Consider the following 57671-nt stretch of genomic DNA (forward strand, 5'->3'; position numbering starts at 1 on the left):
GAGGGCGCCGACAGCACGACGACCAAGCGCCACGAGGCCACGGACAGTTTCTCGGCCCTCAAGCAAGCCGAGCGCGAAGCCGGCGAGTTTGCCAAGATCCAGGCGCGCCTGCCGGCCAGCTACATCGGCGAGACGCGCCTGCGAATCGATTTCTATCGGCGGCTAGCCATGGCCGAGAAAGTCGACGCCGTGCGCGCGCTCGAGGCCGAGCTGCGCGACCGCTTCGGCAAGTTCGGCAATGAGGTCCGCGCCCTCCTCTTGGTCACCGAAATCCGTGTCCGGGCGGAACAAAAGGGTCTGCTGTCCGTCGAAACGGATTCCGGACGCCTTAAGTGTCTGCGCCACAGTGGCCGGCGCGACGACTTCATCCAGCTCCACAATCGCTTTCCCCGCTTGACCGCCCCCACCCCCCTCGCAAGGTTGAAAGAACTCATCGTCTTTCTGACCAATCTTCCGAACCCATGACGTTCCGTAGCCTCCGTGTCGCCTCCGCCCTGTTCGCCTTGGGCGCGACAGCCGCCCTCCCGAATCTCGCCCGCGCGCAGGCCGCCCCGGTTCCGGAAAACGCCGAACAAGCCGTCGCCGATAAGCTGAATCTCCAGTTCGCCAACGGCATCGCCGCCGTCGTTGAGGAAAAGGTCATCACCGTCGACGACATCCGCCGCGAAATCGCACCGCTCCTCCCGCAGGTCCAGCGCGAAAGCCGCAACGAACGCGAGTTCAACGAGAAGATCACCGCCCTGCAGGACTCCATTGTCCAGGACCTCATCGATCGCGTGCTGATCGTGAAGGAATTCTACAAGGACGAGAAGCGCAAGGTCCCCGCCAGCTTCGTCGACAATCAGGTCGCCGAAATCATCGCCACGCAGTTCGAAGGCGACCGCTCCAAGTTCCTCGCCTACCTCCGCGGCCGCGGCATCTCGCAGAAGGACTACCGCAAGGAAGTCGAAGAAGACATGATCTACGGCTACATGCGCCAGCAGCAGCGCAAGTCCGCCACCCAGGTCAGCCCGACCAAGATCCAGACCTTCTACGACGAGAACAAAGAGCGCTTTTATCAGGAGGACCAAGTCCACCTGCGCCTCATCCAGTTCAACCGCGCCGAGGGCGACACCGACGAGGCGCTCCGCGCCAAGGCCCAGCCCGTCCTCGACCAGTTGAAGGCCGGCGCCAGCTTCATCGACCTCGCCCGCCTCTACTCGCAGGACCCGCGCCGCACCAAGGGCGGCGATTGGGGCTGGCAGCGCAAATCCGACCTCCGCAAGGAATTCGCCGACGTCGTCTTCACCCTCGATAAGGGCCAGACGAGCAACCTCGTCGTGATGCCCGAAGGCGCGTTCCTCCTCTTCGTCGAAGAGCGCAAATTCGCCGGCATCCAGCCGCTCGACGAGGTCCGCGACCAGATCGAGCGCATGCTCGTCCAGCAATACGCCCGTCAGGCGCAGGAACGCTGGCTCGAGAAGCTCCGCCGCAACGGCTACGTAAAGCACTACTGAGTGCGCCGAGCTCGCGGGCCAGCGGGCGAAGCGCCCCGGCCCGATGAGCGACCCCTACCCGCCCCTCCGCGTCAAGGACCTCGCGGTCTCTGATCGCCCACAGGAGCGCCTCCAAAAACTCGGCGCGACCGCGCTCAGCGACACCGAGCTGCTCGCCATGCTGATCCGCAGCGGCGGCAAGGGTAACAACGTCCTCACCATCGCGCAGCAGCTCGTCACCTCCGCCGGCTCGCTCCGCGCCCTCGTGCAGTGGACCGACGCCGACTTCCGCCGCGTCAAAGGCATCGGACGCGTGAAGGCGCTGCAACTGGTCGCACTGATGGAAGTCGCCCGCCGCGTCCTCGCCGACAAAGGCGAGACCGACCCGCTCCTCAACCGCCCCGAGCTCGTCCACGAACACCTGTTGCCCGTTTTCGGCAGCCTGCAGATCGAGAAATTCTGGGTGCTCTGCCTGAATCGGAAAAACCGCCTGATCAAACAGGTCGAGATCACCTCCGGCACCGCGACCAGTTCGCTCGCGCACCCGCGCGAGGTTTTCCGCGAGGCCATCCGCCACGGCGCCACCGCTGTCATCTGCGCGCACAACCACCCCAGCGGCGACCCGGCCCCGAGCGCGGCCGACACCCAGATTACGCGCCAACTCCGAGACGCCGCGCGCGCGGTCGACATCGAATTGGTCGACCATGTCATCCTCGGCCGCGCCGCCACCGACCCACGCGGCGTGGGTTTCTACAGCTTCCGGCAGGCCGGCGTCATCTGAGACGGGATTCCGAAAAAAACCTCTTGGCAAACGCGCGCCGCTCCACCTACTTTGACCCCTCGTTCATTTGATGGTGGAGTATCCAAGTGGCCAAAGGGCGTTGACTGTAAATCAATTCGGCTCCTGCCGTTCGCTGGTTCGACTCCAGCCTCCACCACCAACTTTCCTTCCGTTCAGCACGGAAATTGAGCTGCCTCGAACACCTTGAGGCAGCTCATTGCTTTTCAGTGGGATAGGAATTTCTCGCAGCCTCGCTGAACAGGAAATGGTTCGCACCCAAGTAGGGTTATAAGTGCGATTTTTTTCTAACGGTGTTCAGCACCCTGCGGCGGCCCGCCGCCGTTCTTGCTGTTGAAATCCATGTCGGCGCGCGGAAGGTGCGAAGAGCAGTTCAACTCCACAAAGGCGTGTTCTGCACTTCCTGATGACGCAAATCTCCTCCCGCCCATCCTCTCAGGCTACCACGGTGTCCGTCGCGATCTATACGCGCGTTTCTACGACCGAACAGGTGGGAGGTCGTTTCGACTCCTGCGAAGCTCAGGCCGCCGTGTGTCGCGACTACCTCGCAAAGAAAGCCGCGGAGGGATGGCACGAAGTGGCGTGCTATCGCGACGCGGCATACTCGGGAGCCACCATGAACCGGCCCGGCATGCGAGCCCTGCAGCAGCAAATCGCGCAGGGCGATGTGCAGGTGGTGCTGATCTACAAACTGGAGCGCGTGCTTCGCTCCACCGACGAATGGGGACCGTTTCGCAACTTCCTGAGCAAACATGGCTGTCGCTTGGTGAGCACGACAGAAGATCTGACGGACGACACCCCCTCGGGGCGGCTGAAGAACAATTTGCTCGTGAGCGTGGCGGAATACGAGCGGCTGAATGCAGCGGAAAAAATCCGGAACAAGCTCCGCGAACAAGCGAAGCGCGGATACTGGAATGGCGGGCAGGTGCCGCTGGGCTATCGCTACAATCCGGAGACGAAAGGACTGTCGGTCGATCCCACTGAAGCGAAAATCGTCCGGCGAATCTTCCAGGAGATGGCAAAGCTGAGGCCGCCCACCCAGATCGCCAACGAACTCAACGCCGAAGGTGTGCGCACCCGGGTGCGGATGTTCCGGCGAAGGGACGGCACGCTTGAGCGGGTCGGAGAAAAGGAATTTCGGTGCGATGTAATCCAACGCATCGTCCAGCGCGTCGTGTATGCTGGCAAGGTGGCGAGCGGCGGCGTGGAATACGCCGGGCAACACGAAGCGATCGTTGACGAGGAACTGTGGGAACGCGCCAATGCCGCCTTGGGCATGAAGCCAATCATGCGTCGGCCGCGCCGGCGAAACGCACCACGGCGGGAGAAGCACTTTCACCTGTTGAAGGGTTTGCTGGTTTGCGGCGCCTGCGGACACGCCATGACGCCTGCCCCCAGTGGTAAGCTGGACAAAACTGGCAAGCCCTACCGGTTCTACGTTTGCGGCAAGGCGCGGCGCGAATGGGGCGGCGGCGGCTGTCCCGTGCGCACAGTTTCCGCGGAGACGCTTGAACAGGCGGTCATCGGCTTCATCGGCGAGTGCAGCCAACGACCGGACGTCGTCAGTCGGCTGATCGGCTCGCAGACGGAACACGCCAGCGGTCGCCGGTCGAAACTACGCGGGGAAATAGCCGCGATCGACGAACGGATGGCCGAGGTCGATCGACGCATCCAACACTGCATGGAAGTGGTCAGCAACCAGGGCGTCGCGGCATTGAACGAAGAATTGCGGGAGCACGCCGAAGCGATGAGGGGAGAGAAACGAAACCTGCTCTTGTCCCGGGAAATCGCGCGCAAGGAACTGGCTTTGCACGACCCACTGATGGCCGACGCCGAGCGCGTGTCGGCGGCACTGAGTCGTTTCAGGGACCTGATGAAACAGCTGCAGCCCGAGGAGCAAAGGGAACTGGCCGGACTTTTCTTCGACCGTATCACCCTGCAGCCCTCCAAGAGGCCCGATGAGCGCAGCCGGGGGCGGCGCTTCCTCGACGTTCACCTTCGGTTGAAGCTGACAAATCTTGTGGACGGGATGGAGGCGCGCGTCGTCGCTCAGAATCAAGAGAACGTACCCCAGCAAATCGAGGTCGCGATCACCATCGGCTTCTCGTGTTCGCGGGCACGCCGGCCGATCGAACTTACTGGGCCCTGCTCGCAGACGATCGGGCCAAAGGAGGACTTCGAAGCCGGTCCGCCCGGTGCGCACCCCATCCACCGTGCGCTCGCCTGGCGAAAGATGATGGACCGCGACCCCAACCTCACCCAACGGGTGCTGGCCGAGCGCTCGGGTGTCTCGGTCGGCACCATTTGCCAGCACCTCCTGTTACTCACGCTGGCGCCCGCCATTCAAATGAGGTTGCGTTCGCTGACCCTCGCCGCGGACGTCGCCCGCTACAGTCTGCGCAAACTTGAATGGCTGAGCCGACTGCCGATCGCCGACCAGACGACGCAATTTCAGCGGTGGTGACAGCTCAACTCGATCCGTAGTCCTGGCGCAGGCGATACCGCGCGCCTTTCGTCCTCCCCTGCGCGACAACAAGCCCGACCTCGGTCAGCCGGCCCAGGCGACGCGTGACGGTCCGCGCCGGGATATCCAAGATCCGGGCCAACTCGCCGGGCGCACATGCACCGAATTGCTCGAGGTATTTTAGGATCGCCTGTTCGTGCGCGTCACTGACGAGTTCCCACGGGCGAGCCGCCGGCAAGTCGGTGGCCGGGGGCGCTGGCGGTGCAGACTGCCTTTGTCGGACGATCGCGATCTGCAAGAGCTCCACTACCCGATCAAGCCCCTGCTCCTGCTCCGCTCGCGTGGAACCGTTGGGACAAGCTTTCATTGCCACCGCGCAAGATGATACCACCGGGGCGATTGACCAGCGGTAATGGGGCGGACTTTTCCCGCGTGTGCGGTTTTCAGGCGGATTGCACCGTTCCGGGCCGGTGCCGCGCCTCCTGCGCTAACGCTTGCTCTTCAAACGGCGCTTGGGCTTCGCGCGGTGTGTCACTTTCGCGCTCGATTTGGTGAGCGTCCAAGCGCTCTTCCCCGTCTTTCGCACCGTGATCACGCCGCCCAATCGATGGCCGGCGACGCGGATCGCGGTGGCGAGTCGAAGATTGGCCACGCGGGCGAATTTCTTTTTTCCACGGAGAATTTGGTCGGCAAGTTCCTTGTTCGTCATGGTGCGTCTTGTGATGTACGGGTTTGTACACGCATGCAATGCGCAATCCTGATCCGATGAGGGGGGTCGTTGTAGCGGGAAACAGCCTGATCCGTCGACCGCAGGTACCAAATACTGCTCCGCCCGCTGCTCTCAGGGTGGCACACCGGTCAAGGCGTCGCTGCGCGAGCCTTCCCCGCGCGGGCCTTCCCCCTCGCACGGAGCACAGCTCCGCGCTCGGCGGCCGGCGCGGTGACTCGGTGCGCTCCCAGAAAGCAGCGCACGGAGCGCGACGCGATACCCGGGCAACAACGCCCGACCGCGCCGCCAAAGGCGCCATTCGCGATGAGAACGAACCAAAGCCACGGAAACAGAGCCACACCGATTGGGAAAAACCTTGCCGGGAACGAAGCCACCGACGAGTACGCGGGCATGGATGACGCTGACTTGAACACCGCACTCACGGACCTGGTGGACGCCATCCGCGGAATCACGCTCGGCAGCATCGAGGAGGCGGTGATCGCCGCGGCCGGAGCGGAGCTGATCCGCAATTGGAATGACCACGACCCCCGCACGCCCATCGATGAAGCCAAGGAATTGGCGAACTGGGAGCGGCTGACCGGAATGCCGCTCTGAAGAGGTTAGGCCGAGAGCCGCGTGCGCGTCTCCGGGCGTGCCGCGGCTGTCGTTCGCCGACGGGGGGAAACGGCGGCCGATTCCCGACCTGTTTCCGCAGCCGACTCCTCGCGGGAGCCATCGGCCGACAGTTGGGATCCGGCTTGGTTCTTGGTGATGTCCAAGGCCTCCACGAGTTCGGACTGCCGGCGCAGCAACTCACGATACCTTTCCTCATGATCGAAAACGGCGCCCACCAACGCGGCCAATTCGGCCCTTCGCCGGCTCGCGTCGAGCAGCGCATTTCTGGCGTTGGCCAATTGCTCGTCAATGGACCGGGCCGTGTGCTCCAACGAGGCGATCGTGCCTGCGGGGGAGGCCGTGACATTCGCGTGGTGCTCGGTTGCACCGCGAAGCGTCAACCGATCGGGAACGGTCGAACGGAATTCCAGACGAAAGCCCGCGAATTGACCGATTTCGATGGCGCCCAACTGGCCGCGGCGGTGCGCGTCTTTGAATTCCGCGAGGAGATAGACGAGCGCGTTGCCGGCCTCGGTGCGGTCGCTGAAAGTGCGCTTCTCGAGACGGATCGTGAACAGCTCGCCTTTCGTTTCGGAGCGGATGGCGCTGTCTTTCTCCAAGGCCGCGATCCGCTCGACGAGCCGGACTTCATCCTCCTCGGTATGGCGCAAACGGCTGCGAGTGGCGAATTGCGCTTCCGCGTGCTCCGCCCGAAGGCGCGAGAGACGCATCACCTCCGCATCGACCTTGGCTTTCTCGATCACCAGCGGATTGCCGGAGGCGATGGCTTTCACCTCCGCATAGGTGAGCGCGGGAGCATCGAGGTCCTCGATGCGCCGCGCCGCTGAATGTCCGGTCATCACCTGCGCGATGAACCGGGCCTTGATTTCCAAGGTCTGCCACATGTAAGCGTCGAAGCTGCCTTCGGTGACATAACGAAAGATCCGCACGGTCGCATTGGTGTTGCCCTGACGGAGAATCCGGCCCTCGCGTTGCTCGATGTCGGCCGGGCGCCATGGGGCGTCCAAGTGATGCAGGGCCACGAGCTTGGTTTGCGCGTTGGTTCCGGCTCCCATCTTCTGGGTCGAGCCCATCAGGATGCGAACATTGCCGGAGCGGACATCCTTGAACAACGCCAGCTTCGCCGCATCGGAATCGTGGTCATGGATGAAAGCGATCTCGTCGGTCGGAACGCCACGGGCGACGAGTTTGTCGCGAAGATCAACATAGGCCGAGAACTCGCCGCCAAACACCTTCGGAGTGGAAAGGTCGCAGAATACCATCTGGGTGAGGCGCTCGGAACGGGTCTCCGCCCACAGAGAATGGATTTGGCGGACCGCCTGGTTCAGCTTGCTCGACGCATGGTCGGCGGATGATGGTCGCATGAGACGCAGGTCGAGAGCCGCCTTCCGCCCCTCACCCGTGATCTTGAGCATGTTGTCGACCGAAGGGTCGACGCGGTCGGTCTTGAGTTTCTCGGCGCGTTTCGCGAGGTGAGCGACGAAGGATTTGAGTTCGGGTGAACAGGGGGCGCTGACGATCCGGGGCTTCCCGCCTTCAAGTTTCGGGACCGGCAGGTTGAGCATCTCGGCGGTCTGGATGTCCGCGACTTCGCGGAAGAGCTGCATGAGTTCCGGGACGTTGACGAAACGGGCGAAACGCGTGTGGAGGCGATATCCGGCGCCATCGGGGGCCAACTCCATCGCGGTCACCGGTTCGCCGAAGGTGCCAGCCCATCCGTCGAAATGATGCAGGTGACGCAGCCGCAGAGCGGCGGGCTGGAGATAGCGCTGCATCGTGAACATCTCGGCCATGGTGTTCGTGACCGGAGTACCGGTAGCGAAGACCACTCCACCGCCGCCGTTGAGACGCTGCACGTGCTGCACTTTGAGGAACATGTCGAATGCCCGCTCGGAGGCGGTCTGGGGAAGACCAGCCACCCGCGTCATTTTGGTGACGTAAAACAGGTTCTTGAACGCTTGGGCTTCGTCCACGAAGAGCCGATCGACGCCGAGTTCCTCGAAGGTGATGGTGTCATCTTTCCGGTGTTCGGCGGAGAGCGTCTTAATGCGAGCTTCCAGGCGCTTCTTGGCCCGCTCGAGTTCCTTCACGATTCTCGTGCCACCGGAGCCAGCACGCGCTTTCTGGGCGGCGATGCAGTCCTCGAGTTCCGCCAATTGTTGATCCAAGAAATCCGCGTGGGCTCGCGCCGAGAGCGGCAGGCGCTCGAAGCCGGCATGGGTGACGACCACGGCATCCCAATTGTTGGTGGCAATGCGGCTCATCAGTTCGCGCCGGCGGTCGCTCGAGAAGTCGTCCTTGCCGGCGGCGAGAATGTTCGCGCCGGGATATAAGTGCAGCAGTTCGGTGGAGAACTGCCCGAGCATGTGATTGGGCACGACGATCAGGGGTTTGCGGGCGAGCCCCAGACGCTTCAGCTCCATCGCCGCGGCGGCCATGGTGTAAGTCTTGCCCGCGCCCACGACGTGCGCGAGGAGCACGTTGGGAGACTGGAGGATTCGCCACACGGCCGCCTTTTGGTGACGTCGAAGCGCGATCGCCGGATTGGCACCGGGCAACTGCAGGTGATCACCGTTGAATGTCCGCAGGCGCGTGCAATTGTAGGTCGCGTTGTAGAGGGCGACCAGTCGCTCGCGGCGAGCGTCGTCGGACCAGATCCAGTCGGCGAAACGGTCGCGGATCTTCTGCTGCTTGTCGCGCGCCGCTTCGGTCGCCGTGGGATTCACGACCGGCTGGTCGTCGACGTAGTCGTAGACGGTGGGAGTACGGAGATTGAGCGCGTGCTCGAGAAGCTCGTGCGCGGTGACGCGCTCCGTGCCCCACTCGCTCCGATTGGCGACACCGGTCTTTGCGTAGTAACTCACCTCGATGGACCAGAGTCCAAGCTCCGCAACGTGGTGCACGCGCACGTCATTGGAACCGTGGGCGCGAAGCAATTCCTGGCCGAAGGCGGTGACGTCGTCGGTGGGAATCCAAGCGGAGCCGAGGCGGGCGTCGATTTCCGTGGCCTTGAGTTCGGCGGGCTGAACGGAGCGAAGCGCCTCCACGTTCGACGCGAAGCGGGTGTCGTGCCCCGCCGCCTCGACCGCAGCGGCGAGCTTTTGCCGGACGTCACCGGAGAGATACTCGTCCTCCGCTTCCCACCGACGGGTGGTGGGATTCAAGAACAGGGCGCCGTTCAGTTCGGGCAGGAATTCCTCCGCGGGACGACGGAGCAGGCGAGCGATATGATCGAGATCGACCCGACCCTTTTCATTCAGCGTGACGACCAATGCCTCCCGGGCATCGGAGGCGCTTTCAACCGGCCGACGGCGCTGCACCGTGCGCTCGCGAAACAGCGCGGTCTTCGTCGCAATGTTCGTGTGCTCGTCGTAGTTTTCCAGGGAAAGGAGAAGCGGCAGGTCGGGATCGCCGGCCAAGGCCCGCAAATTGGCCGTGCGGGAGACCGGTCCGAATTGACCGACAAAATCGTCATACTCCCGGTTCAGTCGCTGGCGCGTGGATGCAATCTCCGCCTCGGGTCGATCCTCCACCTGGGCCTGCAGGCAGTCCCGCGCGGCGTCGCGCACGCGAATCAGGCGACGCATGCGTCTGGCCAAGGAAGGAGAAAGACTCGTGAGCAGCCGCAATTCGTTCCCGTCACGGACCGCAAGCGTCCCGCCGGCTTCGCCGGTCAGGACGTAGGCATTGGGTTTGACGCCCGCCGGCACCGGCAATGTGACTCGCACCGTGGCGATCTCGACCGCGGTGAGCGGCCGGTAGCAATCTGCGGGGAGGTTCGAGAGCGCCGTCGCCAACGCGGTGGAAAGCTCGCGGTCGTCGGGTGCAAGCCGAACCTCCTCCCGACCGTGCAGGCCGTGCGCGACGATTTCCAGGCGACCCAGCATCATCCCGAGGTGCGCGTGGTAGTACTCGTTGAGGAAGACGCCTTGCTCCGCGGGAAACTCCGGCGCGGGGCGGCTCTCCCGCCAGCGGGGTCCCGCGATCGCTTCGCCCGGAAGGCGCTTGCGGAGAAAAACCATGTCGGTGGTGACGTGCGTGTTCGCGTTCCGGACGAAGGTGGTGTGCGGGAGGCGAATGGCACCAAGCAGGTCGCACGATTTGGCGAGCGTCTCCCGCATGGTCGGTTGCTGTTTATCCAGCGTCCCGCGCGAAGTCACGAAAGCGATGAGCCCTCCGGGGCGCACTCGCTCGACCGTTGCGACGAAGAAGTAATCGTGGATCGCGAATCGACGGGGGTTCAGTCTGGGGTCGAACGGCGCATAGTCGCCGAATGGGACATTGGAAATGGCCAGATCGTAGCCGTTCGCGGGCAGCACCGATTCCTCGAACGGTTGCGACCGGATGTCGGCGCCCGGATAGAGGTGACCTGCCAGGCGCGCGGTGAGCGGATCGATCTCGATGCCGGTGAGAAAGGACCCGACCCGCAGGTCGTCGGGCATCAGGCCGAAGAAGTGCCCCACCCCGCACGCCGGTTCCAGAATCCTGCCGCCCCGGAATCCCATTCTTTGCACCGCGGTCCACATGGCTCGGATGACCGGTTCCGGAGTGTAGTGCGCATTGAGAACCGTGGCGCGGGCCGCCTGATATTCCTCCGGACGAAGGAGTTCGCGGAGGGTCGACTGTTCGGCGGCCCATTTTGGGGTCTCCTCCGGCGTAGAAAACACGTGCGGGAGCCCACCCCATCCCACGTAGCGCACGAGAACGCGTTGCTCGTCGGGAGCTACGGTGCGTTGCTCGCGCTCGAGGAGTTGGAGGAGGCGAATCGCGGCGACATTGTCCGAGAATTTCTCGCGCAGGCCGCCCTCGCCCAGGTGGTCGGCCGCGGTGATCCGGTACCCGACGCGATTCAGTCCCTCGGCGGAGCTTCCTCCGCGGGGAGGAGGATGTATTTCTCGCGGATCAGTTCCCACGCTTGGTCGTGGGCCTGCTGCGGGGTCATGTTCCGGCGCGTGAATTCCCGGGTCAACCGCGTCATCTCGCGGAAGGTCTGCCGCTCCGCCTCGCGGAGAGCGGCTGTCAGGCGCCCCTCCGCCTCGAGTTCCGCCACCATCCGAGGCCGGAACTGCCGCCAATGCTTCTCGGCCATCAGGCCGTAGGTCGTGAGATCGCTCATGCGCGAGTGCGGAAAGGAAGTCGAGTTGGCCTCCGGGGGAGTGCTTCTGGGCCATGCGTCAGAGGGTTTCAACGGTGATCTCGCGCACCTGGGCCGAGTGGCGGTTCGACTGGAACTCGCGGTTGGTGCGCACCTCGACGAGGACTTGGAGATCGAGGGCGGCGGCAATGGGACTGAGGCCGCAACCTTCGATGATCACGGTGAGACGATCGGCGTACAGCGTGAGCGTCTCGGGCTCGCCGGCGGCAAGTTCCCACCAACGGAATTGGGTGACGGGAACGGACACTACCCTGCCGGCGAGGATGAACCTCACAACGTGGCAAGGATCGTCGGCGGTTGCGAGTTCGCCCCAGGTAGGCGAAGAAGCGGGCGATAGCGGTGGTTGGTCCCGACGCGCTTGAATCGTCATATCAGGCTGAAGCGAGGTGCCGATGGTGAAGGCGCTCGCGGAGGCTGAGCGGCGGCGGCGCCGGTTCGTGCAGTTCCGACGCGAGCTTTCGGTCGTCCGGACGGGCCAGCGCGGCCCGGGCCGCGCGACGATCGGTGGTGAAGATTCGTTGGCTGAGTCGAAACCGCGAATTGCTCACGTAGGCCTGCTTGAGATTGGCGGCCGCAAGGCCGGCCTCGGCCAAGAGCACTATGCCCCGATCGACCGTCTTCCCTTGAGCGGCGTGCGACGTTGTGGCGTAGCCGTGCGTGAATTGCCTGAACCATGCGGGGAGCTTGCGACCGTCACGCAGCGCAATGATTCCGTCGCGCTCGAACGCTTCGATCTCGACCAAATCTCCGTTGCGTAGGTCGTGGGCGGCGACATTCGCGCGAAGGAGCAATCGGTCGCCTTTCGCTAGGGGAATCTCCTTCTCGGTGCCGACTTCGAATGACGACCAGCGACCGGGATCGAAACGCTGGCGTGTGTTTTCCGCTGTTTGGACGATCAGTTTGTCGCCTTCGACGCCGACCACCCGGACCGATTCCTGCCGCGTGAAATCGCCGCAATTCCGGTGGAAAGTGAGAACGTCGCCGGGGCGGTAGTTGCCGACCCGGCGACGCTGCTCGCGCGTCCATTTGAGAGGCAGGATGGAGTTGACCCGCCGCTCGTCGGCCCCGATCAAACCAGCCGCTTGGAGACGGTGGCGAATGCACTGGGTGAACGAATGAATTTCCGACCAGACCGGAGAAATCGCCAGGCAGGTTTCGCCGCTTTGGATGGTGCGGAGGTATTCATTGGCGGCGGCATTGAAGAGCGCGGGAGCGGATCGCATGGCCTTGACCGCACCCAACCGCTCGAACGCGGCGAAGGCGCCGCGCGCGTCGCCGCGAGCAAGCATTCCGACCGCGGCACGATAGGCCGGGTCCCGCTGGCGTCGGATCTCCGAAAGTCGAAACGTCGGCACATCGGCGTATTTTTGCAGGCAACGGAGAGCATCGCCGGCTTCAACGGCGTGGTGTTGCTTCACGTCGCCGACGAGGAGCAATCGACACCCATTGAAACGAGCGAGTCGGCAGAGGTCGCGCATCTCGCGCACCGAGATCAAACCCGCCTCATCCACCAGCAGCATTCGTCCGCGAACTTCGGCCTGCAGTGAGTGGTCGACCAACAATCGTTGCAACGTGTGCGCGTCCGCGGTGAGTTCCTTGCGCAGCACCTCGGTCGCGCCGGCGGACGGCGCGCAACCGAACACGCGCAGACCCGCTGCCTCCGCTTCGCGGAGTACGGTGCGCAGCGCGGTGGTTTTGCCGGTGCCCGCGTCACCCTGCAGGACGACGACTTGCCGGTCACTGTGGAGGATGCCGCGCACCGCCGCGGCTTGCTCCGGCGCCAGACCTGCGAATTCCTGCCCGCTGCCAATCGGGGAGACCCGTGATGTATGTCTCGTCCAGCCGACGAACTCCTCCTCTGCTGCGAGCGCGTCCCGGCTGGCGATTTCTTCATGGTGATGAAGCAACGAGCCGACGGACACCCGCGCGGATAGCTCACGACGGAGAGCCTCGAGGGAAGTCGTCCCTCGCCCTGCGCAGAGTGCTTCGCGCAGGAGCACCCGCTCATCGACCACGGAACAGCGCTCGAACACGTGCGCTTCGGCAGAACTCAATGCGGCCGGAGCGGTGTCGGGGATCGTGACGTTCGCTTGCTGATCGGATTGCGAAATCAAGGCCGCCAGCTTCGGCAGATCCTCGCCGGCCTGGGCTTCCCAGTTCGCCTGCAACTGGGAACGACTCAGGGTGCGTTTCTCGGCACGCGAATCGGCTGCGATCGCTTGGAGTGCGTCCTGAGACTCAACGCCGAGGCGTTTGGCCATCGCTGCAATCTGTCGACGTCGCTTGCTGAAGCGTTCGCGCAGCTCCGCAGGAATACCCGTGACATCGAAGCCGATGCCGGGACGAGACTCGATGCCGTAACCGGCCGCGCGCATTCGCGAGGCCAGGCGGTTGTAGCACACCTCCCGGAGAAATGCCTGGTGCCGGTAGTAGCCAGAAGGCTGAACGCCTTTCCATCGCCCTTCCACGGCATCGAAAGTGACGTTGAGGATGCACACGTGGGTGTGGAGCTGCGGGTCCAGTGCGCGGCTCGTCTCGTGAGTGACAACCGCAGCCACCATCTCGCCGGTCACACGGTCGTCACCGGCTCCGTCGCGGCGCACTCGGGTGCGCGTGAGCGCTTCCATTTCGTGCAGGGTTTCCGCGACCGCCTCCTCCCACCAATCGGCGATGCGATCGTCTCGGCCAACGAAGTAAAGGAGCGACACATCTTTCGGCGCGGAGACCTGACCGAAATAGCAGACCCTCCGACGGGAGCCCTTGTCGCGCAACGTGAGGCGTTCGCCGGTCGCCGGGTGCTGGCCGCGGCAGAGGGTTTCGAAGTCCTCAAGACGGCAGTCTCCGACCAGGCCAAGGCGCTCCGCGCCACGCCCGCACCAACTCATCGGCGTTTCGCCGCCCTGCGACAGGTAGTCCCCCACCTTCAGGTGCTCGCGGAAATATCCCACCGCGCCGCGGACCAATTGACAGGGACGATCGAACCTGAGCATGCCAACAAAGGATGAATAACCCCTAAATTATCCATGATATCCGCAACGTTCTTTTCCGTCACGTGCGCTTTCGAATGCATTTTTATCCCAGTCGCATGACTCTGCTCGATACCGGTGAAGGCAGCGGCTCAAGCATGATGGCATCCGCCCCAGCATTTACCATCACAGAGGGAACACGCCACCCCTAAGCGAGCTTAGGTCAGGACCACCACGGCGCCACTGTTTCACTGCTTCGCCGCCGCTCTTCCACCGCTCGGATGGCGATCGCATGCGCATATTTTCGATTTGTATAAACCCATAAATGACTAGCTTGCCAGGTGAGCGAATCACCCGACCTGCACGCCCGCCTGCTCGACGATGCCCGACGTTACGACCCGAATGCGCATACGCGCAGCCTCCTCCTGCCCTATCGCGATGTCATCTTGTTGCAGCGCGCAAAATTCATGAGCTACGACCAGATCGCCGCGACGTTCACGCGCCACGGCCTCAAGGTGTCGCCGCAAGGCGTGGGCGCCTTTTGCCGGCGGCAGTTCAGCCAGGCGGAAATCCTCCGCGTCCGCCGCACTCAGGCGACCGGCGGCGGATCCTCTCTGAACCCGGGCGAGATGGCCGCGGCGAGCGTCGCTCCCGCTTCGGGGGCTCCCGCTCCGCAGCCTTCCGAGGCTCGCAATGGCCGGCGCGGGCCAAGGATCGCGCGCGACGACTACTGACATGCACTCCTCCAAGAAACGTCTGCTGCTTTTCCCGCAGGACAAAGGCGGCATCGGCAAGAGCTTTGTCGCGTCGCTGATCCATGATTATCTCACGGACCAGCGCGTCCTCGTGAAGGCCTTCGACTTGGACCACGCCAACTCGACATTCAACCGCCTCGTGCCGGAGGCCGAATTCGTCGACACGGACGTTGATGCGGACAAGCTGGGCGAGCTTGACCGTCTGGTGCAGGCCCTGGCCGACGCGGACACCGTGCTCGTCGACAGCCGCGCGACCGGAGGGAGCAAGCTTCTCGCCTACCTGGACGAGGCGCGCGTGGCCGAACTGCAGCCGGAACTCGATTGCCGCGTGGTGTTCGTGCTCGTGGCGACCGACGACAAGGATGCCAATTCCCAGGTCGCCGAGGTGATTGAAGCTTGGGGCGATCGTGTCGCCTGGCTGGTCGCGCGAAACTTGCGCGATGGAGAGGCGCTGCCCCTTTGGGGAGGAAGCAATTCGCGGCGGCGGCTGCGTGAGGAATTGGGCGCCATCGAAATCGACGTGCCGTGCCTCGCGGAGATCACCCGCAATCGGCTGCAAGGAGCGAACCTCACGGTGGGGCGCGGCCGGACGTCCGATCGTCTTCACCTGCTTGATCGCTCGCGGTGCCTGCGCTTTCACGAGCGGATGACCGGGCAGTTCGAGCGCGCCCGCAACCTGCTGATCGGATGAAACCCGAGGATTTGCTCGATCCGGAGCATCTGCCCGCGGATTTGAAATGGATCGCCAGCCACCATCGACTGCAGCCGGACGATCCCGTCTACCTGCTGATCGCGTGGCATTGGCAGCGCGTGAAAGGATCCGAGGACGCCCTGAGTGCGCGTACCGCGGAGTTGAAAGCGACCTTGGACCATCGCCTCGAGACGCTTCGTGCGTGCACGGAAACGATTCCGGGACTCGCCCCCACCCTGCGCACGCTGGTTGAGCGGTTGGAACAGCAACCGCTGCTGGCGAATGAAACAATCAAGGAGCAACTCGAAGCCGCTCTGACTGCGGCGGTGGTCCAATTGACAGATTTGGAGAAACGAACGGCGGTGGCAGGCAAATTGATCGGCGTTCACCGGCGCCGCGAGAACGTCGCCACCTTTCTGATTGGCCTATCCCTCGGCATGCTCGCGGCGCTGGCCATCTTCGGGGCATGAGGGCGAAGGGAGTGATCGTGGTCGGAGCGGCGACATTCGCGGCGTGGGCGATGCGTTGGCTGCCCGAGCCGTACCGCTACTGGGGCATGTGGGGCATCACGGGCATCGTGCTAAGCCTGGTCACCCGTGAAATCCTCGTTCGCCAGAGTCGCGACGTGGTTCTCCGGCTCTGGGGCTTCGAATGGACCCGCGACGAGGCCTGTTGCCATTTCTTGATCACCGGCGCAACGGGAACGGGCAAGACGTCGCGCGCTGTGGTGCCGATCGTAGCCGGACTGCGGGAGACGCTGCCGACCACCGGGATCGTGGCGATCGATTCCAAAGGCGCGCTGTGGGAGCCGCTGTCGGCGATGGCGACCGCGATGGGACAGGAAGAGAGCCTGCGGTTGATTCGGGTGCGGCCAGCGGAGGTGCCCGTTGCAACCTGGACGCCACCGCTGCGCCTGAATCTTCTGGTAGATGCGAACGTTCCTTGGGGCACCTATGCCAAGCTGCTCGTCGATACAGCCACGGCCGCCGGGCAGCGCGGCGGACAAACGTTTTTCAAGGAGTCGGCGCGGGATGCGATCACGCATGCGATGTACGCGCTCGAGGCGGCGGACCTGCCCGTGACGATCAGCAACGTCCACGATATGATCTGCGTTACTCGAGACCTGGAGATGGTGCGGGGGCGGTTGGAGATGGTCCGGACGCCGGCGGCCGAACGCGAACGCCAGTATTTTTCGGACTTCCTCGCGCAACCACCGGAGCAGCGCAGCGGCACCGTCTACACCGTCGCGAATTTCCTGCGACCATACACGCCGCCGGACATTGCGGAGGTGTTCTGCTCGACAGAGCCGAACTTCTCGCTGGCGGAGGTGGATCAGGGGCGAATCGTTTGCCTGTCGGTGCCGCAGACGTATCAAACCGAGAGGAAGTATCTCAATCTGCTCACCAAGCAGCTGTTCTTCCTGCACGCATTCCGGAGATTCGATCTGCCGGCGGAGGAGCGGCAGCGGCGCAACATGATCGTGCTCGTTTTGGATGAGGGCCAGAAGACGACGCTGGTTTCCGAGGATGGATTCTCCGATCACGGTGCGGTTGACGAACTGCGCGAGGCCGGAGTCTGTCTCATTGCGGCTACACAGACCCCGCTTTCGTTTCATGCGTCGTTCGAGACGGAAAAGAAGGCGGACGTCTTCATGGCGAACCTGCGCACACAAATTCACTTTCGCGCCGCCGATGAGAAGGGAGCGAAGATCCTCTCGTCGAAGCTGGGCGGAAGGGAGCGACGGAGGACCAGTGGCGGATTTTCCGGCGGTCGGGAGAATCGCAACTGGCAAGTCGTGGAACGACCGCACTACTTGAGCGAACAGCTGCTCGCGCTCAACACAGGTTGGGCCGTCGTCCAACATCCGCGAAGAACGACCCGTCCTCTGTGTATCAGGCTGCCTCACACCCCTCATACCGCACCACAGGCCGCCGAACCTCCTCATGGAAAAGGTGCCTCGCGAAGGTAGGCCGAAGGGTTCAAACCATCACCCGTTCCGAATTCCGAATCAAACTTCAGGCATCGCGCGTATGCCTGCATTAGTCGGCGACGTCGTCGAATACCGACCGACCAGTGTCCTGCCCGGCATGCGAGCTGTCGTCGCGCTGGTAATCGTCGCCATCCCAGACGTCATCGCGCTCCGTATCCAACTCCTCGATCACCTGCTTGATCTCGGCTTCGGCCTCCCGGAGTTGCCGAACCGCATCCGGGTGGTCGGAGAATTCATCCCGGAACGCTCGCAAGGCGGAGCGAAGCTCATCAAAGTGCTCCTCCGGCGTGTCCTGCTCCGGGTCGTAGTCGCCACGCCACTGGGTGATCGTGTCCGTCAGCGACGGAAATAGCTCGTCCGCGAGACGCGTGCGAAGTGTGGCCGACTCCTCCGCCGTGAAAAGACTCTGCACATCCTCACGGAGGCAGCCCGAATCGGGCGTCTCCAATCCGAGGCCGATTATCTCCACCACCACCGCGGCCCGCTTCGGGTCCGGCAGCAATCCGAATTCATGGAGTCGCACCAGCACCCGGACGTCCGAGACGCAATAAAGGTAGGAGCCGGCATGGAGACCATCGATGAACAACGGGTGGCGTCGGCAGTAGAGCGCGAGGAACGCCCGGTCGCAACGGTACGACAAGAAGGCATGAAGATCGCGCCGGTCGCGGTGGCCGGCCGACCAGGCATCCAGCCGGTCGATCAACGCATCGTATCGGTTGGGCGGCACCATCACTTTGACGCCGCGGATCGCCAGGTCCCCGCAGGAGACCTCATGCATCAGGTTTTCCAAGGGCGTGCCAGCCAAGTAGACGTCCAATAGTTCGGGGTCGGTTGCCACCAAGGCGGCGAACGCGTCACGGATGCTGGGGTGCTTGAACTTCCAGACATGCCCCGGGCCCTGGAGCACACGCAGGACAAAGCTCTCATGGAGGGAACCCAACGCTGCGCGCACGCCCGCGGGCGTCCCGCCGATCAAAGCCACTGCTTGCTCTTCCTCGCCGGAGAACTGCAAGGGGCTGGGAATAACCCCGCCCTTCATGAACACAAGACCGAGTGCCGCCTTGCTCTCCGCATCCATGTTGCGGATGATCTCGCAGGTGAATTCGAGCGGGGTCTCGACGAACGCGGCGAGCGACTCCTTTGCGGGAAACAAGCCTTGGGTGAAGCTCGGGTTGCCGAGACGCCGGGCGATTTCCGGGGTGAAGCGTGGATGGGCTGCCAGTTCGGCGAGGAACGGTTGGATTCGTCTTTTGAATTCCGGGGGCTGCTTTCCGAGCCGGACATGATTGTAGAGGATTTGCTCGCGCTCGGCCTTCGAGAGTTTCTCGACCTGGATCACCACCTGTGACTCGTACATGAGCGGCAGCGCCGATTGCTTCAAGATGCCTCGCGCCGAGCGGTAGATGTAGTCTCGCGACGTGAACAGCACCTTGGCGCCGCGGTTGATCGCGGCTTGGATGTGCGGGAACACGCTGTTCCAACCGACCGTGGCCTGCCAATCGAGCTGGGTCGCGCCGAAGGCATCGTCCACCCAGAAAAACTGCTTCGGTTCGTTAGGATTGGAGTGGCGCACGAACTCTTCCGGATTGCGCACCTTGATCGTGGAGCAGCCCCATTCGTCGATTGCGCCTACGGAGAGCGCCGCCGCGATGCTGGATTTGCCACAGGCCGCTTCGCCCAGGAGCAGCACGAACCCGTGATCGATCAAGGCCCGGGCGCTTTTCTGGTACGCATCGGTGATGACGAACTTGCGGAGGTCGTCGCCCAGCGAGCTGAGAATCTCCCGCGCCTGTGCGTACGCCCTCTCGTCCATGATCTGGCTCAAGTCGCCCAATCCATAAACCCGGGGAACGAGCATCCGCAGCCTTGGAGACTCTCGGATCAACCGCGAAATCGATTCCCGTCCGTAGGCGGCAAAGCGCTTTATTCCCGTGGCTTCGAAGGCGGTCTTGATTCGCTCCTCGTTCACGCCGGTGAGGCTGGAATTCGTGAACAGGAGGTAGTTGCCCGCCAGGCCGCGCTTGGCCAGGCGTTCCGCCTTTTCCAGCTCATCCGAAAGATCAGACAGCGTGAGTACCTTGTCCGCTTTGCTCGTGAACTTGCACTGCACGGTGAACGCGCCCGCCGAGTTGCCGTCGGCGTGTTTCCAGTCTCCGTGGAAAGCGCCATCGCGCCCGCCATCGTGGGAGGTGAAGTAACTCTGGACCGTCTGCCCCCACACGTCAGCCACGACGGTGACACAAAGGTCCTGAAACGCCTTCCAGCCGAGAGTGTGAAGCTCGTAGGTGACTTCCGATGCCTGAACTCGGGCGGGGATAGGTCGTTGGGTCATCGCGGCAACGAGGGGGCGACGGGAATGCTAGTGAGCCACCGTCGCCAGCAACTTCGCGATACGATGCCCCGCCAACGCAAGCTGAGAATACGTCACGCGACCGACGTCGGCACTGTAGAGATTCGGCACGACCGGAACTTCGTCGGGATCCTCCTCCGCTTCGTGCTCGGTGGCACCTTGCAAGGTGCCGTTCAGGTAGGCGTACTTCGCGGCATACGGGAAGCCCTCTTTCTTCGCGATGGCTTCGAAGGCATCGGGTTTCGTGCCCGTGAACTGAGGTAGCGAGGGGACGTTGATGTCGTTCTTCAACTTGATCGCGTTCTCGTGGACGCCGGCGAAGTCCGTGTATTTGCGGGGAGATGCGTTGTCCCAGAGGGCGTGCAGATAGGTGGGACTATTGTCGGGCTTGGTCTTCACGAAGAAGAGATTTCCGCCGCGGTCACCTTGGGGATAGTCGTCGTTCACGAGCGCGACCACGTGGAGCGGTTGGTGCAGGTCGCCGGTCTGGTGAATGAGCCAGCAGATGGCGATGGCGCGGTCCTCGAGCGAGGTGGCTTGCTTCGCCGCTTTCAGTTGGATGGGCAGTTGCTTCAGCAGATCGCCGCCGATGCTCGCGCCGGGCACGGCCGCACCGGCGCTGTAGGCCAGATTCACGTAGTGCCACGTGGCATGATGGTACTTCTTCTTCCACTTGGCGGAGCGAACTTCGTCGGGCCAGGCGGCGGCGAGCATGAAGAGTTTCTCGCCTCGGGAGATGTTCGGTGAGGAGGGCGCGGCGAGCAAAGGGGCCCAGGGGCCAGAGACGAATGGATGGTGTTCGAGGATCGCGGCGATCGCGTCGCGATCCGCCGGTGACATCAGTTGGTAGGCGAGCGAACCCGTGGCCATGTGGCCGTGCTTGGCGAAGGCAAACAGGTCGAGGTGCAATGCGAGGAGCAGCACCGGGAGGAGTAGGCGTTTTTTCATGGGGTGTGGTCGTGGATCTGGAGCGAACGAGAAGGTCAGAGCGGAGAGGCGCCGAGCGTGAAATAGAACACCGCGCCGACGTCCTTCTGGGCTTCGGCCCAGACGCGGCCGCCGTGTTTCTCGATGATGCGGGCGACAATGGTGAGGCCGACGCCGGTGCCGGAAAATTCCGCGGAATCGTGCAGGCGCCGGAAGGGAGTGAAGAGCTTGGGCGTGTCCTCAGGACGGAAACCCGCGCCGTTGTCGCTGACAAAGTAGGCGATCTGCCGGTCTTCCAAGCGGTGGCTGGCGAACACCACCTCGGCGACGTCGCGGTGCTGGGTGTACTTCCAGGCGTTGGAGAGAAGGTTTTCGAGGGCGATGCGGAGGAGCGCGGGGTCGCAGGCGGCGGGGGGAACGTCCAGGGCGGTGAAACGAATCTGGCGGGAGGGGTCGGCGCTGAACAAGGCGGACGCGATGTCGCGAGCGAGTGCCGCGAGATCGACCCGTTCGAGCTTCAGCTCGGCTTGGCGAATGCGAGAGAGGCGGAGGAGATCATCTATCAGGGCGGACATGCGCCGGACTTGGGTCGGGATCATCGCCATCAGGCGGGCACTCTCCGGATCGAGGTTGGCGTTCTTGAGGCGGAGCAGGTCGGCGGCACCGCTGATGACGCCGAGCGGAGCGCGTAGGTCGTGGGAAACGGAGGAGGCGAAGGATTCTAATTCGTGATTGGCCTCTTCGAGTTCCTTGGTGCGGAGGCGGACGCAGGATTCGAGGTCGGTGTAGGAGCGGACGTTCTCAAGGGCGACGGCGGTGGTGTTCGCGAGGGCGACAAGCACTTCTACTTCGATCGCCTGAGCGTCATGGTGAGAGGACCAATAGGTGCCGATGGCGCCGACGGGAGACTCCGTGCGGATGGGCACCATCACCAAGCTCCTCACGAAGGTGGCGCGATAGGCGTCCACCGGAACGCGGGGATCATCGAAGATGTCGCGGACCACGGCGGGCTGGCGGTTGAGCATCACCCAACCGGAAACGCAGGCGCTCATCGGAAAGCGCTGGCCCTTCCAGAGCGGTGCGATGGCGTCCTCGTCGATGTAGTGACACTGGTCGCCGTCGCGGAGAACGAAGGTGGCGCCATCGGCGCCGGTCAGCTCGCGGGCGGCGTGACGGACGATCTCGCGGATATCCTCGATCGTGCGGGCCTGCGACAATGCCTGGACGGCCGAAACGAGGCGCGACAGGGCACGGGCGTGGGATAGTTGGCCAGAATCAGGCATGCGCGTGGAACGAGGTTGGGAAGCCTCGCCTTCACCTCTGGCCCAAGGTGAGTAAAGTTTAGGAGGGAGGAGCGACGGGTAAAGCGGATAACGGAGAGGACCCTGACCGGCGCAACGTAGCGTGGAATGCGCCGGCGGGTGCTCCCCGCAAAGTCAGGGCAGCGGACGGCGCCCGGCCGCGCAGGCGATGAAGCGGCCGCGACCGCGGAGGCCGGTGCGGCGGTAGATCGAGGCGACGTGGTTCTTGATCGTGGCTTCCGCCAAATCGAGCGCGTGGGCAATTTCCTTGTTGGTGAGGCCTTCGGCGAGCAGGAGGGCGACACGCTTCTCGCCGAGGGTCAGGCGCTCGAAGGGCGAGCCGGGGGGATGTTCTGTTTGAACCGGTGGGGGGACGATCAGCATGTAGGGGTGAGTCTAAGGGTTCAGACGATTATAGTCCGATTTTCCTACCCAGGTATGACACGGCGCTTCAGGAGCGGTCGTTGCGGTGGGGTGAATGGGTGAAGCTGAAGTTGAGAAAATGGAGTGCTTCCAAGTGTATTGTCGGGCGATCGCATTCCTGGCGCCAGTCGAAGCGGGGATACAGATTGGTCTTGCGGGTCTGGAGGACCGCTTCGAGCGCCACTGCCGTTTCGAGCGCGCAAAGTACCCTTGGTGTGCGGCGCGCTGATCGCGTTGGCGTTGCACGTGTTCGTTCTCGAGGGCGAACGTTGGCGGCCGCACCCGAATCGCAGCGCGGTGGTCGCGACGGTCGAGGCACCCGCCCTCCAGTTCGAAATGCCACCGCCGGAGCCGGAACCGGCCGAAACCGTCGAGGCACTCGGCGACGTGAACGAGCAGCCCGGCATGGCGCCGCCGCAATTGGCGGACGTACCAAGCGTGCGGATCGATGCCTTCGCCCAACCACTGGCTCCGCCGCCTCCCCGGGCATGGCCGTTGGCAAAGGACTCGCGACGATCCCGCTGGCGCGCACCGGGTAGGTGGCTTGGGCCATGGGATGGCGAATCTCTTCGACGTGCACAGTCTGGACCAGCAGCCGGTGGTGCGCTCGGCGATGCCGCCGGAATACCCGTATGAAATGCGGCGGCAAGGGAAGGTCGGCGCGGTCGATGTCGACTACATCATCGACTCCGAGGGGAACGTCGTGGCAGCACAAGTGATACGGTCCACGGATGAAGCCTTTGAAATGGCGGCCGTGAACGCGGTGCGGAGATGGAAATTCCGGCCAAGGAAGAAGGGGGGCGCGTCGTGAACACGCGCGTGCAACAGACGATCAAGTTCAGTCTCGAAAAAGAATGAACCCCATCAAGCACCATGGCGCGTCTCATTCGCGAGAGCGCCGCGGCCGATGCGTGGCAGCGCGGCGCTGACTGTCGGGAGCACTACGGCCAGCTTGGGCTTGTGTGCAGAAGCAATGTTCATCAGCCTCCCTCTGTCGCGTTGGGCCAGATGCGGCGCCCCTTCATCTCCGAGGAGATCATCGTTCACCCCTCCGAGGTGCACCAGAAACCGAGCGATGAAACCTCGTGCTTCGCGCCCATGCCCCAGCCCCGAAAGCCCGTTCGCAACGATCCCAATCTGAGGAGCGCGCGCCCGCCTTCCTCCACGCGCGCCGAGGAAAGACGCGTGGCCTTCGGAAACGCCGTGCGAGTGGGAACCATCGAGGTGATCCTGGCCGAACGCTACCATCAGACGCTTTCCGCGAAGCGCGTGGTGTTCGATTTCAGCCGAACCCGGTACATCGAGCTCTTTGCCCAGAGCCTGTTGTTCATCTGGGTCAGCAAGATCACCTCGAGACCCGAGGTCGTCTTCGAGCTGGTGCCGCCGCAGGACTGCACGGGCCAGAGAACGAGCCCCGCGTCCGTCCTTGAATTCTTCCGGAACTGGGCGATCTGGGAGGGATACCAGAAGGTGGGCCTGCGGCGCTCGTCGCCGCTCGGGAGCGCCGCGGACCCGAAGGCGGATGCTGAGGGAGACGCCGCGTTCGCTCCGCTGCGTCAGTACTACGAATTCAGCTTCTACCCGGCGGAGATCAATTGGGACGCGTGGGTGCGGGATCTCCAGTCGCGCGAGGCGCTGCGGAAGATCTTCCCCGACGACATCCTGAAGCTGTCGGTCGTCGGCGAAGGAGGCCTGCGCTCGATCATCCTCGGGGAAATCGGAAAAAATGCGTTCGAGCACGGCCAGGGGCAAGCCACGCACGTGGCGATCGGGGGCTTCGCAGGATTCGTCTCCGACTCGCATGGCAGCGTGGACCAGAAACTGCTCTGGCGCATCGAGGCCGCGCCCCCGCACGCGAGATCGTTCCTCACCAGCCTTGGAAACACACCCTATCTCGAGATCATCATCTCCGACGCCGGACCCGGCATACCCTCCACGTTGCGGAAACCGTACCGGGACGACCCGATCCTGGTGCGCAAGTCGGATTCCCCCAGCGACGCCGAATTGATCGAGTACGCGTTCCTGCTGCATTCGTCCTCCAAGCCGCACTCCCTGTACCGCGGTAACGCCCGAGACGCCGAGGTCCCGCTGGCGCCCCGCGGCTTGTTCTTCGTCAAGAACATCGCCCGAAGGAACCGCGCGTTGCTGGTTTGTCGCAGCGGGAGCGCCTATTGCTCGTGGGATTTCCTGAGCGGCCGCGGGTCGGATCAGGACGGGGTGTTTCGCAGTGTCGCCAAGGACGCCGGGGCAGCCCTGCCCGGAGCCCAGCTGCAGCTTATCATCCCGAAACTCGACGAATCGCAGTCGACCAAGGTCAGTTTCTCAGGCGCGACCTTCCCCGCGGGCCTGCCACGCGCACCGGTGGTCGTCCCCGTCGTCGGGCTGCTGCAGGAAGCGCGCAGCGACCATCCCAAGGACGTCGCCCAAGCGCTGCTCACGGGTCTCCATCGCCATATCCAGAACCACAGCCGCGCGGATTTCATTGTCCTCGACTTCATCAACTCCAGCTGGCCGAAGGACACGAAGGAGAAGCTGTACCCGCTCATCGCAGAGATCTGCAGCCTCGGGTTGGACGGGTGGATGTTCGGCCTTCTGCACACCGCTCATCTCGCTTCGGCGATCGACGAGTTGACGGTGGCGCGGAACAGCGGCGAGCCGCTGGTCGACCTGAAGCACCGGCTCCGGCCTTTCCTGAGGCTTTCGCTCGAAAGCGGGCGCCTCCGCTACACCTTGTCGGGGCTCACCCCGATCGACGCCAACACCGCCGCGCTATTGGTGGAGGGATCGGTCGCGCCGATCCCGGAGCATCTGGACGCGTTCGTGTCCACCCGTCACGACGGCACCCGTCAGCTGCGGTTTCACCCCGCCGAGATCGAGTCAGCGCTGCTGGACTACCGCCGCGGGCTGCTCCAGCAGACGGTGGACGACGCGCGGTACGGGATATTTCATCCCGGTAGGTTCGTCCTGCCCACCGGACCTTACGTCGAGAACTTCTACGAGATCGCGACGATGCTGGAGAGCACCGATGGGCGCACGTTGTTGCGGGAAGCGCTGCTCGCGCTGCTCGCGGGAGAGGACTTCCGGCAAAGCCTGGTGATATGTCTCTCCCCGATCGGCCGCGAGATCGGCCATCTCCTCGAGGAGGGCGAATCGTTCTCCTCCCAGAAACCCACCCTTCTGAATCTGGAGCGCCTGAGCGACACGCTCACCACGGAGTTGCCGGATTGCACCGGTCGGACCCTCCTGGTCACGGATGTGGTGATCAGCGGCACGTCACTGAACCAGACCATCGCCTTCCTCAGGAACAAATTCTCGGATGAGCGATTCTCGCGATTGTCCGTCCTGACTGTCGTCGACCGCCGTGCCCCCGAGGCGGCGGACGGTCTCCTGCGGTGGAACGACGGGACGGTTCCCTTGAAAAGCGTGTTCCGACGGCCGACGGTTCGTCACGATCGCAAGCCCACCGACTGGCCCTTCCGTACCATCCGACGGGTGAATGCAGACACCTGGAGAGTCCTGCGCGAACAAGGCCGCGCCTCCGAGATCTGGAACACCGAAGACTTCATCGAGAAGGCGAGCATCCTGAGCGGGGCCGTTCGCGTGGGGCACTACGTCTCCCCGCGCGGGCCGCACTACAAATACCTTTTCCTGACGGACAAGCTCGTGAAGGACCGCGGGGGCGAGATCGTCGACATGATGCAATCGCAGATCGAGCCGCTGCTCGCCAAGGCGAAGCTCCCCCCGGTCACTCACATCCTTTTCCCCGAAAGGAGCGCCGGCATGGCGGAGGTCGCCCGGCGGTACTCGGAACTCTATGGAGGCGCACGCATCATCGCCCTGACGTCGCCAGTGGGGGAACTGCCCCGCATGGCCGGCGCGGGCCCCAACACGGTGGTGCTTGCGCTGGACAGCGTCTCGAGCACCAACCAGACCATGTTCGCGCTGATTGACGCGGCCAGCGCGTTGCGCCCGAAGATTGTGATCGCATGCGTGCTGATCAACCAAGCCTCGGAACTGAACCGGCGCTTCCTCAGCAATATCGGCTCCTACGCGGATTTCCAAGTGCACGCGTTCTCGCTCGCCCAAGTGGGATTGCCGGTGTACCCGACCGCGGCGAGCTGTCCCTTGTGCCGGCGGCTGGACCTGCTTCAGGAGCTCGACACGAGCAAGCGTTTCAGCGCGCTGCAGGCGACGATCGATCGATCAATTACCTGGCTGTCGGAGAAATCGATCGAGGCCGCCGGTGCGGAGGAACCGCCCAACGGCGATCGCATCGGCATGTGGGCGCGATACCGCTCGTTGGTCCACGAGACACAGTTCCTGTCGGGTCCCGCGTTCGCTGAATTGGAGGGTTTCCTCAATCCCAAGCAGCGACGGACCCGGCCGCAACGGGAGGCGCTTTTCCGGGCCTGCGAGAACGAGGCGATGACGATGTCGGTCGATCGGCTCCAATCCCAGCCGGACTTCCTGCGCATGCTGATGGACGCCGCCGCGGACGTCGCGCTGACGAGCAACGACCGGATGGCACAGCGGGCGGCGCTCGAGGTCACGGGCGTCGTGTCGTTCGAGCATTTCCGGGCGCTGGCGGTGCGATTCGCCATCCAGCATGCCGGACACCCGGCCCAGATCGAACTGCTCCTCGTCGAGATCCTTCTCCTCCGGATCAAGTCGGCCACCCGGACCAAGGAGACCGCCGAGCTGCTGGCCGAGATCTCGCGCCAGATGGCAAACGCGGGCGTCACGGTCGCGCCCGGAACCCGGACGCGGATCGCGGCCGTGCGGCGCGGCGTAGAGTACGAATCGGTGCACGCGGCGGCCGCGAACGAATCCTTCGCCACCAACGTCGCGAACCTGACCAACGCGCTGACCTGCCAGCCCGTGGGGGTGCACCCGCGCCTCGCCCGTTGCCTGCTCATGCTCAACCAGATCTCCACGGCGGAGAACGCGCAGTTCTTCATCGCGAACTACTACGAGGGGGAGAACGGTTTCGCGGACCTGGCGTTCTCGCAGATCCTGCCGGCCATCGCCGCGATCGCCCCGGCCATCGAATTGCTGGGCGGAGGCACTTACACCTATCTTCTCGGCTCCTCGAATCCGTCGCTCAAGGGAGACGTGTATCGCCTGCAGGCGGCAATCGAGACGCTCAACGCCCTCGCGGACGAGGGCGCCTGCGACGAGGACGCGATCCGCGAGCATTACTACGCCCCGGAGATCGCGGAGGCGCGGGCCCGGCTTGGCCGGTGGCTCGGCAACGAGACTGACAGGATCCTCCAGTTGCTTCAGCGCTTCGCTTGTCACGTTTGCGCCGAGGTGAAGGATTCCGTCACCGCGAATCGGGCGCGCCTCAAGAAGGAAGGGATAATCCTCACTCACACGATCCCGCTCGAGGACCCCGTCTGCGCCATACCCCGTGATATCGTCGTCTCCGTTGTCGACGATCTCATCGACAACTGCCTCAAGCACGCGTTCCCCACCCGGTTGCCGGCCGAAAAGCGGGTTGCGGTCACCGTCACGCGGGAGGAACGGCACGTGTGCGTCCAAATCTCGGACAACGGACCGTCCAAGTCCGGTCTCAGTCGCTTCGGCTTGGAGCGACTGAAGGAACTGCTCACCCCGTTCAACGCCATCGTCGAGCCCAAGCCCTCCGCAAAGGGCACGACCGTGGAAGTGCGGTTTCCGCTCAAGTGACCGCCACCAATCCCGCCACTCCCCCATGAAAAAGCACCTGCTGATCCTGATTGAAGACGAGGAGGACTACGCCCGCAGCCTGCCTGCGCAACTGCGATTGAAGAACGTGGATTGCGAGGTTGTCACCGACACGCAGTTCGGGAACGTGGAGCCGGCGACGATTGACGCATTCGTCTCACGGACGCTGGAGTTGATCAAGCGCCACCGGTCCCGCTGCCCGGTGATACTGCTCGATCTCGGCCTGCACAAGACGCTCCCGAACGCCTGGGATCTCGGATTCCACGTCGGGAAAGCGGTCCGGGAATCATTCTACGAGCTGCCCATCATGGTGCTCACCAGCCACCAGGAACAGTCGGCCGAGGGTTATCTCCATGATTTCGACGCGTTCGAGAACAAGAGCCAGTTCGCCAGCCGGACGCCGACCGAGATCGAGGGACTGCTCACGCGCACCGCGGACAAGAGGAGAACGTTGATCCGCAATCTCCCGAAATACTACAAGCAGCATGTGCAGTTGAACGGGGCGGAACTGGGGATCACCTCCTTCACCGCGTACGGGCATTATTTCACCGGCGAGAGCCAGAACCTGGAGCAGGTGCTGGACAACACCGCGAAGATCACGGAGCACCTCACGAAGAATCCACGGCTCACCGTGATATTCTTCGCCGACCTCGCCGGCTCGACTAAGCTGAAGATGGAGCACGGCTTCGTCGAGGGCTTGCGGATTGTGCGGACGCACAATCAGGTGATCACGAACATCATCGCGGACACCGGCGGCGTGGTCGTGAAGTACATCGGTGACGCGGTGATGGCCCGGTACGATTTCGACCTCTCCAAGGGTGAGCAGGTCGATCTTCGTGCGGTGAACGCCGCGATCCAGATCCAGGAGAAGTTCCATGAGCTGAACCGTGCCGATCCGAACGGCCATCATATCCAGACCAAGATCGGGATCGACATCGGCAGGGTCGCCGACTTCTACGGCAACGACCCGCACGGATCCGCGGTCGATCGCGCCGCACGGATCCAGTCCCATGCCAAAGCCGGCCAGATACTCGTCAGCGGGGAGCTGATCCAGCTTAGCGGCATCCAAGGCAAACTCCAGAGCCGCGCCGGGCATGTCTACCGTCTCGAGCCCAAGGATTACCTCAGCAAGGTCATCCCTCTGGAATGCAGCGGATTCGCGGAGAAGGTGGACGTCCACGAGATCCACTGGAATTACAGTGCAGCCAAGCAGTCCTAACAGATGCCGCGTGCCCTTGGTGAACAAAAGCCGGCACCGAGTCTATCCGATGCCGGCCCTTATGTCCTTCGGATGCCTATGCTGTCGCCCTAAACGGGCCGAAGATCAAAAGCGGAACGAAAGCGTCGCCGCGTACGTGCAGCCGTGGTAGTTCGCGGACGCGACATTGGAGCGTGAGCGCTCGTAGCCGGCGAGCAGCGAAAACGTCGAACCGGCGAGCGAGAGCAGCTCGTGGTTGAGCGACAGGTTAACCTTGGTGAGGTAGTCGCCGCGTCGTTCGAGACCACCGAGACGCGACGAAAAGTTCTCTCCGGAGCGGTCCTCATACGAGGCATCGAAGTCGGCGGTGAGGCCGGCCCCGAGCTGGAAATCAACGGCGCGGAGCGCGAGACGATAGGCCGCGAAGTCCTCGTCGGCACCGTCGGCGAGGTTGTAGTAGTAGGAGTACGCAAGGCTCACCTTCGGAAGGCGGGAGTTGTAGCGCGAGGGATCGGTGCCGAGGAAGACCGATGGAATGTGGCGATAGGCGTCGCCATCGCCGCGGGAATTGGTCACTGGGAGCTGGATCTCGCGGATCTGGCAGGTGTACGCAACGCCGCCGGTGAGGTTGTCCCCGAGGGAGGTCCGGAATTCCGCGGTGGCGGCGGCGACGTTCAGGAGATTGCGGTAGTCGATGTCGATCTGGGTGTCGCTGAGCGTAACGCGATACTGGACGGTGCGGGCGAGCTCGCCTTGGAGGCTGACGAAGGCGTGTTGGTCGACTTCGTTGTTGTCGTCCTCGTGGTCGGTGAAGAAGAGACCGCCGAGCTCGTAACCGTCGGAGAGCACGGTGCGGGCAACGGTGTCCCGTTTCTCGTAGTTGAAGCCGAGCGTGGCGCCGAGGAAGGCGGCGCTGTCACCCGAGGGCGTCAGGCTCGGGTTCCTCGCGTAGCCCGGCGTCAGTGTCAGCACCGGCACGAACGGTGTGGCGGATTTCTCGGGCGCGAGTCCCATTCGCTTGAGGCGGACGTCGAGGTCGACGAAATCGGCGGTCGGGCCGTCGGCACGGGCGTTGATCTTGTTCTCCGCGGACTCGTGGTGCGCGAAGGCGGTGAGGACGAGAGCGCCCGCGGCGAGCGCGGACAGCAGTCGATGTTTGGTCTGCATGGGGGATGCTGGGTTTGCTTGGTTGCTCCGGCCATCGGCCGGAAAGGCAGGTCCCGTGATGCGGCCGGGGGACAACCTCCCCCGGCCGCGCACACAACAACAACACTATCAGCTACGGTGAACTAGGGGCGCAGCGTTCGCGTTGAAATCCGGGCACGCGCCGCGCGTGGACTCGACAGAGTTCGTGTACCGAAGAGGGTGGGAACGGGACATCGCGCCGGACCATGCAACCTCAGCGGAGGCCGGGAAGCCCGATTTTGACTGGCTCGGTCATAGATAAATCAACCGGACTAGGCGGCGACGAAATCCTGCGTCCTTCGGACTACACGATCCACGCAGACCTTTCCCGGCGGCATCGCCGCGGCGATGGTGCTCCAAGTGTCGATCGAAATGATCGAAATGGACGGTGGAAAATTTCGCGCCTCAGTGGCCTCCGAGGCGCGCTGGCCCGTTGAAACGGAGCGTGCAAGTGCTCGGCGGGATGGCAAGCTCCCGAGAGGGGGATTCTTCCCATGAACCGCACGAAGCGCGGGTGAAGGAGAGGGCCTCCGCTCGCTGGCCCATCTTGTCACGGGCCCCATGGAGTGCTCGCTGCGCTGCGCTCCTCCATCCCGAGGCGCGCCCTTCCCCTTCGCGCGGAGCACTGCGCTCCGCGCTCAGCGGCCGGCCCCGTGGGACCCGTGAGCCCGAGGTCCAGCGCACGGAGTGCACTGCGATGAACCGGCAAGGTGCCGGCACGTGGGGGCGCGAGGCGCACTGGACCATGAAACAACAACTCACGTTCACGGGCATGGACACGCCGCCGATCGCCTGCGGCGAGCAGCCACAGGCGCGGTTCGAGCACTTCGGAGCAGCCGCGTTGAGTGACACTGAACTGGTGGCCTTGCTGCTGCAGAACGGCATGAAGACTCCCGCGGTGGTTGCGCTGGCGTCCGCCTTGATCGCCGAAGCGGGATCGATCGCGGGCCTGGCCACTTGGCAGGTAACCGACTTCCGGCGGATCCGCGGCATCGGCGCCGGCAAGGCGCGCCAACTGGCGGCGCTGTTTGAAATCTCCCGGCGCATGATGATGCCGGCGGGTAAGGCGCTACCGATGATGAACCGCCCCGAGCTGGTCGCGGCGCATCTGGCGCCGGCTGTCCGCGGACTCGACATCGAGAAGTTCTGGGTCTTGTGCCTCAACCGAAAGAACCGAATGAAGAAATTGGTTGAGATCACGTCGGGCACTGCGACGTCGTCGCTGGCGCATCCGCGTGAGGTGTTCCGTGCGGCGATCCGGGAAGGGGCCACAGGCGTCATCTGTGCGCATAATCATCCATCGGGTGATCCGGCGCCGAGCGCCGCCGATATGCAGATCACGCGCCAATTGCGGGAGGCGGCGAAGGCCGTGGACATCGACTTGGTGGACCACGTGGTGATTGGTTCCCCTGCGGCGGATCCGCTGGGAATCGGATACTACAGCTTCCGGAGCGCGGGGGTCCTGTGAGGCTCACCTGCGATCGATGCACGAGGGTGAGTCTTGGCAGAAACCCCGAAGGGTGAACTACCGCGGTTTGCGACTGCGCGCCGTCACCTTGATGCATTCGGAGCATAAACCAACGGCTCCCTGAGTGTCGAAACGCGCGATGCGCAGGGCGGTCTTGTAGTTGTTGAAATGACCGAGGTCAGTCAAAGGGCCCTCTCCCCGCCCGCAAAATTGGCGATGCAGCCGAAACGTGCCGTCTCCGAGAGTTTCCAGCCGAAAACAGGGCCACTCTTTTCTACCGAAACCAGATAGGGGAAGACCGGGCACCATGGAGCGACGTGAACCGAGGGTGAGGTTCTGATCCCGATTCAACGTTTGTCGGTTAGCGGAGGAGATTCCTCCGTCCGGCTGCGACTACGGTTACATTTCCATCGTGCCGGCGACGACATTGGGTCGAAACTCGCAAGGCATGCCGCGGATTTCCCAGTGGTCGCCGCTGGAGGAGCAGAGCAGCGAGTCGGACTTGAACTCCTCCGTGCGCAACGCTCGGAGGACTGCAAGACGGGAGATCGATTCGGACATGTGATCTGAGTGGGCGGTTTCTCTCACGGGGAATAACACGTTCGAGGGCGTTCGATCCCACCCCAGTATGACCTTCCTGAAGACGCGGGCGCGATTCCTCATGATGTCGAGACGCCATCGAAGCCTCACCCAAGGGCGGCGATCGATTCCATCTCCTGCTTAATGAAATACGCGCGGCGAGGGAGCCCGTGAGCACGCAGACCGCGGAGGCATCGGTGACGTCGGCCGGACCGAAGGTCGTGCCGGCCACAACGGGGCGGCCTGCGATGACCAGTCCGTCCACGTCCTATCCGGTGAGCTGGATCGTCGACTGGCGGCCACGGAGTTGACGTGGCCACCCGAGACTTGGACGGAGGTGCCGGCGAGATGGAAAAAGGGAGCGGATGGCGGCATAATCGTCCGTCGACGGTGAGTCCGTCGCCCCGCGCGAGCATGGAGGAACTCGGGCGCCCGCGTCGTAAGGGGCGCGTTCGGAATGCGATCCGATGGGATCCATGCCCGCGACGAGACCTCGCACCAGGGCTTTCGCGCCGTTGCCGACGCCAATATGGCGATCACCAAAGCGTCACCAAAATGATGCTAAACATCGAGACGATGGAACGAGCAGCGTGCGTCACAGACTGCGCGGCTTTCAAGATGATGAACTTCATGGGAAAGGCAAGCGGCGGGCCGGGCCGCCGCACTTGCGGGCGCAACCGCAGGCAGCCAAGGCGTCCTCGGGATCGCCATAGACACTCATGGCCGAGAGGAATTTGTCGCGGCGCAGGCGGGCCTCGACCACCTCGTGAGTCTGAAGCGAGGCGCGGAAACGCTCCTTTGTGAAATGACTGGGATAGATCGTGACGCTAATGTACCAAGTCCCATGGTTTCGCCAAAGATGGTGGTTTTCTCCGGAGGCGCGGCGCCAAGCAGTATGGACGGTGAGCCAGCCGAGTCCATTGTTCATCGTCGCCACCTTTCGTCACGTCCACTCCACGTTAGATAAAGCTCGAACGGTGTCGCGAAGCGCCTAGCTTCATGGTTGCAGTTCCACTGATTCCAATCGAAGAGAGATTCCGCAGTCCTTCGGATATGTTCATCGCCACATCCCCTAAGACACGCCGAAGTGCTACCCTCTAAAGCGTCAGATGGTGCAATTTCACTTTTTTGCTTCACCTGACTTCCCGTGCCGCGAGGCGACACACTCACCAACAAAAAGCGGCATACCGTCCTCTCCACGAGCAATGTCGCCATGTTCGTCGCACCAAGCCACGACTTCATTATAGAAATCAGTGACGTTAGCAGGGCTCGATATGAGGTGGCCCTCACCCCAATAACGAAGAAAGCGAGAGCGCTTTCCTTGACGTTGAAGTGCCATAAAGAATTGCTCCCCCTGTTGCAGGGCCACATAATCAACATCGCCCTGCTGAATCAGTAATGGTGTGTTAACTCGATCAACGAAGTTGATCGGATTATTGCGCCGGTACCGCTCGGAATCCTTCCACGGCGGATTACCCATTCGGCCAGCTCCGGTTTCGATGAGCGCCTGCATCGAATGAGTGGCTAGAGCGGCGTCGTCCGCATAGCGATAGCGAGCATCCAATGTTCCATAAATGCTAACAAGATCAGAAACGCCAGCAAGCGCAATAGCAGCCTTAAAACGGTCCGTCTGTTCTATGAGGCCGTAAACACCGTAACCACCGTAACTATGGCCGATCAATATAAGCCTATTGGGATCGGCAATCCCATCCGCGATGACCGCATCAACTGCCGGCAAGACACCCTCGGGTAGGCGCATCCACGGATCATCCGGCAACCCTTCTGGACTTAAAGGAACTGATACAATCATTTTCACAAATCCACGTGCAGGTATTATGTAATCGTTTAGCGTATTTGTGCTGTTGATTGATGTTGGCATGTATTTCTCCCCGATTATTTTTCCTCCATAAACTTCGACAATTGTTGGATACCTCCGCCCTGACACGTATCCATATGGAAGTATTACCGCCGCATTCAGCTCTTCCCCTTTTAGGCTTTTATAGCTTATGATGCGCGTCTTCGGTTCTTCTATCTTCGCAAGAAAGCCGTTTCGTTGAAGAACTAGCTTTGGTGTCTCTTCGGGCCAAACACGCCAAAGGAACGTCCCGCGGCGTGAGACTTCGGTGAAGAGCATCTGCCCATCGTCCGGTCGATAAGCGCGCAACATAGATTCACGCGTCGGTTTCACCAACTTACGGGCCCTTCCCGAATCAATATCAAACTTCAGCAGCGCATCACCATCCTCCGTTTCAAGGATAAGTTCGGATACTTGAGTGCCTGCGCGCGTCGATAAATAGTCTCCGCGACGGCCACGCTTTGGCCACGCTATTGAATGGACGAAACGTGTATCAGGAATTTCGACTGTAGTGCCCGTAAAGTTCCCCGGACATATTTCATAAAGCCTACCAGCGGCCACCCCAAAGAAGCGATCACTGCCCCTCGCCCTCCATAGCTGGGTTGGCACGTTGGGGAGATCCTTGGAGATATTTGCCACGGGACCGCTCTCGTCAAGGAGCCACCAATCGCGCCGATCGTCGGGGGCAACCCGAGAGCGCCCCGGCGCCGACGCGCCGCGCAAGATGAGCTGAGAACTACCACACCACTCCAGTTCTACTGATCCGTACGGAATGCTGCTCGCATCGATATCACCGAGGCGCACCTGAGTGGAGCGGCGTGTCATCAGATCGATGCGAAACAATGCCGGTCGCTCATCTCCTGAGACCAAATAGCCGAGCAAAGCGAGATAGCGTCCATCAGGTGACCACCGAAGAGATGTTACGACGACGTCTTCAGGCATGGCTCCATCGATTGCCAACCGACCTTCAGCTAGGTCGTAAATCTCCAAGGTTGAGATCTCACCAGTGCGAAGTGAAAGCGGAGAGTCGCTACTCCGAACTGCCCCGGCTTGGCGACAATAGGCAATCAGCCGGCAATCGGGAGACAACTCCCACGCGGTCGTCAGCCCGGTCGCAACTGTTCGGACCGTATTCGAAGCCAAATCAACAATTGCGAGTCGCCCTTGGGGGCGCTTCGAGAAGTCGACGGGGGCCCCTGAATCTAGTACACTAACCGTAACCGATTTCCCAGATGCGGAAGCCGCCCAGAGCGGCGGCGCCCTCATCTGAGTTTCCTGCTCGATGGCTCCGTCCAGGCGCACACCTTCGCCAACCTCGGCACAGACTATTCTGCTTTCATCGATCCACGCAAACGGGCGTTCGTAGAGGTTAGTGTCTGGCATGCCCAAACCGTCCACCACTTTCGGAGCGCCTGTGATTCCATTCCGGAAGGAGAATGACGTGCGACCGAGTGAATCGATCTTTACTAACGCGAGTGCTCCGCCCATAGGAGACCACATAGGGGCAAGCCAACCAGAATGTGTTTCAAGCCCATTGGTGGTGTTGTGCGGCTCGGAATCGCCGCGGCGATGCAACCACACATCAGCGTCGGCATTGCCCCAGAAGAATCCGAGGCGATGATTCGTCCAGTCCTTCTTCGGTCGGACGAGAGTAATCGCGATAGCTTCGCCATCCGGAGAGAACGCAAATGGGCCACCGTAGACGCGCCCAAATTGCTCGATCTCGAATATATCGGATACTCGGAATGGACGCCCTTCAGAAGCTAAAAGCACGTGCGCCACGACAAACGCGGCTATGAAAAGAGGCCGGTATAGCATATGCCTTGTGAGGGCGTTATATTTTCTTATGCGGATAGAACTGACCGAATCACATTTTCGTTCACCAGCATCCTTAAAACTTCTTTATTACAGCGACGCTTACGAGTCGTCCGAGCGCGGAGTAATTGGTCGAGTCATAATTCGCCCAGTCTGACAATCCAAGGGGATGCGCTCCGAACAACGGTGGATGCCTGTTCAATAAATTTGTCGCCGCAACGTTGACCTCAAGATCCCCAAATAATTCAGAATGCGTCGCGAAATTGCAAATCGCATCAATGGTTAGCATTGAATCCGTACGTTTGGTTGGCGCAACTGTCGTGTCGGTCACGCCGGAAATCAGATTGGCATTCGTCGATAAGGTAAGACCTCCTTGCGACCAAGTCGCACCAATTCTACCCTTAAAATTCGCTGGGAAAAACGCCGTGCCTGCCGCCTCTTGCTCGGCCGCCATCGCAGTAAGCTTTCGCGTGGACTCTATAATCCAACTGCCGGTAGCGCTCAGAACGAGCTTTCCATTAAACGCATTCATTCGGTAACGTAGGCTAGCGTCGATTCCATTCATATATTGTTTTGCGACGTTCGCTTGACGATTGTCTACTAATGCGTAAACTAGTCCGCTGTTATAGGCCGTCAGCAGAGCGTCCACGGGAGGGGAGGAGAAGCTTGCGCTTGTGGCATAACCGGGAAGCGCTGCCGCGCGCCCAACCGCGCTGAACGCCGATGCAATTTCGGAGTTGCTCGGGTTCAATTTCACAAAAGACGAAAATGCGGGGTTTGTCAGGGCCTGAGTTATTGGCGCGATCGGAAACCTCACTCGATCGGTGTAATCGATAGTAAACGAATTAACCTCGATATCTAGACCGGGAATATTTTCTGGGCGCGCTACAAAGCCAACTGTGAGCACTTCAGCACGGGCAGGATGAAGATCTCGATTGCCGCCTCGCAGTTCTAGGACCGCAGTACCGGCGGACCCAGGAGGATTTCCACGAGCGATTGGCCTAGCCAGAGAAATAGTGGGAACTTGAAATTGCTCGTTTAGCGTCGGGACCTTGAAGCTTCGTCCCCAGCTCGCTTTTATATCGATGCCAGCCAAGATGCTCCAAAGAGCGCCAATTTTCGGCGTTGTTGTGCCACCGAAGCTTCGGTATTCTTCGTGACGAATAGCTCCATTGAATATTAATTTTCGAACGAGGGCAATTTTCTGTTTTTCACCAACTACAGGAAGATTGATCTCCGCGTAATTATAGTAACTTCTATCTTCGCCACTTACGTTCGCCGTGCTGGTGGTTAAATCAAAACTTTGGAACGTTCCTTCTCTCCATCCACCACCAACCGAAAGCCGCGCGTCGCCACCGGGAAGATGAAATACTGGTCCTTCAGATTGAACACTCGCCGAAGACGCCCTATTTTCGTAACGCGTAGGTTGATCCAATAACTTGGTAGCGTCATCGGCAAGAACATCCAGGTCCCAGTCGATCTTATTACTACCCCAAGATCCTTGGAGGCATAGACTCCAATCCATCGGCAGACTTAGACGCAGAGACGGTGAAATTCCGAAAATCTCGCTTTCCGATCGGACGAAATTGATCATATGATTAGTGCGATCGTCCACAGTTTGGCTGTGCTTCCGCGAAGTATAGAACCCATCTAAAGTGAATTCAATATCCGCACCGATCCTTTGATGGCCACTGAATAGAATTCCGCGCTGTTTTGAGGAAGGATAGAGGGTGGTGTCGCCCAAGGTCGTCGGAAGATATTTCCGTTGATTCGATTTAACTTGTCCGACATTGTAAATTTCGCCGGCTATAATGAGTCCGCCTGATTTCCAAGTTGTGCCTGTCGTCGCGTTGAACTGTTGGTTATTAAAGCCACCATCGGTCGCAGACCCGATTCGTGCTGATATTTCAGCTCCATTGTAGTCGCGCTTAAGAATGACATTTGCGACGCCGCCAATCGCATCAGATCCGTATATTGCAGAAGCTCCGTCCAATACGATTTCGATCCTATTAATAGCCGAGGTTGGAATCACAGTGATATCTGTTGCTTGCGTAAACCCATCATAGGGGAGCCGCGCGCCATTTAAGAGCACTAGTGTCGCATCAGGCCCGAGACCACGTAGATTTAACGACGAGCCGCCCGAGAAATTTTGGTTTGCCTGCGAACCAGTTACTGACGAAGGCGCCCCGCTTTGCACACCTGGATTTTGTCCTCCCGAGAAATTTTGCGGCAAAGCGCGAATCACTTCACCCAGATCATTGTGCCCGGACATGCGCATCTCGGTATCGCGAATTGTCACTAATGGAGAAGTCGGCTGCCCGCCACGGATCTGAGTGCCAGTGACTGTGAAGGTATCGAGCTTCAACAATCCACTTTCATCTCTCTTGAGGATTTTTTCGGGGCGGACGATCTTCTCGACCACCCTTACGGCGTTTTTTGATTCAGCTGCTGTTTCCTTGCGAACGGAGAACGCGCCGGTGTTGCGGTCTTGGACCACGACGAGTCCGGTGTCGGCAAGCATGGCGTCGAGGGCATCACGAGCTGGCATCTCGCCGGTTACCGCGTTTGTGCGGACGCCTTGGACAAGTTTGGAGGGAAAGATCACCTCCAACCCAGACTGCTGAGAGAAATTGCGGAGCGACTTCTCCGCGGAGTCGGCGGGCAGATTGAAAGGCTGCTTTGGGGCGTCCGCAGCGAAGGCCAACGCCGAAAGGCAAAGGCTCGTGCAGAAAGCGAGGACGCGAAGGAACGAGGAGGTGAGCCTCGGTGGGGTAAGCGGGGCCGCGAGGGTGGTCATATTCCCTGACACGGCGGTGGTTCAAAAACCTGCCACGAGAATTTGCCAATTTCGTGACATTTTCTTTGGTGCGAGTCAGCGCGCCCGGCGTAGTACGATGCGGTCCGGTTCGCGCTCCACCCGAACGCTGCCGGCATCCTCAAGGACGTCAACAAGGGTTTCGGTGTTGTCGGCACGAAAAATGCCGGAGACGGGCATCTGCGCGAGCTCCGGATCCACCACGATGAGCTTCCGCTTTGCATAGCGGTTCATCTGTTGCACGGCTTCCGAAAGCGGCATCTCGGAAAATTCTATTCTGGGCGCTTTCCAAGCGAGACGCGTGGAAAGCTCCTGATCTGAAATGGCACTGGGAGCAAAGGGCTCGGGCTTGGCCAGCTCGATTGACAATTGGTTACCGGCGGCAACGACAACCGGTTCGGGTGCAGCTACGGTGGCAACCGTCTCGGGCAGCTTCCGCTCCACCGCCACCCTACCCTCGGTGACAACCAGATCGACTTGCGAACCACCGAGCTGTACCGCAAATGCAGTTCCGACCGCACGGAAATCAACGCCACCGGCGGTGACGATGAAGGGCCGAGCCGGATTCTTGGCGACTTGGAAGTGGACTTCGCCAGAAGTGAGTGCGACGCGCCGGAGATCAGCCGAATAGCTTACGTCGATGTGAGCACCGGCCTTGAGGTAGACGATGGTGCCATCCTCAAGGGTGCGGGTTTCCGGCAGCAGCACGACCGAGCGAGGCTCAGGGATGTGAGAGGACTGCTGCTGCCACCAGAAGCCGACGAAGCAAAGACAGAGAGCCAATACTAGCGACGTGCCGAGACGTCGGCGACGGCGCTGCTGAGCACGCGCTGCCAGACGCGAAAGCACTTCGTCGGCTTGACCCGCGCTGAGGGGACGATCGAGGGTCGACCACGCTTTCTCTTTCCGAGCAAGCGCCTCGGCGTGGGCCGGCTCCAGTTGCCAATTGGCGAACTCGGCCTGTTCGGAAGCGGTTAGACCCGCGTCGCGCTTGAGGATCCAGCCAGCGGCGGCGGAATCGATCTGGGAGGAGCGCTTCATTTGAGGCCGGTGACGCCGCGGGCGCGGAGGAAGTTCTCGCAGCGGTCGAGACCTTTGGCGCCCTGGGTTTCGACGGTGCGCTCTTCGATCCCCATGCGGGCGGCGATGTCCTTTTGAGATAGACCGCGGAGCTTGCGGAGGATCACGATCTCGCGGCAGCGGGGCGGCAACGTCTCGATCGCTTCCACGAGGAGATCGATTTCCTCGGAGGTGCAGGCAGCGTCGGCGGCGGAAGGCTTCGCGTCCAAGACTTCGAGCGTGGAAATATCCGCAACCGCGTCCACCGGAGACGCTCGGTGGTGGCGAAGGGTGTCGATCGCGAGGTGACGGGCTACTTTGTAGAGGAAGCTCTTGGCAGACTGGATCGGATTGGAAACCTGACGACGCCAGACGCGGAGGTAGGATTCCTGCACGACGTCGTCGACGTCGCGAACGGAAGGGAATTGGCCGCGGAGGTAGGCTTTGAGCGACGCGTCGTGCGCGTGGACTTCGTCACGAAACCACTGGGCCTGCGACGCAGGAGGGGCGGACGCAGCGAGATTCGTCGAAGGGGGCTGAGTCGGCGAGCTCATGCGGGGACAAGCCACAGGTGGACCCGACCAAAGGAGCTGTCCAATGTTTTCCGGGGGACGGAAATGATATTTTTGAAAATTCTTGGGTGGGATTTTCCGGTCAGGATCGTGTGTCGAGGACAACGGCCCCACCGCCAGGATCAAGGCGGAGCGGCGCTTTCGGGCTATGCGCTTGTCGGCGGTTTCCAGGCAGCGCGTGGTGCCGTGGGGCACGAGCCGAAGCTTGAGACGCAGCCGCCACAGTCCGCGAGGACCGCGGATGAGCGCAGGGAGAGAGGAACGGGCCATGATGAAGGAGACCGCTGCCGGACACCGCCGTCAGCGGCCGATGCACACACTAGCCCGGCCAAGAACCGGGAACGATCTACCTCTACTGACAAACGAGAGCGCTGGATCCCATGAGGTATGACAGGGCAACACGCGGCCGGGCCGATTTGCCCCGGCGGCCCGGCCGCGGTTGCACTTGCCCGGTGTCCTATGAACCGAACCCACCGGGAAATCAGTTGAGAGACGGATCTCGGGCGACCGCCGCGCGTTTGCGTCGTGCGGAAGAGCGGCCGGAGCGAGGTGGCCAGCCAATGGAGTCGAGGTATTCGTCGACGAGGCCGGGGGAGTCGCGATGAGTGAGTTGGTGACGGACGAGTTGCTCGTAGTTGGGAGCGGAGGGACCGAGGACACGTTGGAGATGACGGACCGCCGACTGGAACGCGCGGTGATCCGGCGGATCGAGACGAAAAGAAAGTGGCGGTCGCGGCATGGGGATCAGGCGAAGGTCGAGGGCGCGCGGCCGAAAAAGAGGAGGAACTTTTTGCACATGGCGGACTGGTCCTTGAAACCGACGGATTGGGCGACTTGGACCAAGGGCATGCCGGTGGGAATGAGGGGACGAGCGCGGAAGCAGCGGCGGAGCGCGATGTACTCACGCAAGGAGAGACCGGTCCGCTGGGTGAACATGCGGGAGAAGTGGTGCTCGCTGATGCCGGCGATGGCAGCGAGTTGCTCGCGCGTGAAGTCTTCGTCGAGCTTGTCCTCGATCTGGTCGGTAATGCGCCGAAAGCGCTCGGCGACGAGACCGGACGTGCCCAAGCGAGCACGAGGACGCTGGAGGGCCGCCATGAGCTGGCCGGCGATGATCTTGCACTGTTTCTCGACGAAGTCTGCGGGCGCGAGTTCCGGCTGCTTGAAATGCGGGCGGAGTGAATTGATCGCTTCCGCTGCGTCCCAGTCGATGCGCGTGAGATCCACCAAGCGGAAGAGATGAGTTGCGGAGAGAGCGCCGGGAGGAAGTACAAGGCGCAGCACCGGTACCGGCTGATGCCAGGTTATGGCGTGCGGATGGCCGGCAGGCATCAGCCATATCTTCTCGGCGCGGACGGGATGACGACGCGGCTTCTGGTCTCCTTGCCAGGAGAAGAGAGCGGTGGCGGGGGCCAGCGTGATGAGCGCCACGGGATGGGCCAGGCGCTGCTCGGGAACCGAGCACGCGGGTTGAAGGATGAAGACGAAACGCCGGCCCGAAGTTAGCTCGGGGACGCCATCGACTTCCTGGGGGAGGAGCGGGTTCTGCATTTGCTTGGTCGCCGACGCGTGGCCCCGCATCGGCTGGGAAAGAATAAATGATATTGCGCGCGCTGACTTGTGCCGGCGTGCGCAATCGCTGCAAAAAATCACTTCCCGAGAGTCCTGCTCGGCATATTGCAACTATCGTTTATAGTGGGGAGTTACGGAATTCACTAGGATGCGCGGGTGTCCGCCAGCAAAGCATCGATCAACTTGGGGAAAACCGTGCGCGAACTGAGGGTGCGCGCGAAGAAGAGCCAGATGGCTTTGGCGGAGGACACCGATCTGTCGCTGACGTACATCAGCGAGATTGAACGCGGGAAACGCAGCGTGTCGCTGGACGTCCTAGTGAAGGTGGCGCGGGCGTTCGACATGTCGCCCGGTGATCTGCTGAACAAAGCCGAGATTTGGTGACCGTTCAGGATTTCCAGAAATCGGAGGAAGGCTCATGCGGCAACGGAGCATCCGAGTTCCACTCCTCGGCGCGGACATCGATGGTTTCGGACAGCTCGGCCAGCTGATCGCGCAGCGCGCCGATCTGTGCCCGACCGCCTGGAACAAGGATCCAATAGACCGCGTATGGTTCGTCCGCCGGACGCAAGAGCAGTGCACGGGGAAAGAGACGGTGCTGCCGTAGCACGATCGCCACTTGAAGCAAGGTGGTGCCGGCATCGGCACGGACTGTCAGGGTGACAGCGAACATCGTCGGGCGAAGGCGTGGGCTGCCGCCGACATCTTGCCAGAACGGCGGCAGCCAGGTGCATCGACTGCCTGAGGCAGTTCAGCGCACAGTTGGGCCTGCGGCCTGCGAAACGCAGGACGACAGAAAGGAAGAGACGCCGCGGACCTTTCCGGCTGCGATGCCGAAACCGGTGGACAGGCAGATGAAGCGGCAAAACACAGCGAGTAAGTCACGGGGCGTCGTGCCTAACACGGTTCAGGAGGTGAAATCCCACCGCGGAAAATATCTCGGGAAAGGGTATTTTCGGTGCAAGTGACTCGCAGAGGGTCAGCTGGGAAAAAGAACGGGGGAACGGACCGGAGGCGGGGCTTTCGATCGTCTAAGCTATTGAAATGAAATGCATGTCGCATCCGAACTAACCGAAGGGCACCATGCCTTCACTGCCGGGGGCCAACGGCAGCGGAGTAGCGGTTCCGCTGTCATGAATCCGATCTCTTCCTCCATTCCTCAGTTCATCGCGGACCGCGAAGGTCTCGCGGGTGCGGCACGGACGTGGTTCTTGGAAATCATGCGACGAGAATTTCGTTACATGGAACCGGTCGCCGAAGCGCGCAGGCGGCGGGTGACAGTTCCCGCGATGCTGGCGAGCGCTGCCAGCTTGGCGGGCGTGGCGCTCGCGGGAGGCGGATTTTCGGGAGAAGATGGCACGGCGTGGCTCGGATGCGCGTGGCTCGCGACGGCCGTGCACTGGCTGGCGATGCGGAAAACGACGGTGACGGTGGATCGCGACGCGGAGTGGCGGGCTTATTGCGTCTTGGTGCGACCTCTGATCCTCACGCGCTACCCTGCCCTGCTTGATCGAAATCGACGGGATACGGAGTACAGCTGGGCGGTAAAACCCTTCTCGATGGCGCAATCGTTCCGGGTGAGCGCCAAGCATGCACGGAGAGAGCTGGCCACGGCGGCGTTGGTCGGTCTGTGGATCGGCGCGAGCGCGTACGGGGTGATCCACTCTTGGTGTCGGCTGGAATGGACCGCGCTTTCGTTGCTTCCGGCAGTGTCCGCCATCGCCGCGCCGCTGCTGTGGGCGCTCTGGCGTTGGTGCGCGCTGCGAACGATGCTGCAGGATGTAGAGGATTGAGCCCTCGGCCCGCGCCACGGTCCACCCTATTCCCAAACCAGAGAAATTGGCCGCCGGCTGCTCTAAGCGCAGGAACAAGGAACTCCCAGAGTAAGCGAACGACGTCCGACCAGCTTGCTTGCACACAATCGAACCACGCGCGGAGAGCGTCGCGAATATCATGGTGCACCGGGATGCGACCTATCGGCTCACCAAGTTGCCTAGTGGGAGCGGCGATCTAGTAGCGAACGAGGAAGTCTGAGCGGCCACCAGGTAGCTGGGATGAACTCGGAATTGCAGCTCGGCTTTAGTGCGGATCGCTTGGGGTTTGTTGCGATCGCCGACCTCGACGTGCGTCGCGACGTGATCGGCGGAGGCATCGCCGGCCATCAAGCTGAAATTCATGACGGAGAGAGCGTCGCCGGGCTTCAGGTAATGGGCTAAAGACTGGGGAACCACCACCGCGTTAGGCTCGCCGAATTCCACCGGCAGCTGGAATGACTGACCGGTGCGAGTCTTGATCACGTCGACCATCTCACCTTCCGCCAGGTAAGCGGACCAGCAAATTTCCGGTGGGAGTCGCACCGCGAAGCGAAAATGAGAAACGTCGGTGACGGAGAGTGGAGCGACCACCGAGCGAAGGAAAGCGGTAGCGGCTCACGGGGCGACGGGAACGGGTTTGGCGGGTGCGATTGAGCGAGTGAACGCGAGAAAATCCTGCGCTTGTTGGTCGAGACGAGCGAGGAACTCGGGCTTGAGGTCGTCGCCCTCGAAGGCCTCCCCCACACGGGGGATGAAAACGCGTTGCGGGAGAAGATGAGCTCCGCGGTGGGTGCAGATCTGTTGAAGATGCTCGACGGCCCGCAGAGCGCCCCAGTGGCCGTCGGCGAGCCCGACGAAGCAGACCGGCTTGCGTTCGAGGGGGGATGGATGCGGCAGCAGGTCGATAAAATGCTTGAGGGCACCGGGGAAGGACCCGTTGTACTCCGGGGTGACGATGACCAAGCCCACGCAGTCGACCGCGGCGGTGAGGAACGGGTGGACCGCTCTCGGTTTCTCCAAGTACGCGAGGGGTGAATACGCATCGATGGGAACATGCAGCAGGTCGAGGATCCGGGAAGGAGCACGGCCGACATATAGTCGGTCAATGACGTCGGCCACACGGCGTGTCCTGCTCCCGGGACGGTTGGTGCCAGAGACGATGAGGATCATGGGATGGCGCACTCTGCGGGCGGGATTGCCCGCAGAGAGCGAGGGGTACATTGAACTAGGACGTTTCAGAGCGGCGTTCCCCACCCGCTCACTCGCATTTAGGACGCGACCGGTGTCGAACGACTCCGTCAATCAGCGCAAAAGTCCCAGTTTGCGAGGCGCGGTAAGCACGACACGTCCCTGAGCCTGGCCCGAAAGGATCAGGGCGTTGACGACCAACTCCTGGAGTTGTCGTTCGACCACGCCGCGAAGCGGACGGGCGCCTAGGTGCGGGTCGAAGCCTTCGCAGATCAGGAATTCCAAGGCTTCGGGGGAGACTTCCAAGTCGTGACCGAGTCGGCGGAGACGCGCGGTCTCGCGTGCGACCAAGAGGGAGGCGATTTCGCGCTGGGACGACGGCGACAAACGGGCGAAGACGTGTTTCTCCTCGATGCGGCCGAAGAGTTCGGGCCGCATCGCCTGCCCGGCGCGGCGGAGGACCGCGGCCTCGATCGCGGCGTTGGAAGAGTGCTCCATGCGCATCGCTTCGGCTCCACCGAGGTTGGAGGTGAGCACGATCACCCAAGCGGAGAGAGAAAAGGTTTCACCGGTGGCCACGGTGACCCGGGCGGACTCGAGTATCTGGAGAAAAAGATCCCAGACTTTGGGATCGGCTTTCTCGACTTCGTCGAAAAGCAGGAGTCCTCCGTTCGAGCGCGCGAGACGATCGCCGAGGAGTCCGCGATCGGTGCGATTCGCGCCCAAAAGGCGTTGGGTGGCATTCGCTCCGTCGAATTCCGAGAGGTCGAAACGGTGGAGACCGTCCGGTCCGTAGAGGAATCGGGCGCAGAGAAGCGCCAGCTCGGTTTTCCCCACTCCGGTGGGACCGAGAAAGAGAAAACTCCTCTTCGGACGATCGGCGGGCGAAAGCCCCAACTCGACACGAGCGAGACTGGCGGCGACCGGGACGACGACATGATCCTGACCGCGCAGATTGGCGCGAAGGTGCGCGGGGAGGCCCTGCACCCGGTGGAGCCGCTCAGGATCGAGCATGGGATTTCTTGGACGCGCGAGGACGGCGCGGGACTTCCTGCTGAAAGCGCCGCATCTGGGTGACCAGGATCTTCATGTCGGGAGCGGAACGGAGCAGCGCACGCATGATGAAGGAGTGCGTGGAGGCGATGTTCTTGGCGTGAAGCTCGACGCCGACGTCGGCGAGTTTGTCCACATCCGCCTGGGCCAAGTCGGCCGTCAGCGGAGGAGGATCGTAGCGATCGCCTGAACCGGCTCCCACCTTGAGGTCACGGTCGAGGAGCACGGCCGCGGAAAACATTTCGGTGGCGGAGTTGAGATACGCGAAGGCGCGCAGGACAGTGCCATTGCGGACCGAGGGGACCCCTGCCCTGCGGAGTCCCTGGACGATGTCGTGCAGGATTTTTTTGTCGGAACCGGAAAAGGAGAAACTCCTCTTCACCGGGCGGTTGGGATCGGCCTTCATGATATGAAAGCATAAACCCATAAAAACAATTTTGACAAGCGCCGTTCATTGTTTATGGGTTTATGGGTATGAAGACCATGTTACTGCTGCTGCGAGAGGCCCCTTCGGCGCCGCGGCTCCTCGCTCAATTGCAAGTCTTGCGGGATGGATTCAGCGGTGCGCTGGCCGTGCTCTTCATGTTCGGCTTTTTATGGGGTGTTATCAAGATCTGGTCGGGCGCGAATGCGCTCAGCAAGGGCGACCCGGAGGGCAAGGGCGCCATCTTGGCGGGAGTGTTCATCGCGGGTGCCGCCGCGGTGATGGGAACGCTGTTCTCCTTGTTCGGCCTGCAGGACTCGGTGGTCACCGCGCACTTCTGAACCATGGAAGAGCTACGTTACACGGAAACGAACGCGGCCGACGACTCGGCCGGGCGAGCCTTCGGATTGGACGGCAACTTGTACCTCCCGGCGGCCATCGCGGTCGTGGGCGCACTCATCGGCTTCACGGTGCTGAACTTTGTGTTCCACGCGGGACTGCTCGCGTCCGGGCTCTTGGTGGCCCTCCCGCTCGCCGCGGTGCTGGGGTGGATCCTATGTCTGAAGCACAATCGGCCGGCGGGGTATGATCGCGACCTTCTGGCCACTTGGTGGGGCGGCGGGAACTTCACGCGGGAGGAAATTCCGTGAAACCGCATGACCAAGCGCCTGAAGGCGTGTTTTGCGAGGGGCTGATTCTCTATGGCGCGCCGGAGCGAGGCGCGACCGCCGCCAAGGGCTTCCTCGTGGAACCCATGGACGTCCGGGGCGGGAGCTTCGCGCGGCTGAACGCTCTGCAGGATCAATTGCGGAGTTTGCTGGCATCGATCGTTCCACCGCGGCGCCTGCAGGTGCAGTGGTGGCCGGAAGGCAATTACGCCGGAGAACTTGCCGCCTATCACGCGGCGACAGCGGAGGTGACGGATCCCGCGGTGCGCCAAGCGCGCAACGAAAGGACGGCGCGCTATGCCGAACGAATGCGCCAGCATGGATTGCGGCGCGAACGTTTGGCGTTGTTTCTGACGATCGAGATCACCCGCTACGGCGGAAACTGGCGCACCGCGCGTGGGCTGCGGGAACACTACGCGGGGATCCTCCGCGAATTGCAGACGCAGTACGAGGAGTTCGCGGATCTGCTGCGGACGATATTCCATGGCGAAGCGGTGGTTGATCCGATGGGCGATGAGGAGCACTGCGGTTGCCTGCGCGACTTCCTCAATCCGAGCCTGGCGGGTCGGAAGCGACCGGCGTGCGAACCGGGCCTCACGGTGCAGGAACAATGCTGGCTCAGCGATGGCATCGGCCAGCCGGACGGAGGCTTCGTCTTGGACGGCCAGTTCCATGCAATGCTGACGCTCGCCCGGTGGCCCCAGCGGACCCGACCGGGAATCGTCACTCACCTGACCGGGCTGCCTTTCCTAGACTACCGACTCACCGTGAACCTGACCCCGGTCTCCGCACGCGGTGAGGTCAAGCGGGAGGAGCGGGCGATCGAGCGTCTGTCCGGCGAATACTCCCAGCAGCGGAGACATTCGTTGCTGGTCGCATTGCGAAAGAAGGAACGGAAGGTGGAGAATCTCTCCGGCGGCTTCGCGCATCCGTTCCTGGTGACGTATGTCGTGCGAGTCTGGGCGGCGACGCGGGATGAATTGCGGCAGAAACTATCGTCCGTGCAGGCGGCGATTACGGCGATGGACGGGGCGCAGTATTATGAGAGCGGATTGCCAGCCTCGGCCAAGAAGCTCTTTTTCGCGACCTGGCCGGGGTGGACCCAATCGTCCTATTGCCATCGTGAGCTGTATGCGGAGGACGCATACCTGGCCGATCTCCTCCCCTTCTCCGCGACCTTTGTGGGAGACCTTAAAACAGCCGAAGCGCTCTACGACGGGAGCCACCTGAATCTGGTGGGCGTGAGCCCCCACGCGCAGCGCACACCGCAACACGCACTGGTGTTCGGGATGAGCGGGGCCGGCAAATCGGAATTCATCGATGACCTGTTCCTGCAGACCGCAGGATTCTTCGGGCACACGCTGATCGTCGACATCGGCGGCTCGCATCGCGCGCTGACGGAACGCCTCGGCGGCAAGGCTCTGGTGGTGCATCCCGACGGAGGCTTCACGCTCAACTACCTCGACACGCAGGGCGTGCCGCTCACGCAGCTGCACCTCGCCACTGTGGTGGCGCTGCTCGCGCGCATGGTCGGGGTACCAGACAACCCGGAGATTCTGGCGCTGAGGCAGGCGCAATTGTCGTGCTACGTGCACCAACTCTACCACGACACGTTTGTGGCGTGGGAGCGTCGGCAACCGGAACGCGCGCGGGAAGTGCGCCGGATCGCGTGCGCCACGCCGCGATGGTGGTCGCGCATGCCGGAAGGCACGACCGCGGTCGAAGCGTTCCTCGACCTGCGTGAACGGCAAGCTGCGCATGACCCGAGCGCGCTCGAACTCCTCGCGGGCGTGGCCGAGGAGGAAATTACCCGCTTCGGCCAGGAGGCGGCGACAGCGAGGCTGGTCGCGCAGACTGCGTGTGCCTATTACTCCGCGGAAGACTTCCCGACGCATGGCTCGCTGGTCGACCTGCTCGCGTTCGCGCGCTTGCCAGAGCATGACCGAGGCGAAATCGAGCGCCTCGCCACCTTGCTCCGTGGCTGGTGCGCGGACGGGCAGTATGGCCGGTTGTTCGATGGGACGACGACGGTGTCACTGAATGCACCGGTCGTTCATTTCGAGCTGGGGATGATCCCGGAGCAGGCGGTGCAACTCAAGGCGGCGGTCGGTCTGCTCATCAGCGGGATCTCGCGACAGCATATCATTTCCCTTCCGAGCTTGGTGCGGAAGCGCGCGTTGTTTGAGGAAGTGGGCCAGTTCCTCGACATTCCCGGGGGCGAAGCGATCGTCTCCGAGAGCTATGCCCAGTTGAGGAAACACAACTGCTGGGCGGTGTCCGTGGTGCAGCAATACGCGCGCTTCCGCACTTCGCGGGTGAAGTCGGCAGTGATCGGGAATGCGAAGCAATACTTCCTGCTGCGGCAAGCGGACCGGCAGGACATGAAGGATCTCGCGGAGGACGTCGGGTTGCCGGAGACCGCGGTGGAGGCGATCCAGCGGTACCCATTGCCCGAACAGCAGCCGAAAGGGGCGCGGTTCTCCTCGGTGTGCTATTTCTCGCCTACGGCGCAGCCGCCGCGCTGCGGAACGCTGCGTCACGTCCAGGCGCCGGAGGTGAAGCCATGATGCGCTTCGCTCTCCTCAGTTGCGCGATCATCGCAATCGCGGGCTGTGCGCATCCGTCAACGACTCCAAGCGCGCCGTGGGCGCGAGCCAAGTTCTACGCGCAGCGGGAAAACGAGAAGCCCGCCACCGTACCCCCTTTCCAAACCCTCGTCCTTCACACGGCGGACGGCGACGTCGTCATCCACCTTCCTCGAATCCCATGAAGCTCTCTCGACTCCTGCTCGCTAGTCTCGTGGCTGCACGGTGCTCCGCGCAATGGATCGTGAACGATCCGGTCAACACCGCCGTGAATTCCGCGATCCAGTCAGCGCAGATCACGCAGCATGCGGAAACATTGCGGCAGTGGGCCGATCAATTGGAAATGATGGGGAGGCAGATCAGCCGGCTGGAGGAGCAGTTGGCGACATTGCGGCGGGTGCGCGACGTCATGGGCGATCCCGCGAAGGCGGCACCCGAACTGTTGCGAGGATTGGAGCAGGACGATCTGGGCCGCCGCTATGGCGAGACGCTCCGTGAGGCCCGGAGGCTCGCGGATGCGGTGGTGTCACTGCAGAACAAGGCCGACGGGATTTTCGACGGGCTCGATGACCGCACGGTGTTCGGACGGCCCTTTCAGCGGCAGAGCGAGGCTTATCGTCGCTTCGCGGCGATCGAACGTCAGGCAACCGCAGGAGACGATGCACGTGATGCGCTCGAAGCGCGGGCCAGCGTGGTGCAAAGGGAAATAGCGGATACGCTGCGCGGATTGGAGGCTGCTTCGACCCAGGCGGAGGTCGACAAGCTTTCGGCGAGATTGACGGGGTTGAATGGCCAGCTGGGATGGTTGTCAGCGGAGCGGCGCGAACAAGCGGACCGACTGCTCTCCGCGAAGGCGCTGAACGACAACCAAGCGGAGAAAGAACGGCTCGACTGGTTGGAAAAGCAGAACGCGGAGGAGCGCCAGTCGCTCGATATCGTCAACGCGTGGCAGTCAGGCCTGCGGCTGAATGCATCAGACTATCAACGTCGATGAAACGCATGCTTATCGTTGTCATTGTCATCGCCGTCGTGGTGGGCGGAGGGCTGTTCGCCTGCGGGCTCGCTCGTGCTTCTAAGAAAGACGCGCGCAAGTCGCCGGCTGTCCAGACGCCGCGGTCGTTCGATGAATTGCAGGGCAGCGTAACACTGGATGTTCAACCGGAGTATCCCGGAGACACGCCGGAGAAGCGCGCGCTACTGCGTCGGCTGAAGCGCGAGGAGCGGAGACAACGTCCGCAGGAGGGCAGAAACTGATGGAGAACTTCGCTCCAGGCTTGAAGGACTCGGTGGTCGCGCTGGCAGACGCGCTGCGCTTCGTGGTGTTCTTCATCGCGGTCGCCGGGTTCATGCTGACGGTCGCTCGCTCGCGGGGATCCTCCGAGGAAATCGCCGGTTCGCTGGTGCGCAGCGCGATCGTCATCGGACTTGTGGCCACCCTGCCCCATTGGTTCGGATTCACGGAACGCATCTTCCTGTCCCTGGCGGATGTGGTGCACGAGGACTACACGCAGCACCCGATGCGGGCGGCGGCGAAGCTGCGGGCGACCGTGACCGAGGGTGCCGGTGGTTTCAGTCTGCGGCGTGTCGAGGAATCGTTGTACAAGGCCTTCCTGTGGGGAGCCGCGAAGCTGCTGGTGCTGATCGCGAGCGTTCTGCAACTGCCGTTCCTGATCCTGCAGTATGTCCTGAAGCTGCTGTGCTACCTGTTCCTGCCGGTGGCGCTGGCGTTGATGCTGGTGCCATCGCTGAGTTCGCTGGGGAGCCGCTACGTGCAACAGACCATCGCAATCCTGTCGTGGCCGGTGGGCTTCGCGGTGACCGAGCTGGTGGCCTATCATTTGTTGGTCTCGTATGGGGAAAACCTGTCGGCGGCGTACGATCTGACACCCGCGCGGGAAATTGACGGCGCCTCGTTCGGAAGCCTGCTCGGCGGATTGTTCGCCGGGGTGTGGTTGATCGTGGGCACGATCGGCACGCCTTTCCTGATGCAGTCGCTGATTTGCTCGGGCTCACCGTTGTCGGCTGGCGGAGGCGCGGCGCTGCAGCAGATCTATTCGATCCAGCAACTGGCGTGGATGATCAAGGCGCTGAAGACGGGCGGGGCGGCGGCGCCCGCACTGGCGGCGCAATCCGCCGGAAAGTCCGGTGGCGGATCGCCGCCACCCCCCCCCGCACCGGCTCCCACGCCGGCGGCGCCGCCTCCCGGCCCTTCAGCAGGAGATCCGGCCGGAGACCAGCGCGCCGCGTTGGCTCTCGGCTCCAACCATCTGCCGGCTCCGCAAACCACCATTTGAAATGACCACCCTGAAGGAAACTCCCGCGCCTCATGTGCGCTTTGATCCGACAAGTCGCCCGAGGACGAAATGGCATCCGCTGGAACTATTCGCGGATCATGCTTTCGCGGCGCGGCTGTGGTGCCTTGTGGCATTGGCCGCGGTCGGCTTCTGCGCAGTGCAACCGTTCCTGCTGATCCGAGCGTATCGGACAAAGGAACGCGTCGTCGTGATGGACGGAAGTGGCACGTTTCATGTGAGCCCGCTCCTCGGCTTCGAGGACGCGGCGAAGCTGCACGAACAGCACGCGCTGCTGGCGTGCCTCGCGTTGCTGCAAAGAAATCCCGCCGGCTTCGATCAACCGGAACTGCTAGAGAAACTCTTCCTTGCGGAGGCGTTGCAGAAGGCGAAGAGCCATTGGGCGCGTGAGACCGAGGAGTTCGCCCGCAAGGCGCTGCATCAAAAGGCCGAGGTGCTGAAGGTCACCGTTCTCGAGACGAAGGACGATGTCGTGCTCGTGGAGGTGGAAGGCCAGCTCGTGCGCACCGGCATCGTGGGGACGCAGACCTTTACGGAAGCGCCAGGGTTCACGGCGCGTTTCACCTTCGCCCGCAATCCCAACCTGGCTGCCAACGGCCGCTTTCCCCTCGCTGTATGGAATTTCGATTTGTCGTACTGAATTTTCTGGCTGCGACCGCGCTGGTCGCCAGGCCGGTGAGCCAGGTAATGCTGGACGAGCGGGTATGCCACGAGATCCGCATCGGAACCGAAACGCCGACCACGATCGTCTTTCCCGCCGCGATTGCGGCGCTCGATGGCGCCAACGTTTCCACCAAGCCGGACGCACCGGTGCTTCTGTCGCATCAGCCGGGAACGGCATATCTCGCCGTGCGAGCGAATCGGACGGGTGCCACCGGCGGATTGAACGTGATGCTGCGGGGCAAGGCTTATGCGCTCGCTTTCAGGACTGACGAGGTGCCGGACCGCACTGTCACTTTCGTGGAACGCACCGATGCGCCGGTGACGCCAAGTTCGGGCGGTGGCGCAGTGGGAATGCTCGGATTGCTGGACCGAGCGAAGCATGCCGACGCGTTCGCCGCGCAATATCCCGCTTTGTCCGGACTGATGGAACGGATCGCCTGTCCGGTCGGCCCTGGGACCAGGCGAGTGCTGCAGGCATTCCGGTTCGCGGCCGAGCAAGCGCTGGTGCTGCAGTGGCGGGTGGAGAACCGCAGAAAGGAGACTGTCCGGTACGCACCGGGGCGCGTGCGGGTGAGCGTGGGGGAGCGATCATTCCGCTGTGCCCTGACCGATGCGAGCGGCCAGATACCTGCCGGAACCGCCGAGACTTTCTGGATCGTGGTGCGCGAGATCGATGCCGGTGACCTGAAGCTGGAAACGCTGCGACTGGAAGGAATCGAAACCCGATGAAGCCGTCGTTCAATTTGGTCTGGTTCAACACGCCGACCGGCCAGTTGGTTCTGGTGATCGCCTTGACGCTGTTCGCCGCGGGCGCGGTGGCGTGGAGGAAAACGCAGCGCAATGCGCCGCCGGTCGCGACGCGAACGGCGCGAACCGCGACTTCGTTGCCGAGGGTCTTCGCACGAGAGGCGGCTCGTTTTGTCCAGCCAGTGGCACCACCGAACGGAACGCCGGCACCCCAAGCGGGTGAAACCGCGGTGGTCGCTGCGAAGATCGAAGCGGCGCCGCTCAGCTTGCTCGCCGGAAAACCGGACGCGGCGGAAAGCATCACGTTGCCGATGGGATCGTTGTTGCCCTGTGAAACCGTGCTCGCAGTCGAATCCCACGGGGAGTCGCCGCTCATCGCGCGCTTGTCGGAAGACGTGTGGATGCACGGGAAACGGATCATCCGCGAAGGCACCGAACTGCATGGCCGGGCGACGATCGACGAAACGACGGCACGCATCACTGCCCAAGGCGAGTGGCACCTGGTGGGAAGCGAAGGCGACCAGATCGCGCAAGCGGTCGCACTGATGCGCAGCGACTCCGCCGAGGACGATGGCATCGCCGGGTTGCCGGGCGAGGTGATTGACGAGCGCCGGGGGCGGGACGCGCGGATTTTCTCCGCGGCGTTCCTCGGCTCGGCGAGCACCGCTCTCCAAAGCGTGCGCACGACCGCGGCGGAGCTTGCGGTGCCGAGCGTCAACGCGCGGAACGCGGCGTTGTCCGGAACGAACGCGGTGATGCGCGAATATATCAAGGATCTGCGGGAGCAAACCGCGCGGAACGCGCTGCGGGTGCGACTGCCGGCAGGGACTCCTTTTCATCTCTATCTCACTCGTCCGCTCACTTTTTCCCATGCGAACTGAACTCCTTTGGCTGGTCGCGGCCGCGCTGACGGCCGGTTGCATCCAAACGCCCATCTCGGCTCCGCCGTTGCCTCCGGCTCCTACAGTGGCGCCGTCTGGCATGCGCGAACCGGAACGCGTGCGCAGTTACACGCTCGGCGCTTATGTCGATCCGGAAGACCAGACGGTGCGTCACGACGCGCATTTGATCCATCGGGTGGAAGCCGCGTCGCGCTGGAATCTGGGACCGAGCGAGGGACAGCCGATGATGGGGGTAGAACGGGAACGTCTGCCGGAGGCAACACCTGCGATCGTGCCGCCCCCGGTGAAGAACCGCGCATCGCTTGTGCGGGAGGATGCGCTCGAGCCAGACAGCAGCGGCCTGATCGATCTCACCGGCGCTGACCGGGCGACGGAAGTGAATCCGTTCGAGATTCGGGGACAAAAGACGGCAAAGGAACTCTCGCTGGTGGTGTCGGGAGTGATCGGGGGTGCGAGACCGGCGGCCATTGTGAATGGTCACTCGCTGGAGGTGGGTGGCGTGATCGATGGTCTTCGGGTCCGGACCGTGGAGGCAGACGCGGTACTTTTCGAGTACGGGCGATGGCGCTTGCGCGTGCCGGTTTCGCCGGTGGGCACCCGCGTGCGAATGACGAACTGAGATGCCCACTTACTCCGTCAGCGCTGTCGACCGGCGAGGAATCCGCCGGTCGTTCCGGGAGGTCGCGCCCAATGAGCCCGTCCTGCAGGAAAAATTGCGGGCTCGGCAACTGTGGCCGGTCGCCGTTCGCGAGGCCAAGGGAAACGTGTCGCCGAGGTCGACGCTGCCGACCGAGGAATTTGTCGCGATCTTGGATCAGCTGGAACTCATGTTGCGGGCCGGTATCACGGCGGACGTCGCCTTGCGTCAAATGGCGGTGGATACGCCGGCGGGCAAGGCGCAGCGGATGCTCGCGCGGATCGCGGAGGAGGTCGGCGAAGGAAAGTCGATCCACGCCGCATGCGGGTATTTCGGGAGGCAATTTCCGCCGCACGTGATTGCGGTGATTGCCGCAGGCGAAACGGCGGCGCGGTTGCCGGAATCGTTGCGCGCATTGGCCGAGCACCTGACCCAAGCCGAGGAAATCGGGCGGACCGCGCGGAGAGCGCTGATTTACCCGGCGATGGTCTTCGGGGCGACGGCGGCGCTCGTGGTGTTCCTGCTGGCGAGTGTCGTGCCGAAGTTCGCGGAAATCTTCCGTTCACTGAACCTGCCTCTGCCGATGATGACGCGCGTGCTCATTGCGGCGAGCGAGGGAGTTCGCGCTGCGGGCTGGACTGGCTGGGGCTTTGTGGTCGGCGGTGCGTTTGCCTTGTGGTTCGGCCGCAAGACGCGGGCCGTGCGGAGGCTCGTGGATCCGCTGGGGTTGCGCCTGCCAGGTTGGGGCGAGACGATCCGTTGCCTGGTGGCCACGCGAGTCGCGGCCGTTTGTCGTCTGCTGCACGACGCGGGCGTGCCGGTGTTGGACTCGCTGGAAAGCGCCGCGAAGGTAGCCGACCATGTGGTGGTCGAGCGGCAACTGCTGGCGGCACGGGCGAAGGTGGGGGCCGGAACGGCGCTGCATGTCTCACTGTCCGGCGCCAGCGGGCTTCCCTCCTTTGTGGTGCCGCTGCTGAAGGCGGGGGAATCGACGGGGCAATTGGGTGCTGCGTGGCGGCAGGTCGAGGACTATGCGGCACGAAAGGCACGGCAGCGCTTGGCCGTCATGCTCGCGTTGCTGGAGCCCGCATTGCTGGCGGTACTCACCGGAGTGGTCGGAGCGATCGCGTTGTCGTTCTTCCTGCCGCTCTTCTCGTTGCTGGGAGGGCTGAACGCACGATGAGGACGCATCGATCGACGGTGGCGTTCTCCCTGTTGGAAGTGGTGCTCGTGCTCTTCATTCTGGGCGTCCTGGCGGGAACGCTGGCCCCGTCCGTGCGCGAGGGGATCGAATCGGGGAGGCGCGAGGCGGAAGCGAGGAATTTGGAGGAGATCGCGAAGACGATCACGGCATCTTTCGACGAGACTGATCTCACGAACCTGAACGTGGCCGCACTCGCCGGAGCGATCGGTGGCGGCGATGCTCCGACGTCGTTCTCGGTCGCGACGAGCGGGACGTACCTCACAACCGCCACAACGGATTGGTTCGCGAAGGTCGCGCGGTTGAGGGGAATCACGCCGCAAGTGGGCGTCGCTCCGCGACCGGACCTGCAGCCGGAACTGGCGCGGCTGGCCTTCAATTCCCTCGGAAATTGCCGGTGGCTGTTCGCGGGTCCGACGGAAAGCGGCCGGCAGCGGTTTCTGCTGGTGAGCCTGATGGCGCGAACGGAACAACTGAACGTGCCGGCGTATGCCGGGACGACGGCGTGGTTCGATGCGATCTGGAACCAAGACTGGGAGAGCCGCACCGCGAGCCTGCCTGCGTTGTGGACCGCACAGCTGAGCGCGGCGCAGGTGAACGCGTGGACACCGGGTGGCGGAGCGCTGTCGCGGACCAACCGACTGGTGGTCCGGCGCCTCATGCTCCCGAAGTTTCGGATCACAGTGAACAACAACCATGCGAGCGAGGCGGCGTTCGTCTCGTTCAACAACACGCCGAATGCGTTCACGGCGGCGGCGGCAAGCGGGGCCAATGTCTCCCCGGAAATACTCGGAGGCCGGCTCATCATCATCAACCGCGGAGCGGCGTGGCCGGGCACGGAAGCACTGCGGTTCACGCTGAGGGAAAATTCAACGGTGACTCTGCAATGAAGACACTCCTGCTGTTGTTGATCGGGTTCGGGGCGGCCGTGGCGGCACGCGGCCAAGAGTACGGTCCGTTCGACCTTGCGTTGAATGGCGGCAGCGTGACTTACGAGGTCGCGACGAGCAGC

At 62.6% G+C, this 57671-nt stretch carries 52 protein-coding genes and 1 tRNA gene (2 of these 53 running past the window's edge); 29 read left to right on the forward strand and 24 right to left on the reverse strand.

Translation table 11 applies throughout. The features are described from left to right. From mfd to KF715_19515, 5 genes are all read left to right on the forward strand, one after another. On the forward strand, positions 1-465 hold the 3' end of the coding sequence (gene mfd, locus KF715_19495) for a transcription-repair coupling factor (GenBank protein ID MBX3738887.1). Its footprint begins 2895 nt before the window's first position; 465 of the gene's 3360 nt are visible here — the last part of the coding sequence; its start codon lies off the left edge, out of view; its stop codon occupies positions 463-465. Beyond that, positions 462-1496, forward strand: coding sequence for a peptidylprolyl isomerase (locus KF715_19500; protein ID MBX3738888.1), 1035 nt, complete (start codon positions 462-464; stop codon positions 1494-1496). The genes mfd and KF715_19500 overlap by 4 nt, the downstream gene beginning before the upstream one ends. Positions 1497-1539: 43 nt before the next feature. Next, a complete protein-coding gene (gene radC / locus KF715_19505) occupies positions 1540-2256 on the forward strand; it encodes a DNA repair protein RadC (protein MBX3738889.1) in 717 nt (238 codons plus the stop codon). Between the two features lie 72 nt (positions 2257-2328). Then, positions 2329-2416, forward strand: a tRNA-Tyr gene (locus tag KF715_19510). 264 nt (positions 2417-2680) lie between these two features. Next, entirely contained in the window at positions 2681-4738 is a 2058-nt protein-coding gene (locus KF715_19515; protein MBX3738890.1) for a recombinase family protein, read from the forward strand. Between the two features lie 4 nt (positions 4739-4742). Here KF715_19515 and KF715_19520 read toward each other — a convergent pair whose 3' ends face one another. Together KF715_19520 and KF715_19525 are read right to left on the reverse strand one after the other, a co-directional pair. After that, complete coding sequence (locus tag KF715_19520; protein MBX3738891.1) at positions 4743-5105, reverse strand: winged helix-turn-helix transcriptional regulator; 363 nt, start codon at positions 5103-5105, stop codon at positions 4743-4745. Between the two features lie 120 nt (positions 5106-5225). Beyond that, a complete protein-coding gene (locus KF715_19525) occupies positions 5226-5447 on the reverse strand; it encodes a hypothetical protein (GenBank protein ID MBX3738892.1) in 222 nt (73 codons plus the stop codon). Positions 5448-5771: 324 nt separating this feature from the next. On the opposite strand from KF715_19525, the gene KF715_19530 reads away from it, so the two are divergent. Continuing rightward, positions 5772-6062, forward strand: coding sequence for a hypothetical protein (locus tag KF715_19530; GenBank protein ID MBX3738893.1), 291 nt, complete (start codon positions 5772-5774; stop codon positions 6060-6062). Between the two features lie 5 nt (positions 6063-6067). On the opposite strand, the gene KF715_19535 is transcribed toward KF715_19530, so the two are convergent. The 4 genes from KF715_19535 to KF715_19550 all read right to left on the reverse strand — a co-directional run bounded on the left by KF715_19535 (position 6068) and on the right by KF715_19550 (position 14228). Then, positions 6068-10783, reverse strand: a complete 4716-nt coding sequence (locus tag KF715_19535) for a DEAD/DEAH box helicase family protein (GenBank protein ID MBX3738894.1) — start codon at positions 10781-10783, stop codon at positions 6068-6070. Positions 10784-10932: 149 nt separating this feature from the next. After that, positions 10933-11199, reverse strand: a complete 267-nt coding sequence (locus KF715_19540; protein MBX3738895.1) for a hypothetical protein — start codon at positions 11197-11199, stop codon at positions 10933-10935. 58 nt (positions 11200-11257) lie between these two features. Continuing rightward, a complete protein-coding gene (locus tag KF715_19545) occupies positions 11258-11485 on the reverse strand; it encodes a hypothetical protein (GenBank protein ID MBX3738896.1) in 228 nt (75 codons plus the stop codon). A 124-nt stretch (positions 11486-11609) separates the two neighbouring features. Continuing rightward, on the reverse strand, positions 11610-14228 hold the full coding sequence (locus KF715_19550; protein MBX3738897.1) for a relaxase domain-containing protein: 2619 nt from the start codon (positions 14226-14228) through the stop codon (positions 11610-11612). Positions 14229-14545: 317 nt separating this feature from the next. Between KF715_19550 and KF715_19555 the strand changes: the two genes are divergently transcribed. From KF715_19555 to KF715_19570, 4 genes are read left to right on the forward strand one after another with little or no spacing between them, the layout of a single operon-like run. Further along, complete coding sequence (locus KF715_19555; GenBank protein MBX3738898.1) at positions 14546-14938, forward strand: hypothetical protein; 393 nt, start codon at positions 14546-14548, stop codon at positions 14936-14938. Position 14939: 1 nt separating this feature from the next. Further along, a complete protein-coding gene (locus KF715_19560) occupies positions 14940-15650 on the forward strand; it encodes a hypothetical protein (protein ID MBX3738899.1) in 711 nt (236 codons plus the stop codon). Next, a complete protein-coding gene (locus KF715_19565) occupies positions 15647-16120 on the forward strand; it encodes a hypothetical protein (GenBank protein MBX3738900.1) in 474 nt (157 codons plus the stop codon). The genes KF715_19560 and KF715_19565 overlap by 4 nt, the downstream gene beginning before the upstream one ends. After that, entirely contained in the window at positions 16117-17619 is a 1503-nt protein-coding gene (locus KF715_19570) for a type IV secretory system conjugative DNA transfer family protein (protein ID MBX3738901.1), read from the forward strand. The genes KF715_19565 and KF715_19570 overlap by 4 nt, the downstream gene beginning before the upstream one ends. Before the next feature lie 70 nt (positions 17620-17689). On the opposite strand, the gene KF715_19575 is transcribed toward KF715_19570, so the two are convergent. The 4 genes from KF715_19575 to KF715_19590 all read right to left on the reverse strand — a co-directional run bounded on the left by KF715_19575 (position 17690) and on the right by KF715_19590 (position 22602). Beyond that, positions 17690-19972 (reverse strand): hypothetical protein, encoded by a 2283-nt coding sequence (locus KF715_19575; protein ID MBX3738902.1) that lies wholly within the window; start codon positions 19970-19972, stop codon positions 17690-17692. A gap of 27 nt (positions 19973-19999) precedes the next feature. Continuing rightward, positions 20000-20938, reverse strand: coding sequence for a S1/P1 nuclease (locus tag KF715_19580; protein MBX3738903.1), 939 nt, complete (start codon positions 20936-20938; stop codon positions 20000-20002). Positions 20939-20973: 35 nt separating this feature from the next. Then, positions 20974-22200, reverse strand: a complete 1227-nt coding sequence (locus KF715_19585; GenBank protein ID MBX3738904.1) for a HAMP domain-containing histidine kinase — start codon at positions 22198-22200, stop codon at positions 20974-20976. A gap of 153 nt (positions 22201-22353) precedes the next feature. Next, positions 22354-22602, reverse strand: a complete 249-nt coding sequence (locus KF715_19590; GenBank protein ID MBX3738905.1) for a response regulator transcription factor — start codon at positions 22600-22602, stop codon at positions 22354-22356. A 595-nt stretch (positions 22603-23197) separates the two neighbouring features. Between KF715_19590 and KF715_19595 the strand changes: the two genes are divergently transcribed. The 3 genes from KF715_19595 (at position 23198) to KF715_19605 (ending at position 29566) form a co-directional block, all read left to right on the forward strand. Continuing rightward, positions 23198-23452 (forward strand): energy transducer TonB, encoded by a 255-nt coding sequence (locus KF715_19595; GenBank protein ID MBX3738906.1) that lies wholly within the window; start codon positions 23198-23200, stop codon positions 23450-23452. Between the two features lie 62 nt (positions 23453-23514). Continuing rightward, on the forward strand, positions 23515-28329 hold the full coding sequence (locus KF715_19600; protein ID MBX3738907.1) for a hypothetical protein: 4815 nt from the start codon (positions 23515-23517) through the stop codon (positions 28327-28329). Between the two features lie 25 nt (positions 28330-28354). Continuing rightward, the gene (locus KF715_19605) at positions 28355-29566 is read left to right on the forward strand and encodes a hypothetical protein (protein MBX3738908.1); all 1212 of its coding nucleotides are present in this window, start codon (positions 28355-28357) and stop codon (positions 29564-29566) included. 105 nt (positions 29567-29671) lie between these two features. Here KF715_19605 and KF715_19610 read toward each other — a convergent pair whose 3' ends face one another. Next, positions 29672-30712 carry a hypothetical protein gene (locus tag KF715_19610; GenBank protein ID MBX3738909.1) on the reverse strand — a complete coding sequence of 347 codons (1041 nt, stop codon included), beginning with the start codon at positions 30710-30712 and terminating at the stop codon, positions 29672-29674. Between the two features lie 763 nt (positions 30713-31475). Between KF715_19610 and radC (KF715_19615) the strand changes: the two genes are divergently transcribed. Then, positions 31476-32198: a DNA repair protein RadC gene (gene radC, locus KF715_19615; GenBank protein MBX3738910.1), complete on the forward strand. Its 723-nt coding sequence runs from the start codon at positions 31476-31478 to the stop codon at positions 32196-32198. Positions 32199-32597: 399 nt separating this feature from the next. Here radC (KF715_19615) and KF715_19620 read toward each other — a convergent pair whose 3' ends face one another. The 8 genes from KF715_19620 to KF715_19655 all read right to left on the reverse strand — a co-directional run bounded on the left by KF715_19620 (position 32598) and on the right by KF715_19655 (position 42576). Beyond that, positions 32598-32759 (reverse strand): hypothetical protein, encoded by a 162-nt coding sequence (locus tag KF715_19620; GenBank protein ID MBX3738911.1) that lies wholly within the window; start codon positions 32757-32759, stop codon positions 32598-32600. Positions 32760-33405: 646 nt separating this feature from the next. Then, the gene (locus KF715_19625; GenBank protein MBX3738912.1) at positions 33406-33705 is read right to left on the reverse strand and encodes a hypothetical protein; all 300 of its coding nucleotides are present in this window, start codon (positions 33703-33705) and stop codon (positions 33406-33408) included. Between the two features lie 192 nt (positions 33706-33897). Next, positions 33898-36414: a S9 family peptidase gene (locus KF715_19630; protein ID MBX3738913.1), complete on the reverse strand. Its 2517-nt coding sequence runs from the start codon at positions 36412-36414 to the stop codon at positions 33898-33900. Between the two features lie 109 nt (positions 36415-36523). Continuing rightward, a complete protein-coding gene (locus KF715_19635; GenBank protein MBX3738914.1) occupies positions 36524-38968 on the reverse strand; it encodes a TonB-dependent receptor in 2445 nt (814 codons plus the stop codon). 351 nt (positions 38969-39319) lie between these two features. Beyond that, positions 39320-40303 (reverse strand): FecR domain-containing protein, encoded by a 984-nt coding sequence (locus tag KF715_19640; protein MBX3738915.1) that lies wholly within the window; start codon positions 40301-40303, stop codon positions 39320-39322. Further along, positions 40300-40875, reverse strand: a complete 576-nt coding sequence (locus KF715_19645; GenBank protein ID MBX3738916.1) for an RNA polymerase sigma factor — start codon at positions 40873-40875, stop codon at positions 40300-40302. Before KF715_19645 ends, KF715_19640 begins: the two co-directional genes overlap by 4 nt. Before the next feature lie 499 nt (positions 40876-41374). Beyond that, positions 41375-41632 carry a hypothetical protein gene (locus tag KF715_19650; protein ID MBX3738917.1) on the reverse strand — a complete coding sequence of 86 codons (258 nt, stop codon included), beginning with the start codon at positions 41630-41632 and terminating at the stop codon, positions 41375-41377. Positions 41633-41637: 5 nt separating this feature from the next. After that, positions 41638-42576: a helix-turn-helix transcriptional regulator gene (locus tag KF715_19655; GenBank protein ID MBX3738918.1), complete on the reverse strand. Its 939-nt coding sequence runs from the start codon at positions 42574-42576 to the stop codon at positions 41638-41640. Positions 42577-42621: 45 nt separating this feature from the next. Between KF715_19655 and KF715_19660 the strand changes: the two genes are divergently transcribed. Then, complete coding sequence (locus tag KF715_19660) at positions 42622-42849, forward strand: helix-turn-helix transcriptional regulator (protein MBX3738919.1); 228 nt, start codon at positions 42622-42624, stop codon at positions 42847-42849. A 4-nt stretch (positions 42850-42853) separates the two neighbouring features. Here the strand turns inward: KF715_19660 and KF715_19665 are convergent, their stop codons facing one another. Next, complete coding sequence (locus KF715_19665) at positions 42854-43138, reverse strand: hypothetical protein (GenBank protein ID MBX3738920.1); 285 nt, start codon at positions 43136-43138, stop codon at positions 42854-42856. Positions 43139-43598: 460 nt separating this feature from the next. Here KF715_19665 and KF715_19670 point away from each other — a divergent pair, with 460 nt between their 5' ends. Beyond that, positions 43599-44258, forward strand: a complete 660-nt coding sequence (locus tag KF715_19670) for a hypothetical protein (protein ID MBX3738921.1) — start codon at positions 43599-43601, stop codon at positions 44256-44258. A gap of 180 nt (positions 44259-44438) precedes the next feature. On the opposite strand, the gene KF715_19675 is transcribed toward KF715_19670, so the two are convergent. The 4 genes from KF715_19675 to KF715_19690 all read right to left on the reverse strand — a co-directional run bounded on the left by KF715_19675 (position 44439) and on the right by KF715_19690 (position 46926). Then, positions 44439-44870 carry a hypothetical protein gene (locus KF715_19675; protein MBX3738922.1) on the reverse strand — a complete coding sequence of 144 codons (432 nt, stop codon included), beginning with the start codon at positions 44868-44870 and terminating at the stop codon, positions 44439-44441. A 24-nt stretch (positions 44871-44894) separates the two neighbouring features. Continuing rightward, positions 44895-45449 (reverse strand): NAD(P)H-dependent oxidoreductase, encoded by a 555-nt coding sequence (locus KF715_19680; GenBank protein MBX3738923.1) that lies wholly within the window; start codon positions 45447-45449, stop codon positions 44895-44897. Between the two features lie 132 nt (positions 45450-45581). Then, entirely contained in the window at positions 45582-46481 is a 900-nt protein-coding gene (locus KF715_19685) for an ATP-dependent Clp protease ATP-binding subunit (protein MBX3738924.1), read from the reverse strand. After that, the gene (locus tag KF715_19690; GenBank protein ID MBX3738925.1) at positions 46468-46926 is read right to left on the reverse strand and encodes a hypothetical protein; all 459 of its coding nucleotides are present in this window, start codon (positions 46924-46926) and stop codon (positions 46468-46470) included. The genes KF715_19685 and KF715_19690 overlap by 14 nt, the downstream gene beginning before the upstream one ends. Before the next feature lie 62 nt (positions 46927-46988). Here KF715_19690 and KF715_19695 point away from each other — a divergent pair, with 62 nt between their 5' ends. The 13 genes from KF715_19695 to KF715_19755 all read left to right on the forward strand — a co-directional run. Next, a complete protein-coding gene (locus KF715_19695; GenBank protein MBX3738926.1) occupies positions 46989-47285 on the forward strand; it encodes a hypothetical protein in 297 nt (98 codons plus the stop codon). Between the two features lie 3 nt (positions 47286-47288). Then, complete coding sequence (locus KF715_19700; protein ID MBX3738927.1) at positions 47289-47594, forward strand: hypothetical protein; 306 nt, start codon at positions 47289-47291, stop codon at positions 47592-47594. After that, complete coding sequence (locus tag KF715_19705) at positions 47591-50179, forward strand: hypothetical protein (protein MBX3738928.1); 2589 nt, start codon at positions 47591-47593, stop codon at positions 50177-50179. Before KF715_19700 ends, KF715_19705 begins: the two co-directional genes overlap by 4 nt. A gap of 199 nt (positions 50180-50378) precedes the next feature. Next, positions 50379-51191 (forward strand): hypothetical protein, encoded by an 813-nt coding sequence (locus tag KF715_19710; protein ID MBX3738929.1) that lies wholly within the window; start codon positions 50379-50381, stop codon positions 51189-51191. Continuing rightward, a complete protein-coding gene (locus KF715_19715; protein ID MBX3738930.1) occupies positions 51188-51451 on the forward strand; it encodes a hypothetical protein in 264 nt (87 codons plus the stop codon). Before KF715_19710 ends, KF715_19715 begins: the two co-directional genes overlap by 4 nt. After that, positions 51451-52491, forward strand: coding sequence for a hypothetical protein (locus tag KF715_19720; GenBank protein MBX3738931.1), 1041 nt, complete (start codon positions 51451-51453; stop codon positions 52489-52491). Before KF715_19715 ends, KF715_19720 begins: the two co-directional genes overlap by 1 nt. Position 52492: 1 nt before the next feature. After that, positions 52493-53149, forward strand: a complete 657-nt coding sequence (locus KF715_19725) for a hypothetical protein (protein MBX3738932.1) — start codon at positions 52493-52495, stop codon at positions 53147-53149. Beyond that, complete coding sequence (locus KF715_19730) at positions 53125-53901, forward strand: hypothetical protein (protein MBX3738933.1); 777 nt, start codon at positions 53125-53127, stop codon at positions 53899-53901. Before KF715_19725 ends, KF715_19730 begins: the two co-directional genes overlap by 25 nt. Beyond that, positions 53898-54800, forward strand: coding sequence for a hypothetical protein (locus KF715_19735; GenBank protein ID MBX3738934.1), 903 nt, complete (start codon positions 53898-53900; stop codon positions 54798-54800). Before KF715_19730 ends, KF715_19735 begins: the two co-directional genes overlap by 4 nt. Further along, positions 54790-55440, forward strand: a complete 651-nt coding sequence (locus KF715_19740; protein ID MBX3738935.1) for a hypothetical protein — start codon at positions 54790-54792, stop codon at positions 55438-55440. Before KF715_19735 ends, KF715_19740 begins: the two co-directional genes overlap by 11 nt. Position 55441: 1 nt before the next feature. Then, complete coding sequence (locus KF715_19745; protein ID MBX3738936.1) at positions 55442-56641, forward strand: type II secretion system F family protein; 1200 nt, start codon at positions 55442-55444, stop codon at positions 56639-56641. Positions 56642-56658: 17 nt separating this feature from the next. Continuing rightward, positions 56659-57549 carry a type II secretion system protein gene (locus tag KF715_19750; GenBank protein ID MBX3738937.1) on the forward strand — a complete coding sequence of 297 codons (891 nt, stop codon included), beginning with the start codon at positions 56659-56661 and terminating at the stop codon, positions 57547-57549. Continuing rightward, positions 57546-57671, forward strand: partial view of a hypothetical protein gene (locus KF715_19755; GenBank protein ID MBX3738938.1) — the 5' portion only. It continues 1284 nt past the right edge of the window; only the first 126 of its 1410 coding nucleotides appear in the window; the start codon lies at positions 57546-57548; the stop codon falls past the right edge of the window. Before KF715_19750 ends, KF715_19755 begins: the two co-directional genes overlap by 4 nt.

Source organism: Candidatus Didemnitutus sp. (genome assembly GCA_019634575.1).
GTDB lineage: Bacteria > Verrucomicrobiota > Verrucomicrobiia > Opitutales > Opitutaceae > Didemnitutus.

What these genes read in the sequence shown, in the direction of transcription:
- KF715_19500 (MBX3738888.1), top strand. Translation starts at nt 462, where the DNA reads ATGACGTTCCGTAGCCTCCGTGTCGCCTCCGCCCTGTTCGCCTTGGGC.
- radC (MBX3738889.1), top strand. Translation starts at nt 1,540, where the DNA reads ATGAGCGACCCCTACCCGCCCCTCCGCGTCAAGGACCTCGCGGTCTCT.
- KF715_19515 (MBX3738890.1), top strand. Translation starts at nt 2,681, where the DNA reads ATGACGCAAATCTCCTCCCGCCCATCCTCTCAGGCTACCACGGTGTCC.
- KF715_19520 (MBX3738891.1), bottom strand. Translation starts at nt 5,105, where the DNA reads ATGAAAGCTTGTCCCAACGGTTCCACGCGAGCGGAGCAGGAGCAGGGG.
- KF715_19525 (MBX3738892.1), bottom strand. Translation starts at nt 5,447, where the DNA reads ATGACGAACAAGGAACTTGCCGACCAAATTCTCCGTGGAAAAAAGAAA.
- KF715_19530 (MBX3738893.1), top strand. Translation starts at nt 5,772, where the DNA reads ATGAGAACGAACCAAAGCCACGGAAACAGAGCCACACCGATTGGGAAA.
- KF715_19540 (MBX3738895.1), bottom strand. Translation starts at nt 11,199, where the DNA reads ATGAGCGATCTCACGACCTACGGCCTGATGGCCGAGAAGCATTGGCGG.
- KF715_19550 (MBX3738897.1), bottom strand. Translation starts at nt 14,228, where the DNA reads ATGCTCAGGTTCGATCGTCCCTGTCAATTGGTCCGCGGCGCGGTGGGA.
- KF715_19560 (MBX3738899.1), top strand. Translation starts at nt 14,940, where the DNA reads ATGCACTCCTCCAAGAAACGTCTGCTGCTTTTCCCGCAGGACAAAGGC.
- KF715_19565 (MBX3738900.1), top strand. Translation starts at nt 15,647, where the DNA reads ATGAAACCCGAGGATTTGCTCGATCCGGAGCATCTGCCCGCGGATTTG.
- KF715_19570 (MBX3738901.1), top strand. Translation starts at nt 16,117, where the DNA reads ATGAGGGCGAAGGGAGTGATCGTGGTCGGAGCGGCGACATTCGCGGCG.
- KF715_19575 (MBX3738902.1), bottom strand. Translation starts at nt 19,972, where the DNA reads ATGACCCAACGACCTATCCCCGCCCGAGTTCAGGCATCGGAAGTCACC.
- KF715_19580 (MBX3738903.1), bottom strand. Translation starts at nt 20,938, where the DNA reads ATGAAAAAACGCCTACTCCTCCCGGTGCTGCTCCTCGCATTGCACCTC.
- KF715_19585 (MBX3738904.1), bottom strand. Translation starts at nt 22,200, where the DNA reads ATGCCTGATTCTGGCCAACTATCCCACGCCCGTGCCCTGTCGCGCCTC.
- KF715_19590 (MBX3738905.1), bottom strand. Translation starts at nt 22,602, where the DNA reads ATGCTGATCGTCCCCCCACCGGTTCAAACAGAACATCCCCCCGGCTCG.
- KF715_19595 (MBX3738906.1), top strand. Translation starts at nt 23,198, where the DNA reads ATGGCGAATCTCTTCGACGTGCACAGTCTGGACCAGCAGCCGGTGGTG.
- KF715_19600 (MBX3738907.1), top strand. Translation starts at nt 23,515, where the DNA reads ATGGCGCGTCTCATTCGCGAGAGCGCCGCGGCCGATGCGTGGCAGCGC.
- KF715_19605 (MBX3738908.1), top strand. Translation starts at nt 28,355, where the DNA reads ATGAAAAAGCACCTGCTGATCCTGATTGAAGACGAGGAGGACTACGCC.
- KF715_19610 (MBX3738909.1), bottom strand. Translation starts at nt 30,712, where the DNA reads ATGCAGACCAAACATCGACTGCTGTCCGCGCTCGCCGCGGGCGCTCTC.
- radC (MBX3738910.1), top strand. Translation starts at nt 31,476, where the DNA reads ATGAAACAACAACTCACGTTCACGGGCATGGACACGCCGCCGATCGCC.
- KF715_19620 (MBX3738911.1), bottom strand. Translation starts at nt 32,759, where the DNA reads ATGTCCGAATCGATCTCCCGTCTTGCAGTCCTCCGAGCGTTGCGCACG.
- KF715_19625 (MBX3738912.1), bottom strand. Translation starts at nt 33,705, where the DNA reads ATGAACAATGGACTCGGCTGGCTCACCGTCCATACTGCTTGGCGCCGC.
- KF715_19635 (MBX3738914.1), bottom strand. Translation starts at nt 38,968, where the DNA reads ATGCTTGCCGACACCGGACTCGTCGTGGTCCAAGACCGCAACACCGGC.
- KF715_19640 (MBX3738915.1), bottom strand. Translation starts at nt 40,303, where the DNA reads ATGAAGCGCTCCTCCCAGATCGATTCCGCCGCCGCTGGCTGGATCCTC.
- KF715_19645 (MBX3738916.1), bottom strand. Translation starts at nt 40,875, where the DNA reads ATGAGCTCGCCGACTCAGCCCCCTTCGACGAATCTCGCTGCGTCCGCC.
- KF715_19650 (MBX3738917.1), bottom strand. Translation starts at nt 41,632, where the DNA reads ATGCCGCGACCGCCACTTTCTTTTCGTCTCGATCCGCCGGATCACCGC.
- KF715_19665 (MBX3738920.1), bottom strand. Translation starts at nt 43,138, where the DNA reads ATGTTCGCTGTCACCCTGACAGTCCGTGCCGATGCCGGCACCACCTTG.
- KF715_19670 (MBX3738921.1), top strand. Translation starts at nt 43,599, where the DNA reads ATGAATCCGATCTCTTCCTCCATTCCTCAGTTCATCGCGGACCGCGAA.
- KF715_19680 (MBX3738923.1), bottom strand. Translation starts at nt 45,449, where the DNA reads ATGATCCTCATCGTCTCTGGCACCAACCGTCCCGGGAGCAGGACACGC.
- KF715_19685 (MBX3738924.1), bottom strand. Translation starts at nt 46,481, where the DNA reads ATGCTCGATCCTGAGCGGCTCCACCGGGTGCAGGGCCTCCCCGCGCAC.
- KF715_19690 (MBX3738925.1), bottom strand. Translation starts at nt 46,926, where the DNA reads ATGAAGGCCGATCCCAACCGCCCGGTGAAGAGGAGTTTCTCCTTTTCC.
- KF715_19695 (MBX3738926.1), top strand. Translation starts at nt 46,989, where the DNA reads ATGGGTATGAAGACCATGTTACTGCTGCTGCGAGAGGCCCCTTCGGCG.
- KF715_19700 (MBX3738927.1), top strand. Translation starts at nt 47,289, where the DNA reads ATGGAAGAGCTACGTTACACGGAAACGAACGCGGCCGACGACTCGGCC.
- KF715_19710 (MBX3738929.1), top strand. Translation starts at nt 50,379, where the DNA reads ATGAAGCTCTCTCGACTCCTGCTCGCTAGTCTCGTGGCTGCACGGTGC.
- KF715_19715 (MBX3738930.1), top strand. Translation starts at nt 51,188, where the DNA reads ATGAAACGCATGCTTATCGTTGTCATTGTCATCGCCGTCGTGGTGGGC.
- KF715_19720 (MBX3738931.1), top strand. Translation starts at nt 51,451, where the DNA reads ATGGAGAACTTCGCTCCAGGCTTGAAGGACTCGGTGGTCGCGCTGGCA.
- KF715_19725 (MBX3738932.1), top strand. Translation starts at nt 52,493, where the DNA reads ATGACCACCCTGAAGGAAACTCCCGCGCCTCATGTGCGCTTTGATCCG.
- KF715_19730 (MBX3738933.1), top strand. Translation starts at nt 53,125, where the DNA reads ATGGAATTTCGATTTGTCGTACTGAATTTTCTGGCTGCGACCGCGCTG.
- KF715_19735 (MBX3738934.1), top strand. Translation starts at nt 53,898, where the DNA reads ATGAAGCCGTCGTTCAATTTGGTCTGGTTCAACACGCCGACCGGCCAG.
- KF715_19740 (MBX3738935.1), top strand. Translation starts at nt 54,790, where the DNA reads ATGCGAACTGAACTCCTTTGGCTGGTCGCGGCCGCGCTGACGGCCGGT.
- KF715_19745 (MBX3738936.1), top strand. Translation starts at nt 55,442, where the DNA reads ATGCCCACTTACTCCGTCAGCGCTGTCGACCGGCGAGGAATCCGCCGG.